Annotated in this window: 47 protein-coding genes (2 of these 47 only partly in view); 14 read left to right on the forward strand and 33 right to left on the reverse strand. The window is 72.8% G+C overall.

Annotated features, from left to right (window positions below):
- Together ACYU96_RS13470 and ACYU96_RS13475 are read right to left on the reverse strand one after the other, a co-directional pair.
- A protein-coding gene (locus ACYU96_RS13470; protein WP_460754172.1) for a helix-turn-helix transcriptional regulator crosses the window boundary here: on the reverse strand, positions 1-791 show its beginning. The gene continues 1,915 nt to the left of window position 1, outside the view; only the first 791 of its 2,706 coding nucleotides appear in the window; its start codon is at positions 789-791; its stop codon lies beyond the left edge, outside the window.
- Positions 792-813: 22 nt separating this feature from the next.
- Positions 814-1,230, reverse strand: coding sequence for a winged helix-turn-helix transcriptional regulator (locus ACYU96_RS13475; protein ID WP_460754175.1), 417 nt, complete (start codon positions 1,228-1,230; stop codon positions 814-816).
- Between the two features lie 79 nt (positions 1,231-1,309).
- Between ACYU96_RS13475 and ACYU96_RS13480 the strand changes: the two genes are divergently transcribed.
- Entirely contained in the window at positions 1,310-1,720 is a 411-nt protein-coding gene (locus ACYU96_RS13480; protein ID WP_460754177.1) for a RidA family protein, read from the forward strand.
- Between the two features lie 99 nt (positions 1,721-1,819).
- Here ACYU96_RS13480 and ACYU96_RS13485 read toward each other — a convergent pair whose 3' ends face one another.
- Positions 1,820-2,788 (reverse strand): helix-turn-helix domain-containing protein, encoded by a 969-nt coding sequence (locus ACYU96_RS13485; RefSeq protein WP_460754180.1) that lies wholly within the window; start codon positions 2,786-2,788, stop codon positions 1,820-1,822.
- A 150-nt stretch (positions 2,789-2,938) separates the two neighbouring features.
- Here ACYU96_RS13485 and ACYU96_RS13490 point away from each other — a divergent pair, with 150 nt between their 5' ends.
- Both ACYU96_RS13490 and ACYU96_RS13495 read left to right on the forward strand, forming a co-directional pair.
- Positions 2,939-3,712 carry an SDR family NAD(P)-dependent oxidoreductase gene (locus ACYU96_RS13490; RefSeq protein WP_460754183.1) on the forward strand — a complete coding sequence of 258 codons (774 nt, stop codon included), beginning with the start codon at positions 2,939-2,941 and terminating at the stop codon, positions 3,710-3,712.
- Between the two features lie 119 nt (positions 3,713-3,831).
- Positions 3,832-4,494: a gluconokinase gene (locus ACYU96_RS13495; RefSeq protein WP_460754186.1), complete on the forward strand. Its 663-nt coding sequence runs from the start codon at positions 3,832-3,834 to the stop codon at positions 4,492-4,494.
- Positions 4,495-4,579: 85 nt separating this feature from the next.
- Here ACYU96_RS13495 and ACYU96_RS13500 read toward each other — a convergent pair whose 3' ends face one another.
- Positions 4,580-5,437, reverse strand: coding sequence for a helix-turn-helix transcriptional regulator (locus ACYU96_RS13500; RefSeq protein WP_460754189.1), 858 nt, complete (start codon positions 5,435-5,437; stop codon positions 4,580-4,582).
- Positions 5,438-5,538: 101 nt separating this feature from the next.
- Here ACYU96_RS13500 and ACYU96_RS13505 point away from each other — a divergent pair, with 101 nt between their 5' ends.
- Positions 5,539-6,279, forward strand: coding sequence for an SDR family oxidoreductase (locus ACYU96_RS13505; RefSeq protein WP_460754192.1), 741 nt, complete (start codon positions 5,539-5,541; stop codon positions 6,277-6,279).
- A gap of 109 nt (positions 6,280-6,388) precedes the next feature.
- On the opposite strand, the gene ACYU96_RS13510 is transcribed toward ACYU96_RS13505, so the two are convergent.
- From ACYU96_RS13510 to ACYU96_RS13575, 14 genes are all read right to left on the reverse strand, one after another.
- Complete coding sequence (locus ACYU96_RS13510; protein ID WP_460754195.1) at positions 6,389-7,741, reverse strand: alginate lyase family protein; 1,353 nt, start codon at positions 7,739-7,741, stop codon at positions 6,389-6,391.
- Positions 7,742-7,819: 78 nt separating this feature from the next.
- Positions 7,820-12,223, reverse strand: coding sequence for an FtsK/SpoIIIE domain-containing protein (locus ACYU96_RS13515; RefSeq protein WP_460754197.1), 4,404 nt, complete (start codon positions 12,221-12,223; stop codon positions 7,820-7,822).
- A 1-nt stretch (position 12,224) separates the two neighbouring features.
- Complete coding sequence (locus tag ACYU96_RS13520) at positions 12,225-14,108, reverse strand: discoidin domain-containing protein (RefSeq protein WP_460754200.1); 1,884 nt, start codon at positions 14,106-14,108, stop codon at positions 12,225-12,227.
- The gene (locus tag ACYU96_RS13525; protein ID WP_460754202.1) at positions 14,105-15,685 is read right to left on the reverse strand and encodes a LysM peptidoglycan-binding domain-containing protein; all 1,581 of its coding nucleotides are present in this window, start codon (positions 15,683-15,685) and stop codon (positions 14,105-14,107) included. Before ACYU96_RS13525 ends, ACYU96_RS13520 begins: the two co-directional genes overlap by 4 nt.
- 22 nt (positions 15,686-15,707) lie before the next feature.
- On the reverse strand, positions 15,708-16,400 hold the full coding sequence (locus tag ACYU96_RS13530) for a hypothetical protein (protein WP_460754205.1): 693 nt from the start codon (positions 16,398-16,400) through the stop codon (positions 15,708-15,710).
- Complete coding sequence (locus ACYU96_RS13535) at positions 16,397-17,080, reverse strand: hypothetical protein (protein WP_460754208.1); 684 nt, start codon at positions 17,078-17,080, stop codon at positions 16,397-16,399. The genes ACYU96_RS13530 and ACYU96_RS13535 overlap by 4 nt, the downstream gene beginning before the upstream one ends.
- Positions 17,077-18,591: a hypothetical protein gene (locus tag ACYU96_RS13540; RefSeq protein ID WP_460754209.1), complete on the reverse strand. Its 1,515-nt coding sequence runs from the start codon at positions 18,589-18,591 to the stop codon at positions 17,077-17,079. Before ACYU96_RS13540 ends, ACYU96_RS13535 begins: the two co-directional genes overlap by 4 nt.
- Before the next feature lie 28 nt (positions 18,592-18,619).
- The gene (locus tag ACYU96_RS13545; protein WP_460754212.1) at positions 18,620-18,907 is read right to left on the reverse strand and encodes a hypothetical protein; all 288 of its coding nucleotides are present in this window, start codon (positions 18,905-18,907) and stop codon (positions 18,620-18,622) included.
- A gap of 4 nt (positions 18,908-18,911) precedes the next feature.
- A complete protein-coding gene (locus ACYU96_RS13550; protein ID WP_460754214.1) occupies positions 18,912-19,208 on the reverse strand; it encodes a WXG100 family type VII secretion target in 297 nt (98 codons plus the stop codon).
- Positions 19,209-19,377: 169 nt separating this feature from the next.
- A complete protein-coding gene (locus ACYU96_RS13555; RefSeq protein ID WP_460754217.1) occupies positions 19,378-20,709 on the reverse strand; it encodes a purple acid phosphatase family protein in 1,332 nt (443 codons plus the stop codon).
- A 117-nt stretch (positions 20,710-20,826) separates the two neighbouring features.
- A complete protein-coding gene (locus tag ACYU96_RS13560) occupies positions 20,827-22,206 on the reverse strand; it encodes a lipase family protein (protein WP_460754220.1) in 1,380 nt (459 codons plus the stop codon).
- Between the two features lie 167 nt (positions 22,207-22,373).
- Positions 22,374-23,027, reverse strand: a complete 654-nt coding sequence (locus tag ACYU96_RS13565; RefSeq protein WP_460754222.1) for a DUF6580 family putative transport protein — start codon at positions 23,025-23,027, stop codon at positions 22,374-22,376.
- Positions 23,027-23,434: a DUF4430 domain-containing protein gene (locus tag ACYU96_RS13570; protein ID WP_460754225.1), complete on the reverse strand. Its 408-nt coding sequence runs from the start codon at positions 23,432-23,434 to the stop codon at positions 23,027-23,029. The genes ACYU96_RS13565 and ACYU96_RS13570 overlap by 1 nt, the downstream gene beginning before the upstream one ends.
- 112 nt (positions 23,435-23,546) lie before the next feature.
- Complete coding sequence (locus tag ACYU96_RS13575) at positions 23,547-25,685, reverse strand: DNA gyrase/topoisomerase IV subunit B (protein WP_460754228.1); 2,139 nt, start codon at positions 25,683-25,685, stop codon at positions 23,547-23,549.
- 353 nt (positions 25,686-26,038) lie between these two features.
- On the opposite strand from ACYU96_RS13575, the gene ACYU96_RS13580 reads away from it, so the two are divergent.
- The gene (locus tag ACYU96_RS13580; RefSeq protein WP_460754649.1) at positions 26,039-26,242 is read left to right on the forward strand and encodes a DUF7455 domain-containing protein; all 204 of its coding nucleotides are present in this window, start codon (positions 26,039-26,041) and stop codon (positions 26,240-26,242) included.
- Between the two features lie 83 nt (positions 26,243-26,325).
- On the opposite strand, the gene ACYU96_RS13585 is transcribed toward ACYU96_RS13580, so the two are convergent.
- From ACYU96_RS13585 to ACYU96_RS13595, 3 genes are all read right to left on the reverse strand, one after another.
- Positions 26,326-28,047, reverse strand: coding sequence for an RNA polymerase sigma factor (locus ACYU96_RS13585; protein ID WP_460754230.1), 1,722 nt, complete (start codon positions 28,045-28,047; stop codon positions 26,326-26,328).
- 300 nt (positions 28,048-28,347) lie between these two features.
- Positions 28,348-28,782, reverse strand: a complete 435-nt coding sequence (locus ACYU96_RS13590; protein WP_460754652.1) for a universal stress protein — start codon at positions 28,780-28,782, stop codon at positions 28,348-28,350.
- Between the two features lie 50 nt (positions 28,783-28,832).
- Positions 28,833-30,077, reverse strand: a complete 1,245-nt coding sequence (locus tag ACYU96_RS13595) for a DUF4192 domain-containing protein (RefSeq protein ID WP_460754232.1) — start codon at positions 30,075-30,077, stop codon at positions 28,833-28,835.
- Positions 30,078-30,218: 141 nt separating this feature from the next.
- Here ACYU96_RS13595 and ACYU96_RS13600 point away from each other — a divergent pair, with 141 nt between their 5' ends.
- Positions 30,219-30,953: a hypothetical protein gene (locus ACYU96_RS13600; RefSeq protein ID WP_460754235.1), complete on the forward strand. Its 735-nt coding sequence runs from the start codon at positions 30,219-30,221 to the stop codon at positions 30,951-30,953.
- 9 nt (positions 30,954-30,962) lie between these two features.
- Positions 30,963-32,105 carry a polyprenyl synthetase family protein gene (locus tag ACYU96_RS13605; protein WP_460754237.1) on the forward strand — a complete coding sequence of 381 codons (1,143 nt, stop codon included), beginning with the start codon at positions 30,963-30,965 and terminating at the stop codon, positions 32,103-32,105.
- 69 nt (positions 32,106-32,174) lie between these two features.
- Here the strand turns inward: ACYU96_RS13605 and ACYU96_RS13610 are convergent, their stop codons facing one another.
- Complete coding sequence (locus tag ACYU96_RS13610; protein WP_460754240.1) at positions 32,175-32,546, reverse strand: Rv2175c family DNA-binding protein; 372 nt, start codon at positions 32,544-32,546, stop codon at positions 32,175-32,177.
- Positions 32,547-32,655: 109 nt separating this feature from the next.
- Between ACYU96_RS13610 and ACYU96_RS13615 the strand changes: the two genes are divergently transcribed.
- Positions 32,656-33,852: a protein kinase domain-containing protein gene (locus ACYU96_RS13615; RefSeq protein WP_460754243.1), complete on the forward strand. Its 1,197-nt coding sequence runs from the start codon at positions 32,656-32,658 to the stop codon at positions 33,850-33,852.
- Between the two features lie 52 nt (positions 33,853-33,904).
- Here the strand turns inward: ACYU96_RS13615 and lgt are convergent, their stop codons facing one another.
- The 4 genes from lgt to ACYU96_RS13635 all read right to left on the reverse strand — a co-directional run bounded on the left by lgt (position 33,905) and on the right by ACYU96_RS13635 (position 38,813).
- Entirely contained in the window at positions 33,905-35,266 is a 1,362-nt protein-coding gene (gene lgt, locus ACYU96_RS13620) for a prolipoprotein diacylglyceryl transferase (RefSeq protein WP_460754246.1), read from the reverse strand.
- Between the two features lie 83 nt (positions 35,267-35,349).
- Positions 35,350-36,699, reverse strand: coding sequence for a class II 3-deoxy-7-phosphoheptulonate synthase (locus ACYU96_RS13625; RefSeq protein WP_460754248.1), 1,350 nt, complete (start codon positions 36,697-36,699; stop codon positions 35,350-35,352).
- A gap of 20 nt (positions 36,700-36,719) precedes the next feature.
- The gene (locus ACYU96_RS13630; RefSeq protein WP_460754250.1) at positions 36,720-37,946 is read right to left on the reverse strand and encodes a pyrophosphate--fructose-6-phosphate 1-phosphotransferase; all 1,227 of its coding nucleotides are present in this window, start codon (positions 37,944-37,946) and stop codon (positions 36,720-36,722) included.
- 132 nt (positions 37,947-38,078) lie between these two features.
- Positions 38,079-38,813 carry a lysophospholipid acyltransferase family protein gene (locus tag ACYU96_RS13635; protein ID WP_460754253.1) on the reverse strand — a complete coding sequence of 245 codons (735 nt, stop codon included), beginning with the start codon at positions 38,811-38,813 and terminating at the stop codon, positions 38,079-38,081.
- A 68-nt stretch (positions 38,814-38,881) separates the two neighbouring features.
- Here ACYU96_RS13635 and ACYU96_RS13640 point away from each other — a divergent pair, with 68 nt between their 5' ends.
- On the forward strand, positions 38,882-39,658 hold the full coding sequence (locus ACYU96_RS13640; RefSeq protein ID WP_460754255.1) for a hypothetical protein: 777 nt from the start codon (positions 38,882-38,884) through the stop codon (positions 39,656-39,658).
- Positions 39,659-39,834: 176 nt separating this feature from the next.
- Positions 39,835-40,692 (forward strand): LolA-like protein, encoded by an 858-nt coding sequence (locus tag ACYU96_RS13645; protein ID WP_460754258.1) that lies wholly within the window; start codon positions 39,835-39,837, stop codon positions 40,690-40,692.
- 115 nt (positions 40,693-40,807) lie between these two features.
- Here the strand turns inward: ACYU96_RS13645 and ACYU96_RS13650 are convergent, their stop codons facing one another.
- Positions 40,808-42,631: an AMP-dependent synthetase/ligase gene (locus ACYU96_RS13650; protein ID WP_460754261.1), complete on the reverse strand. Its 1,824-nt coding sequence runs from the start codon at positions 42,629-42,631 to the stop codon at positions 40,808-40,810.
- Between the two features lie 251 nt (positions 42,632-42,882).
- Between ACYU96_RS13650 and ACYU96_RS13655 the strand changes: the two genes are divergently transcribed.
- Positions 42,883-43,827 carry an ROK family glucokinase gene (locus ACYU96_RS13655; protein WP_460754264.1) on the forward strand — a complete coding sequence of 315 codons (945 nt, stop codon included), beginning with the start codon at positions 42,883-42,885 and terminating at the stop codon, positions 43,825-43,827.
- Between the two features lie 51 nt (positions 43,828-43,878).
- Here the strand turns inward: ACYU96_RS13655 and ACYU96_RS13660 are convergent, their stop codons facing one another.
- Both ACYU96_RS13660 and ACYU96_RS13665 read right to left on the reverse strand, forming a co-directional pair.
- Positions 43,879-44,649 carry a carbohydrate ABC transporter permease gene (locus ACYU96_RS13660; RefSeq protein WP_460754655.1) on the reverse strand — a complete coding sequence of 257 codons (771 nt, stop codon included), beginning with the start codon at positions 44,647-44,649 and terminating at the stop codon, positions 43,879-43,881.
- A gap of 62 nt (positions 44,650-44,711) precedes the next feature.
- Positions 44,712-45,680, reverse strand: coding sequence for a carbohydrate ABC transporter permease (locus ACYU96_RS13665; protein ID WP_460754267.1), 969 nt, complete (start codon positions 45,678-45,680; stop codon positions 44,712-44,714).
- A gap of 120 nt (positions 45,681-45,800) precedes the next feature.
- On the opposite strand from ACYU96_RS13665, the gene ACYU96_RS13670 reads away from it, so the two are divergent.
- The gene (locus tag ACYU96_RS13670; RefSeq protein WP_460754270.1) at positions 45,801-47,093 is read left to right on the forward strand and encodes an ABC transporter substrate-binding protein; all 1,293 of its coding nucleotides are present in this window, start codon (positions 45,801-45,803) and stop codon (positions 47,091-47,093) included.
- Between the two features lie 88 nt (positions 47,094-47,181).
- Positions 47,182-48,744: an MGH1-like glycoside hydrolase domain-containing protein gene (locus ACYU96_RS13675; RefSeq protein WP_460754273.1), complete on the forward strand. Its 1,563-nt coding sequence runs from the start codon at positions 47,182-47,184 to the stop codon at positions 48,742-48,744.
- A 49-nt stretch (positions 48,745-48,793) separates the two neighbouring features.
- On the opposite strand, the gene ACYU96_RS13680 is transcribed toward ACYU96_RS13675, so the two are convergent.
- From ACYU96_RS13680 to ACYU96_RS13695, 4 genes are all read right to left on the reverse strand, one after another.
- Positions 48,794-50,179: a glycoside hydrolase family 5 protein gene (locus ACYU96_RS13680; RefSeq protein WP_460754276.1), complete on the reverse strand. Its 1,386-nt coding sequence runs from the start codon at positions 50,177-50,179 to the stop codon at positions 48,794-48,796.
- 82 nt (positions 50,180-50,261) lie between these two features.
- A complete protein-coding gene (locus ACYU96_RS13685; protein WP_460754278.1) occupies positions 50,262-52,145 on the reverse strand; it encodes a cupredoxin domain-containing protein in 1,884 nt (627 codons plus the stop codon).
- 29 nt (positions 52,146-52,174) lie between these two features.
- Positions 52,175-56,215 carry a ThuA domain-containing protein gene (locus ACYU96_RS13690; protein WP_460754281.1) on the reverse strand — a complete coding sequence of 1,347 codons (4,041 nt, stop codon included), beginning with the start codon at positions 56,213-56,215 and terminating at the stop codon, positions 52,175-52,177.
- A gap of 26 nt (positions 56,216-56,241) precedes the next feature.
- Complete coding sequence (locus ACYU96_RS13695; protein ID WP_460754284.1) at positions 56,242-57,354, reverse strand: multicopper oxidase domain-containing protein; 1,113 nt, start codon at positions 57,352-57,354, stop codon at positions 56,242-56,244.
- Positions 57,355-57,640: 286 nt separating this feature from the next.
- Between ACYU96_RS13695 and ACYU96_RS13700 the strand changes: the two genes are divergently transcribed.
- A protein-coding gene (locus ACYU96_RS13700) for a DEDD exonuclease domain-containing protein (RefSeq protein WP_460754287.1) crosses the window boundary here: on the forward strand, positions 57,641-57,671 show its start. The gene runs 1,862 nt beyond the window's last position; only the first 31 of its 1,893 coding nucleotides appear in the window; the start codon lies at positions 57,641-57,643; its stop codon lies off the right edge, out of view.

Consider the following 57,671-nt stretch of genomic DNA (forward strand, 5'->3'; position numbering starts at 1 on the left):
AGCAGCCGCGCGCCGGCGGGCAGCCCGGCCAGCGTGGTCCGGAAGCCACGCTCGACCCGGGCCGGCACCGAGGACGGGTCGGGCGGAACGAACCCGCCTGCCCGGGGCAGCACGAGCAGGGCCAGCGGGTTCCCGCGCGCCTCGGCCACGATCCGGTCGCGCACCTGCTCGTCGAGCGCCTCGTGGCTCTGCGCGGCGAGCAGCGCCCGCGCGTCGGCGTCGGCGAGGCCCTGCACCGCGAGGCCCGGCAGGTCGTCCAGCCCGCCCGCCGTCCCGGGCAGCCGCAGGCCGAACAGCAGGACCACGGGCTCGGCGGCGACCCGCCGGGCGACGAACGCGAGCGCCCTCGACGAGGCGTCGTCGAGCCACTGGGCGTCGTCGACCAGGCACAGCAGCGGACGTTCCCGGGCCGCGGCCGCGAGCAGGCCCAGGGTCGCCAGGCCGACGCGGAGCACGTCGGGCGTGCCGGCCGCCAGGCCGAACGCCGCCCGCAGGGCGTCGCGATGCGGCGCCGTCAGGTCGTCGAGGTGCCCCAGCACCGGGAGGCACAGCTGGTGCAAGGCGGCGAAGGGCAGCTCCGCCTCGAGCTCCGCCCCGGACGCGCGGGCGACGCGGAACCCGGCGGCCTGCCCGGCGCGATCCAGCAGCGCGCTCTTCCCGATGCCTGCCTCGCCGCGCAGCACCAGCGCCCCGCCCGTGCCCGTCCTGGCGGGCCCGGTGAGCTCGTCGAGGCGCCGGGTCTCGTCCCTCCTGCCGAGGAGCGTTTCGCGGGAGTGGGCGACGGTTCGCATGCGCGTACGGTATCGAGGCCCTTCAGGAACCCTCCGCACCCGCCTCGTCGTCGAACCGGTCCCGGGCCCGGCGCACGTCGTCCATCGTGGTCGAGGCCCAGCGCAGGAGGGCGTCGATGAGGTCCTGGAGCGTCCCGCCGAGCTGCGAGACACGGTACTCGACGGCGACGGGGCGGGTGCTGACGACGGCGCGCTCGATCATGCCGTTGCGTTCGAGGCGGCGGAGGGTCGCCGTGAGCGACTTCTGCGTGACGACGGGGATCGCACGGCGCAGCTCGTTGAACCGGCGCGGGCGCTCGCACAGGGTATCGAGCACCTGCAGCGACCACTTGTCGAGGATCTGGTCGAGGAGCTCCCGCTGCTCACCGGTGAGCTGGGGCGCGGCCGCGGCCGCGGCGGTGTCGGGAACGGGAACGGGGGCGCGGGCGGTATCGGTCACGCCACCTAGTCTCGTTGAAGTTCCCTTCGGAGACAAGGTAGACAAGAGATACCACGTATCCGACCAGGAGGTATCTCCCATGGCAGTGACGCTGTCCAGCCCCGAGGGCATGTTCCAGCCCGTCCCCTACCACCACGTCTCCGTCGCCACGGGCACCCGCCACGTGCACGTCGCCGGGCAGATCGCCCGGGACGCCGCAGGCCGGCGCGTCGCCACCGGCGACCTCACCGGCCAGCTCGTCCAGGCGCTCCGGAACACCGCGCGCGGCCTCGGCGGTGCCGGGGCGACGTTCTCGGACGTCGTGCGCCTGCGGTTCTTCGTCACCGACTGGAGTCCCGAGAAGTACGACGCCTTCGTCGCGGGCATCGAGCAGGTCACCGGCGAGCTCGGCCTCCCGCAGCCGCTCCCGCCGGTCTCCGCGATCGGCGTCGACTACCTGTTCGAGCCCGACGTGCTCGTCGAGGTCGAGGCGTACGCGATCCTCGACTGACTGTGATGGTTCTCGTGACGGCGCTGCTGGCGGGCCCGGCCCCGCGACCGCCGGACGCCGGGTCCAGGGGGGAAGGCCGGGTCCAGGGGGACGCCGGGTTCAGGCGGGCTCCGGGCCCGCCTCCCGAGCCGGCCGCTCCCCCGGCGCGGCGGCGCGGTGCGAGGTGATGCCCCGCGGCGCACCGTCCGGCGCGGCACCGGCAGATGTGGCACCGGCAGACGCGGCACCGTCCGGCGCGCTGCGCGGCGTGGCGCTGTACGACGCGAGGAGCTGGAGCTTCTCGGCGTCCTGGGTGCCGGCGTCGGGATGGTAGACGACGAGGAGCTGGCCGCTGGTCCCGCCGATGACCAGCTTCTCGCGGTTGAAGGTGACGCTCCCGATCTCGGGATGGTCGAGGGTGACGGGCACCCCGTCGAGGACGCGGACGTCGTGCCGCGCCCAGGACCTGCGGAAGTGTTCGCTGACCAGCGAGAGCTCGCCGACGAGCGCGATGGACCGCGGGTCGCCGACATCGGCACCGACCGACTCGCGGAAGCCGGCGACCAGCGCGGCGGCGGCGCCCTCCCAGTCCGGGAAGAGGGCCTGCTCGGCAGGGTCGAGGAACACGTCGCGCAGCCGGTTGCGGCCCGCCCGCAGCCGCGGCGAGAGCGCGGTGGCCAGAGCGTTGGCAGCCAGCACGTCGAAGTACCTGCCCTCGACGAAGGCCGGCAGCGGCAGCGTCTCGACGAGCTTCCGCGCGCCGGGCGGCACGGTCTCCCGCCGAGGGCGACGACGGCGCGGCCGGGGCCGGTCACCGCTCAGCCCGAGGAGGTGTCGGGTGCCGGCCTCGTCGAGCCGGAGCACTCTGGCCAGCGACTTCAGGACCTGCGCGGACGGGTTGCGGTCCCGCCCCTGCTCGAGCCGGAGGTAGTAGTCGGCGCTGATGCCCGCGAGCATCGCCACCTCCTCGCGGCGCAGGCCGGGGACGCGCCGGGTGCCGAGCTGCGGCAGCCCGACGTCGTCCGGCGTGACGAGCTCACGCCGGGCTCGCAGGTGGTCGCCCAGAAGGTTCGGCCCGTCGTCGGTCATGCTCCGACGGTACGACGGCGGCCACGGGCCGCGCCTGGTCCCCTCACCCCCAGGATCCGCAGGGCACTGGCGGGCTCCTGCGGGCCGGGCGAACGATCAGGGCGTGCCCGCCCGGCCGGGCGGCCGCAGGACCGATCGTGAGGAAACCCCATGCACCAGCTCGCTCTCGTCACCGGCGCCACGTCCGGGATCGGCAAGGCCTTCGCGGAGCGCCTCGCCGCCGACGGCCACGACCTGATCGTCGTCGGCCGCACCACGGAACGCCTCGAAGCCCTCGTCGCCGCGCACCCCGGTGTGCGGGTGCGGGCCGTGCCGGCCGACCTCTCCACCCCCGGCGGCATCGCCGCCGTCGCGGACGTCGCGGCGCAGGAGCCGGTGGACCTGCTCGTCAACAACGCCGGCGTGGCGCACTACATGCCGCTCGCCGACCTGCCGGCCGACCGGGCCAGCGAGCTGGTGCACGTCAAGGTCCTGGCCCCGACGCTGATCACCCGCGCGGTGCTCGGCGGCATGATCGCGCGCGGGGCCGGGGCCGTCGTGAACGTGGCCGGCATGCTCGCCCTCAGCGGCCCGGCACCGCACGAGCAGATGCCGCGGCGAGCCGTGTACGCCGGGGCGCTGGCCGACCTCCTGACGTTCTCCCAGACCCTCGGTGCCGAGCTCGAGGGGACCGGGGTGCGGGTCCAGGCCCTGCTGCCCGGCGTGGTGGCGACCGAGTTCCACAGCCGCCAGGGCCTGGACCTCAGCGCCGTGCCCCGCATGTCCGCCGCCGACGTCGTCACCGCCGCCCTGCGCGGCCTCGAGCTGGGCGAGACCGTGACCGCCCCCGGTGTCGCCGACACCGGGCTGCTCGACGCCGTCTTCGCGGCCGGGCTCGCGGCGTTCGGCGGGCAGAGCACGAAGCTCGCCGACCGCTACCGCTGAGGCGGGGTCCCCCGGACGGTGCCGGCCGGCGAGCCGGACGGCGATCACGCGCGAGTCCAGGGTGCCGTCACCAGAATCATCACAGCCAGTCGTCTCGTCGGTGCTTCATGATGGATCCCATGGACACCGATGCCACCGGGACGGGGAAGCTCTCGGGCACACCAGCGCACGGCGCAGCGGAAGCCGGCGACGGGACGGGCCGCCGGCCTCGCGCCGTCGTCGTGATGGGCGTCGCCGGTTCGGGCAAGACGACCGTCGCCGCCCTCCTCGCGGGCCGCCTCGGGGCGGCCTTCGCCGAGGGCGACGACTTCCACTCCCCGGAGAACGTCGCCAAGATGGCGGCCGGCCGTCCCCTGACCGACGACGACCGTCTCCCGTGGCTGCGCGGGATCCGGGACCGGCTCGCCGAGGAGCTGGCGGCCGGGCGCGACGTCGTCGTCCCCTGCAGCTCCCTCCGGCGCGACTACCGCGACCTGCTGCGCACGGCCGGGACGGCGGGCACGGCCGGCAGCACGGTGACGGCGGACGGGACCGGCCCGGGCGGGCGGGACGGCGCGCCGGGCACCGTGCTGTTCGTGCACCTCACCGGCTCCTACGACCTGCTCCGCGAGCGGATCCAGGGCCGCGCCGGCCACTTCATGAAGCCCACCATGCTCGACAGCCAGCTCGCCACGCTGGAGCCGCTGCAGGACGACGAGCCCGGTATCGACGTCGACGTGGCACCGCGCCCCGCGGAGATCGTCGACGAGATCCAGCGCCGCTGGTCGCGCGGCGAGGGGTAGTCCGGCACGGCGCCGGGGCCGAATGCTCGGCGCCGTCGTCGAACGCCGCTGTCCCCGGACGACGGGACGGCCTGCCCTCGGCGCGCTACCCGTGCCGGGCGGCGTCCCCGGCGAAGGTCTCGTGGCCCAGCACGGCCAGGAGGCGAACCTTCTCCTCCGCCGCGCTGCCGGGCACGGGCGTCAGGACCAGCAGCGCCTGCGACTGGTCCTCGGTGAAGAGCGCCTGGCAGTCGACCTCGATCGGGCCGACCTCGGGGTGGACGAGCGTCTTGTGGTCCTCGAACCGGCGCACCACCTCGTGCTTCTCCCACACGGCGCGGAACTCGGCCGACTCCGCGAGCAGCACCCGTGCGAGCTCGCCCGCACGGGAAGCCGTCCCGGCCTCACCGTGCGCGACCCGCAGGGACGCCACGAGGCTGCGTGCCTGGCGGTCCTGGTCCTCGGGCGGATAGACGGCGCGCACGGCAGGAGCGGTGAACCAGCGGTACACCTCGTACCGCGCCCAGCCGGTGTACACCGACCTGTCGCCGAAGATCGCCGTCGCCAGCCGGTTCGCCACCAGCGTCTCCCCCATGCCGGACAGGATCAGCGCCGGGCAGTCCTCCAGACGGTCCAGCACGCGCAGCAGCGCCGGGGCGACGTGCGTGTCCAGCGGCGTGCGCCGCGGCGCGCTGTGCCCGGCGAGCCGGTACAGGTGGTCGCGCTCGTCGGCGCTCAGCCGCAGGGCCCGCGCGAGCGACGCGAGCATCTGCTCCGACGGCTGCGGGCCGCGTCGCTGCTCCAGGCGCACGTAGTAGTCGACGGACATGCCGGTCAGGCCCGCCACCTCCTCCCGCCGGAGCCCCGGGGTCCGACGGCGTGACCCTGGCACGAGCCCGACGTCGGACGGGCGCAGGCCGGCACGGCGGCGACGCAGGAAGTCAGCGAGAGCGGCACGATCCATGGCCCTATCGTGCGCCCGCGGACGAGACTCCACCAGGGACCGCCGATCCCCCGATCCGCAGGTCTCTCCCGCCGCCGTCGCACCGGGCCCACGGTGGAGACATGAACATCACCGAGAACACCATCTTCATCCCCGGCGGCAGCTCTGGCATCGGCCTGGCGCTGGCCCAGCGCCTCCAGGCCCGGGGCAACACCGTGATCGTCGGCAGCCGGCGCACCGAGGCGCTCGAGCGGCTGGCGGCCGAGCAGGGCTTCGGGACCGTCCGCATCGACACCACCGACCCGGAGTCCGTCGAGAAGGCGACGGCCGACGTCGTCGCCCGCTACCCGGACCTGAACGTGCTCGTGGCCATGGCGGGCATCATGCTCGACGAGGACTGGACCACGCCTGGGTTCCTCGACACCGCCGAGCGGGTCGTCACCACCAATCTCCTGGGACCGATCCGCCTGATCGCGGCCCTCACCCCGCACCTGCGGTCGCAGCCCGGTGCGACGATCCTCACCGTCTCCTCCGGTCTGGCGCACGTGCCGCTGCGCACCACGCCCGCGTACAACGCGACCAAGGCCGCGATCCACATGCTCAGCGAGTCGCTGCGGCTGCAGCTCGCGCCGGCCGGCGTGCAGGTCACCGAGATCGTCCCGCCTGCGGTCAAGACCACGCTCACGCCCTACCTGGCGGACATGGACACGGCCATGCCCCTGGACGACTTCGCCGACGAGACCATGGCCCTCCTCGAGTCCGGGCCGGACGCCCGCGAGATCCTCGTCGAGCACGTCAAGATCCTCCGGAACGCGGAGATCGAGGGCCGCTACGACCAGACCGTCGCCGCCCTCAACGGGTAGGCACCCCGACGTACCGTCCCCGGGACCACGTCCGTGCCCGGGCCGCTGCGGCCCGGGCGCGCCGGCGACGGCGCGGCACGCGGCGGTCCGGACACCGGCCGGGCCGCGGTCAGGCCGGGCAGATCGTCTCGTGCGGGCTGCCGCTCGGAGCCGCGGGAGTGCCGTGGGTGAGAGGTTCCCAGGCCGTGAGGAGCTCGTTGGTGCCGAACGTGCTCCACGACGTGTTGTGCTCGCGCGACCACGTCATCGGGCAGCCGAACCGGCCCGTCAGCACCGACAGGGAGGACGCCGGCAGGTACTCCATGTCGCCCTCGACCGAGCCGCCGCAGAGCCAGTCCGGCACCTCGCCGGTCACGGCCATCTCGGCGTGCCGCTCGAACGCCGACGCGAGGCGCCGGCCCACCTGCCCGTACAGGTCGTCGCCCTGGATCGACGTCGTCGCCAGGACGTGCGACATCGCCACCAGTCCGAGGGTGGTGTGCGGGAGGTCCCGGCAGGTCTCCTGCGCGACGCCGTCCTCGAAGACCTCCTGCCCGTGCCAGAAGTCGACGATCTCGTCCGCGGTGTCGTAGGGGCTGCCGGAGGCCTCCACCGGCATGGCGCCGTCGGACTCCAGGTAGACGTAGGCCCTGGCCCGGTCGAGGAACACGGAGACCGCCGCGTCGTACACGGCGCGGTCGTCCAGGAAGACGGCGATCCCGACGGCGGCCTCCGTCATCGCCAGCTCCCAGTTGCCGTTGGCGTAGTCGCGCACGGTGACCTCGGGCAGGTAGACGTCCCGGAGCATCCGCTCGAACCGCTCGACCTCACCGTCGGGCCAGCCCGCGTCGGTGTGCCGGACGATCTCCGCGGCCCGCGCCCAGACCGCGCCCGCCCAGGCCGCCTGGAGGTGGGCGTTCGTGCTCGTGTGGTCCTGGATCGTCGCCGACCAGGCGTTCATGATCTCGATCGACTTGCGCGCGTGCGCCTCGTCGCCCGTCACGGACCAGGCGAGCGCCTGGGCGTAGGCGGCGTGGGCGTCGCGGCGCTCCTCGGTGCAGCCGTGGTTGGGGTTCTCGTGCGCACCGCACTCCACGACGGCACGTGGCTCGGGCACGTGGCCGAGCGACCCCCACTCCGAAGCCGTCATGGTGGAGAAGACCTGCTCCTCGGTGTGGGTTCCCGCCCGGACGCGGCGCCGCATCTCGTCGAGCAGGACCCGGTCGACCAGGACACCGGGGTGGACGAAGCCCCCCTCGCCCGACGTCCCGGAGCCGCCGCGCTCGGGCGCGGGCTCGACGTCGACCGCCGTGTCGGGGTACTCGGGCGCCCGGGTGGTGCTGTACCCGGACGCCCGGCTCGGCGCCGGGGCCGCGGCCGTGGGCTCCGCGTCCGCGCGCTCCACCTCGGGCACGCCGGTGCAGCCGCTCACGGCGAGCAGCATCACCAGCACGCCCGGCACCGTCACGAGAGGAAGTCGCACGCAGAGAGCGTGACACAGGGCCCCGGATCTTTGGCGCCTGCCGGGCGGCGCGGCGGCGGCTCGTCCGCGTCCGGGGCATCACGTCCCCGGGACGGTCGGGACCAGGATCGTCGTCAGCTCCCCGGATCCCAGGTGCACCAGCGCCTTGCCCGGCGCCACCTGGCTCGACACCGCCGAGCGGGGCAGGCTGACGCCCACCAGGTCACCGTCGAAGCGGTCCTGCGGGCTGAGCAGGGCGCCCCGGCGGTGCTTCTTGGCGTCGACCTGCCAGCCGGAGAACCCGCCGGCCACCTCCGAGGCGTCCCCCGCGAGCACGAGCGCGCGCCGGTGGTCGCCGGCGGTGCGGAGCCAGGAACGCAGCCAGCCCTTGGCCGGGCAGTCCGCCACCAGCTCGGCGTCGTCCACCAGGAGCACCACCGGGGTGCCGTCCGGGCCGAGGAGCGGTGCGAGCGTCTCCTCGGTCAGCTCCTCGGCGTCGGTCAGCACCGTCCGTACCCCGTCACGTCCGGCGAGGTCCCGCAGCGCGCTCGGGCGCGGCGCGACGACCACGAGCTCCGTCCCGCCCCGCAGCAGCGACTCGGCCATGACGGCCAGCAGCGTGGAGCGCCCGGACCGCGCCGGTCCGCCCACCACGAACGACGGTGCGTCCCCGGCCAGGTCCATGCCGAGCGCGGCGAGGTCGTCGCCGCCGATCCCGAGCAGCGCCCACAGCGGCCGGGCCGCCTCCGGTCCCGCGTAGCGGTAGGCGCCGTCCACGGTGATCGTCGAGGGCAGGTCGTCCACCCGGAAGGGCCCTGTGCCCGGCGCCACGACCTCGCGTTCCCGGATCGAGGCCGCGCTCGCGCGCGCGGCGGCGCTCTGCGCGCGTCCCGCCGGGTCCTGGCCGAGGATCGCGACCTGCATCTCCGTGCCGCTGCCGCCGCGGTAGGCCCGTCCCGGCGGCATCTCCTCCGGCAGCTTCTTGTAGTTGATCCCGGCCATGGCGTAGTCCATGCGATCGGTGAGCCGCAGCACGACGACGTCGTCGGTGAGCGTGCTCATCCGGCTGGTGAGCAGCCCGCGGTCGCCGGCGACGACCAGGTGGATGCCGGCGCTCGCGCCGTCGCGCATCAGCTCGGTGACGATGTCGACCAGCGCGCCGCCGTCGGCGTCGCCGTACGTGGTCAGGAAGCTCTCCCACCGGTCGATCAGGAAGAGCACGCGGGGCAGGCGGTCCGCGGGGGCCGCGGTCTCGCGCTGCTCGGTGACGTTCGCGAAGCTGCCGCGGGCGAGCACCTGCTGGCGTCGACCCAGCTCCGCGCGCAGCCGCGTGAGCAGGCGGGTCGCGCGGTCCGCCTGCCCGCGCTGCACGACGGCGCCCGTGTGCGGGAGCTCGTCCAGCACGGCGAGCGCGCCGTTGCCGCAGTCCAGGGCGTACAGGTGCAAGTCGGCCACGGCAAGGGCGGTGGCCGCCGCGAACGCCGTCGTACGCAGTGCGGTGGACCGGCCCGTCCCGGCGGCTCCCACGACATACCGGTGCCCGAGCTCGTCGAGATCGATCTCGGCGGGCCCCTGCCGCTGCCTGCTGGGCTCGTCCTCGAGCGCCCACGCGAACGCGGACGGGTTCGCCGGCCGGGTGAGCCGGTCCAGCGGGAGCAGCCCGGGCAGGGGCGGGAGCCACGGCTTGCGAGGCTCGCCCCACCCGCCGTCGCGCGCGGTGGCGCGGAGCGTGTCGACGAGGGCGGCGAGGTCGGTCTCGACCTCTTGACGGCGTTCCGCCCTGCGGGGCCGCGGCGTCGCACCACCGAGGTCGGCCACGGCGACGCGGCCCACGAAGGGTGGCGGCACCTCGACGACGTCGGTCCGGGCGAGCCGCCGCCCGCCCACGCGGGCGGACTGGAACGGCACCACCGACGACGCGCCGAGCCGCGCGTAGGCACGTCCGGGCTGGGACTTGGTGATCTCCGACGCGTCCGGGGCGTCGATGACGTCCTGGGACTCGCTCTTGTCCGTCATGCGCAGCGCGACGCGCAGGTTGGTGTTGGCGCGGATCTCCGGGGAGACGACTCCGGACGGGCGCTGGGTGGCCAGGACGAGGTGGATGCCGAGGGACCGGCCGCGCTGGGCGATGTTGACCAGGCCGGTGACGAAGTCCGGCAGCTCACGGGCCATGGAGGCGAACTCGTCGATGACGATGAGCAGGCGCGGCAGCGTGGGTCCGCCGTTGCCGCGGTGCTGCGCGTCGAGGTAGTCCTCGAGGTCCTTCGCGCCCGCCGCCGCGAGGACGTGCTCCCGGTGGGTGAGCTCGGCACGCAGCGAGTCGAGCGCCCGTTCGACGAGGTGGGAGTCCAGGTCGGTGACCATGCCGACGGTGTGCGGCAGGAGCTCGCACTGGCTGAACGCGGCGCCGCCCTTGTAGTCCACCAGCACGAAGTTCATCGTGTCGGGGGTGTTGACGACGGCGAGGGAGGCCACGAGGGTCTGCAGGAACTCGGACTTGCCCGACCCGGTGGTGCCGCCCACGAGCCCGTGCGGCCCGTCCTTGACGAGGTCGAGCCCGAACGGCCCGTCGAGCGAGACCCCGACGGTGGCCAGGGTGCTGCCGGTGTTCCCGATGCCGCGCCAGCGGGCCGCGAACAGCCCGGCGTCGGCGTCCTCGATCCCGAGGACCTCGACGAGGCGCGCGGAGTCGGGGATCATCCCGGCTCCCTCGGTGGCCGACACGTCGTGCACGGCGGCGACGGCGCGGGCGACGGGGTCGTACCAGTCGTCCGCGACCTCGTCGGTGGTCACGGCGCGCACGTCGTCGGCGTCCTGCCGGCGCAGCGTCATACCGCCGTCGGGCCGCACCTGGGCGACGACGGTGCACTCCTCGGGCAGGAGCTGCTCGTCGCCGTCGAGGCAGACGACGCTGACGCCGACGGCGGGTCCGTCCCGCAGGACGGCGACGACGCCGGGCAGCGCGCGCAGGCGGCGGGCCCCGTCGAGCACGACGACGAGCTGCGGCCCGAACGACCCCTTCGAACCGCCGAGCCCCTGGCCGGCGGCGCGCCGCTGGGTGATGAGGGAGCTCAGCTCGGCGACGCGGGTGGCGAGCGTGTCGGTGGTGGTGCCGAACAGCGCGACGGCGTCCTGCCCGAGGCCGGGGCGAGCGTGCGGCAGCCAAGCCGCCCAGCTCCAGTGCGCCACGTGCTCCGGGCTCGTCAGGATGTACACCTGGACGTCGCGCGGGCTCTGCAGCACCCCGAGCTGGCCCACGATCCAGCGGGCGCGGCGACGCGGCCAGTCCCCCGGGCCGGCGATCCCGACCACGCCGGCCTCGCGCAGGGAGACGGTCACGGGGACCGTGTTGACGGTGGCCCTGGTACGCCGGCGGTGCTCGGGCTCGGCCGCGTCCTCGACCTCGACGCGGCTGGTCGCGTCGGCCAGGCCGAAGCGGACGGCGAGATGGTCGGCGTCGGTGTCGCGGCGCTCCCAGAGGCGGCGGGTCGGGGTGGTCGCGATGATCCGCAGCTCGCCGGCGCCGGGGCTGGACATGCGCCGGCGGTGCTGTTCGAGCCGTACGGCGTCGAGCACCTCGGCCTCCAGGGAGGCGCGTTCCTCGGCGTGCTCGCGCAGCCGCTCCTTGTGGGTGGTCTTCCCGTTGCGCTTGTTCATCCACCAGTTGCCGAGCCCCATCAGCGGCGAGGCCAGCGCGAACATCAGGTAGAACGGCGACTGGAACACCATGGCCATCGTGACGCCCAGCACGGCGGGCATCGCCATCGCGAGCCACGGCAGCGGGTTGCGGGCGGGTGGCGGGGGCTCGGCCGGCAGGCGGAAATGGGTGGCGGGGTCCGGGGGCAGGAGCCGCGGCGGGCGGTTGTAGTCGAGCGTCCCGGGGTCGCGGCCGGGCCGCAGGTCGGCGTCCGCGCGGGTGGCGGACTGCACGGTCAGCACGCTCGGACCGATGCGCAGCTGGGTACCGGGCGGCCACTCGGCGTCGTCCTCCCCGAGCGGTTCGGTGAGCCGGTCGTGATACACCCACTGCCCGGCCGACCTCGGGTCCGGGACGCGGCGCACCGTCACCCGCCCGTCCAGCGCGACCAGGACGGCCACCGTCGGCAGACCGGCCACGCGCCGCTCGTCGACGCGCACCCGGCCGTCCGCTCCGACCTGGACCACGGACTCCCCCACGCTCAGCCGCACGACGGCGCCTGCCCCGACGCCACCCGTGACACAGAGGTCCACGGGCCCGCCGCCCACGGCACCCCGGCCCGGCTCCGGAGGGACGAACGTGACCCGCGCACCGTCACGGATGCCGGAGCCTGCGGCCAGGACTGGTTCGCCGGCGGCCGTCGTCGCGGGCACGGGGACCCCGTCCACGAACATCGTGGCCCCACGGGGTGCCCCCACCTCCGCCGCGACCCGCTCCGCGAGGTCGGGGACCGGTGTGGCCTCGTCGACCTCGAGCCACACCAGCGCCTCGCGGACCCCGTGGTGCGCGATGATCAGTACCCGCATGTCATTCGCTCCCGCGGCGCGCCGCCGCCTGCTCGTCGAACCGCACGTGCGGCAGGAAGCCGCTGCGCAGCCACCCGTCGTCGCGCGCCGTGAACCGCCACTTCGCCGCCGGCCAGGAGCCGAGCACGATCACCACCCACCCGAACGCCGGGTCGGCGAACCGCTGGGCCAGGAAGTCCCTGTCGGCCGACGACGGCGGCTGCGACAGCACCAGCACGCCGTCCCCGACCTCCATCTCCTGCTTGACCTGGCCGAACCCGGTGACGTGCTCGACCTGGTCCGGGCGCGGCAGCCCGTCTCCGACCATGACCACCCGCGGCTCGCCGGACCACGGGTTCCCGGTGAACTCCCCGAGCCAGCGACGCAGCACCTCGTGCCGCGCCCGCACCGAGCCGTCCAGGCTGACCACCCCGCGCGCGAGGGAGAAGTCGACGAGCACGCGCCCGGTCTCGCTCATTCCGAGGTTGACGAGCCGGGCGAACTGCGCCGTCGACCCGTCGGACACGGGCGCCGCCTGCAGCTTCGACAGCGGGGCCAGCCAGCTCTGCCCGTCCTCGCTCACCGCCCAGGGTGCCGGGCCCCGCGAGGCGGGGTTCGTGAGCCGCAGGCGCAGCGTGCTGCCCTCGACGAACACTCCCGTCACGCCGGGCACGTCCAGTCCGTCGCGCTCGCACGCCGCGATCAGCGCACGGAGCGCGTGGTCCACGGTCCAGGCCGCCGACGTGTCGGTGCGCAGCACGCTGTCGTCGAACGGGGTCCTGGCGGCGCGGCGCCGTCGTGCGGCGTCGACCAACCGGATCGCCCCGAGCACGAGCCCTGCGAGGACCAGCGCGCCGCCCAGCGCCAGACCGATCGGCAGCAGCATGCCCGTCACGGCGTCGGACCGGCCGGCGCTCTCCTGAGCGGCCACGGGCGTCGGCGTGGGCGACGGGCTGGGCGACGGCTGCTTCTTCGTCGCCGTGCCGGGGAGCCGGCCGAACTTCACGCCCTCGCCGGCGGCGTCGTCGGGCAGCCGCAGCACCCAGCCCACGAGCAACGTGTGCGGGTCGGTGAGGTACTTGCCGTCCTTCTGGCGGATGCCCTCGCTGAGCTCGACGATCTCCGGCCACCGCGCCGAGCTGCCGAGCAGGCGCCCGGCGATGTCCTCGATCTTCTCGCCCCTGCCCTCCTGCTTCCTGACCACGTAGTAGACGACGGAGCCGGGCGGGCCCTCGCGCTCCGGTGCGGGACGAGTGGTCGGGGACTCCGACGGGGCCGGGGCCGGGGCGGGGGTCTGCGGGGACGGGCTCGCGGGTTCCTGCTCGGCCTCGGCCCGCTGCGCGGTCTCCTCCTTCTCGGACTCCGTCTCCTTCTGCGGCTGTTCCCGCACCGGTGAGCCGAACACCCGCAGCTCCCAGATCGAGTGGCCCGCGATGCCGTTGCGCTGCTGCCCGAAGACCCGGACGTAGCGTCCGGTCCCCGACACGTCGAGGACGTCCGTGCCGCCGTCGGCCGAGTCCTGGAACGCCACGTCGGTCCAGTTGACGCCGTCGTCCGAGACACCGATCCCGTAGACGGTGGAGTGGGCGGCCTCCCACACGATCTCGACACGCCGCACCTGGGACCGCTGCCCGAGGTCGACCCAGATCCACGACGGGTCCACGTGGTCGCTGGCCCACCGCGTGGCCAGCGAGCCGTCCACCGCGTGCTCGGCGACCAGCTCGGGGTCGTTGTTCTCGACCGCCGAGGCCCGGACCGGCTTGCCCTGGCTGAGCAGCTCCGGCTCGGCGGCAGCGGCCGGAGCGAGCCAGGCCACCAGGAGCACGGTCGCCAGCAGGGCCGTGGCCGGCGCCGAGACCCTGGGCGGCCCGCCCTTCGGGCCGGCCTTCGTGCCGCGCCGGCTCACCGCCGGTCCGCCCGTCGGACCGCCGTCTGCTCGTCGAAGCGGACGTCCGGGAGGAAGCCGCTGCGCAGCCACCCGTCGTCGCGTGCCGTGAACCGCCAGCGCGCGACCGGCACCGCTCCCAGGACGATCACCACCCAGCTGAAGCGCGGGTCGGCGAAGCGGGAGCTCAGGAGTTCCTGCTGCGCCGCCACGGGCGCCTGGGAGAGGACGAGCACGCCGCCCTCCCCGAGCACCAGCTCCGGCACGACCTGTTCGATCCCGGCCACGTGCTCCGCCAGCTCCTGCTGCGGCAGGCCGTTGCCGACCATCACCACCCGCGGGCTGCCGGACCAGGGGTTGGTCGTCAGCTCCCCGAGCCAGCGGCGCAGCACCTCGTGCCGGGCGCGCGGAGGCCCCTCGATGCTGACGACGCCGCGCGCCTGCGCGAAGTCGATCATCACGCGGCCGCTCTCCGCGACGCCGAGCGTCACCAGCCGGGAGAACCGGGCGAGCCGGGTGTCCGACGCCGCCTCGGACTGCAGCCGGGCGATCTGCGCGGTCCAGGTCGCACCGCCGTCTCCCACGATCCACGGCGGCGGTGCCAGGTCGTGCGGGTTCTGCAGCCGCAGCCGCATCGCCGGCCCCTCGACGAACACCGCCGCGAGCTCCGGCACCTCGATCCCGTCGCGCTCGCAGGCGGCGACGAGGACGCGCAGGGCTCGGTCCGTCATCCAGGCCGACGACGTGTCGGTGCGTAGGAGGCTGTCGTCGAACGGCTCAGGGGTGCGGGTGGCACGGCGGCGGCGCAGGAGCAGGACCGTCCCGGTCACCAGACCGCCCACCACGGCCAGGGCGGCGATCACGACGAGGGCGGGGACGAGCACCGAGCCGGTCCCGCCGGACTCCTCGGGCGCCGCTGCGGCCGTGGCGCTCGGGCCCGGCAGCGGCCCGAACTCGAGGCCGCCGCCCCGGGCGTCGGCGGGAAGCTGGAGCACCCAGCCCACCTGGACCGTCTGCGGGTCGGTGAGCGCGCCGCCGTCGGGCTGCACGCGGCCCTCGTTGAGCTCGAAGATCTCCGGGTACCGCTCGCCGTCCCCGAGGAACCGCTCCGCGAGGAGGTGGAGGTACTCGACCTCGCCGGAGGACGTGCGGCCGACGACGTAGTACGGGACGGGCTCGCCCCCGGGTCCGGCGGCCGCCGGCGGGGTCACCTCGGGGAGCGGGCCGCTCCGGAGCTCCTCGCCCTCGGCGTCGTCGGGCATCACCAGGATCCAGCCGGGCAGGAGCACCTCGGGCGCGGTCACGGTGTTGCCGTCGGGCTGGAGCCGGCCCTCGTTGAGATCGAAGATCTCCGGGTACCGGTTGCCGTCGCCGAGGTAGCGCTGGGCGATCTCGAAGAGGAACTCGGGCTCACCGTCGCCCTTCTCCCGCACGACGTAGTACGTGACGTCCGCGCCGTCGGCCGGTGTCGCGGCCGACGGCGGGACCGTGACGGCGGCCGACGCAGCGACCCCTCCGGTGGCCGACGCCGGCGGTGCGGCGAGGACGACGGCGGCCGCCACGAGGGTCAGGGCGATCAGGGGGCGGGTTCGGGACACGGGTGCTCCGGGATTCTGGGGGTCACCGGTCGGCGGAACTGCCGGCGGCGCCGTCGAGGGGGGTCAGGGGACGCGCGCCGGGCCCGGCCCAGCGGAACGTGGACATCAGCGCGTCGAAGAAGATGACGAGAGCCTCGGAGACGCGTTCACCCTCCTCGGAGTTCCAGACGGTGCTGAAGGACATCACGAGCCAGTCGCCCTCGGCGTCGTCCCGCGAGATCACGTAGACGACCTGCTTCGTGGACACCTCGGGGAAGTCCCCGTCGTGCCGCACGTCGTGGGAGGTCGTGGCCACGCGCGCGCCTGGGCGTCCGTCGACCTCGACGAGCTCGCTCTCGTCGTAGTCCTCGGTGAGGATGCTGGCCGCCACCTCGACGGGGTTGCTGCCGGCGTCGCTGACGATCTCCGCCTCCGTGACGGAGCAGGGCGTCATGATGCCGTTCAGGGGTTCGGTCGGGAGATAGACGGCACCGGCACCGGCCTCGGTGGCCTCGGTGAAGGTGCCGCGCAGGGCGTCGCGCATCAGGTGGCGGTGCGGCTCGACCGAGTCCCGCGGGAGGTCGTCCGGCAGGGACCGGCGGACCACCTCCTCGATCGCCTCGTCGAGCTCGCGGACCTGGTCCGGGCCGGTCGGGAACCTGACCCACCCCGGAGGGAAGAACATGCCCCAGACATCGGTCGGCTTGGCCCCGGACAGGTCGGGCTTCGCGGTCATGATCTACTCCGGACGATCTTCACGGCGGACATCAGCTCGTCGAGCAGCTCGGTCATCAGGCCGGTGACGAACAGGTCCTGGGAGCGCCAGACGAGCACGGTGTCGGCCAGGACGTCGTCGTGCTGGGCGCGGCGGCCGAGGGCCATGCTCACCCAGGCCGTGCCGCTGCCGCCGCCGAGGTCGAGCCGGGTGACGCGGAGGCCGTCGCCGTCGGGCAGGTCGAGGTGGTCGATCTCGGGGGGCGCGAGAGGCGCTCCGCCGGTGGCGCCCAGGGCGGCCATGAGCCCGTCGCCGTTGTCGTCGAGGCTGCTGAGGCCGACGGCGACCAGCACCGGGATGGGGGTGCACCCGAGAACGCCGACGGCGGCGAGGACCCGGTCGCCGTCCGGTGCGACGGCGTCGGCGAACTCGCGCAGGTTGCGGACGGACTCGGCCGCCGTGCGTTCGAGCTCCGCGCGGAAGTCGTCCGGGACGGCGAGGTCGCGGTACTCGTCGTCGACGACCTCCTGGGGCTTGATCGTGTCCGCGACGAGGGCCACGGCTTCTCTCTCCCAGCGTTCGACGACGTCCTGCGGGTCCTGCCCCGTGGCGGGCACGGCGAGCCAGCCCGCCGGAGGTTCGACGTTCCAGGTCCAGTCCTTCGGGGTGCTCGCGCGCGCCCGTTCCGTCGCGCCCGTCACCGGTCGTCCAGGACGTTGTTCTCGCTGTAGAGGCCGCTGTAGTCGGCGTCCCCCCACCAGTCGAACGAGCTGCGCAGGTCGTCGGGGCTGAAGTTCGTGGGGGTGACCGCCATGCCCCAGAGCGACGTGATCCAGCCGAAGCTGAAGGCCCACGGCCCGAGCTTCGCGTACAGGGGGATCGTGGCGGGTGCACCACCGAGGAGGTTGACGATGTTGAGGTCGATCTTCTTCAGGTCGGTGATGTCGTTGACGCCGAGCACCCGGTCGCCACGCCAGCTGCCCCGGACGAAGACGTCCCCGAAGCGCGACTTCTCGACGTTCCAGAAATTCTTGGTGTAGAACTGCCAGAACGGCGGCTTGACCGTCGTGCCGCCGATGAAGTCGTCCCACCGGTTGAGGTTCTGCGTGATCGTGGTGAACTGCCGGTCGAGGGAGCCGAGCAGCGACCGCTCCGCGGGGGACAGCGGACTCACTCGCCACGCGGGAAGCGGTCTGCTGAAGTTGATCTGGGGGACCGGTCTGCTGAAGTTCGGGGGAAGGCGTGCGCGCAAGGCATCCCGGATCCTGGAGACGTCGGCCAGCCTGTCGACGGCGGCGTCGCGCCAGCCGCCTCCCCGGTTCCCGACCTTGACGGACTGCAGCCCCTTGAGGGCCTTGGTGGCGATCGCGCCGACGCCGATGAGGCCGAGGCTCACGACGCCGATGATCACGCTGAGCCAGCTGCCCTCGCCCCAGGCGGCCAGGATCGTGCTCGCGATCACCGAGAGCACGGTGACCACCACCCCCATGAGGGTCACGAACCCCAGTCCGGGGATGAGGATCGCGAGCACCGCCAGCGCCATCCCGATGTAGCCGAGGATCTCGACGATCTTCTTCAGCACCTTGGCGATCTTGTGCCGGAGGGCCTCCTGCCAGGAGTGGTGCAGGCCGTCGTCGTCCCAGTTCTCCCTGATCTTGGCGGCCGCCCTGTCGGCGGCCGTCTGCAGGGCCTCCAGGGCCCTGCTCGCCTTGGCCTTCGCCGCCGCGGTCCCTTCCTCGGCCTTCCCGATCGCCGCCGCGCGGTCCGACGACGCCTGGCGGTCCTTGTCCGTGAGCGGAGGGGCGTCCTCCGAGCGGTCCGCGTTCACCGGGTCCGCCATCCCCTCGGCGACCCCGAGCTGCCTGCTCGCGGCCTCCGCCTCCTCGAGCGCCTCACCCGTCAGCGTCCGGGCCGTCCTGAGCTCGGGCTGGTAGCCGACCAGTGCGTCCTTCACGTCGGTGTACCGGTCGGCCACCTTCGACAGCGCCTCGTTGCTCTCCCGCGCGCGCTTGCGCATCGCGTCGGCCGCCTGCCCCTTGAGGAGCCGGACGTCGCCGTCCCCGATCCGCTTCAGCAGGGCGGCCTGGTCGGTCATGGCCTGCGCGATGTCCCTGTAGTGGCTGATGATTCCGTCGAGCCCCTCGGCCGTGGCCGGGACGGGGTCGGAGTCATGACCGAGCAGGTTCCATTCGCCGTCGCGGGCGGCGCTCATCCGGTTCTCCTCAGAGGTCGCACGACCTCTAGGTCGTCTTCTCGTCGAACGAGGAGGCCAGTGCGTCCTCGGTCTCGTTCCAGGCTTCCTTGGCCTGGTCCAGCTTCTTGGTCAGGTCGTCGAGCTGGACCTGGAGCTTCTCGCGCTTGACCCACCAGTTGTCGATGAACGAGTCCATCGCCTTCCTGACGGTGTCGTGGCCCCAGATGTCGCCGCCCTCCCACATCGCCGACATGTTCTTGAACTCGTCGTTGATGTTCTTGAGGTCGGTGGCGGCGTCCTCCAGGACCTCCTTCGTGACGACGATGTCGGCCATGGCGTCACTTGTTCAGCGCGTTGGCGAGCTCTTCGTCGGTCTTGCGCAGGGCGTCGGCGGCCTGCTTGAGGTACTCGCCGATCCCGTCGAGGCCCTCCAGGACCTGCTTGCCGCCCTTGTCGAGCTCCTGGTACGACTCGTCGAACCGCTTGGACGACTTGTCCGTCACGTAGCCGTCCTGCACCAGGTTCTGGACCATGTTCCGCAGCTGGTCGAGCTTCGCCTGCATGTCCGACGCCTCCTGCTTCATGCGCTGGGCGGCGTCCTCCATCTCCTGGAAGGTCACGTTGATGTTCGACATGGGAGCGGTCCTCTCGCTGGGCATCCGGGGAACGTGCTCATCGTCCGGAACCCGTCGGAACGGACAGGCAACGACGGGGGAACACGACCTGAACGTTGAGCACACCCCGCGCGACGAAACCGCAGGTCACACCCGTGTTCTTGGCCTTGCTCCCCCGTCGTGCCGCGCGTCAGCGGTCGGTGACGACCTTCTCCCCGCCGGACGTCGAGACCGTGAACGCGTCCACGACGCTCCCGTCCGGCGTGCGCGACTCGTAGCCGAGCTCGTCACCCGTCACGGAGATCACCTGGTAGGTCTGCGTCCGGCCCCGGTGGGCGCGCAGCTCGGCCCCGCCGACGGTCCAGTCGACCGTCGACGGCTCGTAGAACTTCGGCCCCGCGACCGACACCGTGTAGACCGGCCCGACGTGCGAGTCCTCGTCCACGCGGTTCGCCTCCAGGTTGCCGCGGCCGTACGAGTGGTCGTGCCCCTGCAGCACGAGGTCCACGTCGTGCTCCTCGAACGTGTCCAGCCAGTAGTCGCGCACCACCTTGCCCGTGCGGCCCTCGCTGTTCGCGAAGACGGGCTGGTGGAACACGGCGACCGTCCACCGGTTCGGGTTGTCCGCGAGCACGTCGTCGAGCCAGGCCTCCTGGTCCTCCATCCAGTCCTTGACGTCGAACCAGGGCGCGTTCGTGTAGTTGCTGTTCAGGGCGATGAACCGGACGCCCTGGTAGTCGGTGTACCAGACGGTGCCGTCCAGGTCGTCGTCGTCCGGCCCGTTGCCGGTGCCCGGGAACTGCTTGGTCCAGAAGTCGGACACGCTCCACAGGTCGTACTCGTGGTTCCCGATCGCGGCCACGTGGTTGACGGTGGACGCCTCCTGCCCCTGGGCGGCGAACCACTCGGCCCACTGGCCGTCGTCGTCGGAGTCGTTGATGAGGTCGCCGGCGTGCAGCGCGACCCGGGCGTCGGGGACGGCGTCGTACGCGGCCCGCACGACGTGCGCGGCGCCGGAGGTGATGTCGTTCTGCACGTCGCCGAAGTACAGGAACTCGAACGGCTCGCCGGCCTCGCCCGCCGTCGTGAAGCGGTACCAGGGGCTCCACGTCTCGCCGTCGCCGACCCGGTACTCGTACTCCGTGCCCGCGTCGAGCCCTTCGAACGTGGCCCGGTGGTAGTACCCGCCACCGGCCCGGCCGGTCCCGGTCCCGGTGGTGGTGGCGGCGTCCGTGGCGCCGGCGGGCCGGTGCTCGGCGACGGACCCCGTGTCGGCCGCCGTCCGCCAGGTGACGAGCTGGGCGGACGACGGCGTGAGCGTCGGGTTCAGCGTGACCCGTTCGGGGGCCTCCTCGGGGCCGGCCGACGCCGAGGTCAGCCCGGCGAGGCTCAGCGCGACCGCGGCGGCGACCACGGCGCCCCCACGCAGGAGCACGGCCCGGCGGCGGGCAGGACGAGGGTGATTGCGGACGGACGACGACGTCGCCATGGTCTCCTCCACGAGATTCGGCTGCTGGTGCACGACACAGCAAGGCTCTCGACCTGCGGTTTCCTCTGCCTGAACCTCGCCTGAACCGGGCGGGGCCACCGTGTGACGCCCGCCCGCCCGGCCCGCGACGCACGCGCGGCGCACGGCCGCTCAGCAGGACGGCCTGAACCGCCGTTCCCTGAACCGGCTGTCGATGAAGCCGACCACGGCGGGTGCCGCCGTCACCATCGTCGTGACGTGCTCCCCCGGGTGCCACTGCCAGGCCAGGTCGGCCCCGGCGGCGCAGTACTCGTCGCGCAGCGCCACCGCCTGCCCGGTCGGGACGATCTCGTCGAAGAGGCCGTGGTACAGGAAGATCGGCACCTCCGGCGGGTTCTCCCCGGCCCGGTTCTCGGCGAACCGGGCCTGCCACGGCTCCGTGGAGCGCGGGTCCTCGTCGGTGTAGACGTCGATGTCCTGGAGCGCGTAGGCGAGCGCCCTGTCGACGCACGCGTCCAGCTCGTCCTCGTACAGCTGCCGGCCCCGCTCGTTGAGGTAGCCGTTCAGCTCCAGCTCCGGGTAGGCGGCGTCGTACCCGAACGCGGCCAGCAGCATGAAACCGAAGCCGATGCCGCCGTTGAGCAGCTCGGACACCTCGGTGAGGTCGGCGGGCACGCCACCGCCCGCGATGCCGACGACATCGAGCTCCGGGGCGTGCGTCTGCCACAGCTCGCCGGCCCAGACGGCCGCGCCGCCGCCCTGCGAGTAGCCGGAGACGACCACCTTGCCGCCGGCCTCCAGCCCGGACGCACCGAGGCTCGTCGCCGCCCGCACCATGTCGAGCACCACGCGCCCCTGTGACCTGCCCACCATGTAGGTGTGCACGCCGGGCGTACCCAGCCCCTCGTAGTCGGTGATCACGACGGCGTAGCCCTTGAGCAGCAGCGGCTCGACGAGCGGCCGCTCGTAGTCCAGCCAGCGCGACGGCGCGCAGTCGTCACCGACCCCGCGGGTGCCCGGCGCCATCGTCACGATCGGGCGCGGCCCCTCGCCCGTCCACGCGCGGTGGGGCACGAGGACCCGCCCGGTCACGGGGATGTCCTCCCCGGTGGCGTTGGTCGAGTGGTACATGACCATCCACGTGCGGGCGGTCGGACCGACCGGCTGCTCGCGCGACTTGATGAGCTCGCCGTCCGCGCCGTCGCCCAGGTCCGCCGGCGGGTCGTAGAAGTCGTCGGGCGGGACGGGGAAGATCGTGCCGGATCGCAGGGCGCCGTCGGCGTCCGGCACGGCGGCGGACGACGGGTCGCGGAGCTCGCCGGTCCCGGGGTCGGGAGCAGGGTCAGGGGCGAGGTGCGGCGCGGGCGCGGGCGGGGTGTCCGGCACCGGGGCGTCGGGACCGGACGCGGCGCCGACGGCCGCCGTCGCGCCGGACGACGACGGGGCCGACGCCTGCGCGACCGCGGGCACGAGCGGGATCGTCAGTGCGGCGACGGCGGTGAGAGCGAGTCCGCGGACCCGGGACCTGCGGGCACGGTGACGAGTGAGCATGGATGCCTCCCCTTTGAGGTCTCCTCGGACGCTCCGCATCGAGCGCCCGGGCCCGGCGACCGGGCCGCTACTTACTGTAACTACAATAAGTAGCGGCGCCAAGCACTCCGGGCCCGGCGTGCCGGTCCTTCAGCGCCGTGCCGGCCGTCGGCGTCCGAGCCGACTCCTCAGTGGGGCAGGTCCAGCGGCTTCGGGGCCAGGAGGATACGCTCGGCGCGCTCGACGAGCGCCACCGCGCCCGCCGCGAGCGGGACCAGCACCAGGTTGCCGAGCAGCATCGTGCGGAAGAACGGCAGGCCGGCGACGTAGCTGGCCATGAGCCCGTCCAGGCCCGGGGCGTAGAACGTGCCCCACGACTGCAGCCACACGCCGAAGTTGGTCCACAGGAAGAACCACACCGACCCGCCGACCCCGAGGCCGAGCGCCGCGCCGAACCGCGCCCACCCGGTGGTGCGGCGTGCCAGCAGCGCCCCGAGGCCGATCACTGCCCACGCCGTCCAGGTGAACAGCAGGATCGACGTGTTGCCGAGCAGCGCATCGCTCACCGCGGCGGCCGCGAACGGCACGAGCACCGCCGCGCGGTGCCGCAGCAGCAGCGCCGAGAAGAACGTCGCCGCCGTGATCAGCTCCAGGTTCGGGGGCGCACCCAGGTCCGCGCGGACCATCCGCCACACCACCGCGAGCACCACGACCCCGACGGCCAGCGCCGGCCGCCACCACCGGTGCCCGAGCCCGGCGAGCGTCAGGTCGGCGACGACGGGCCCGGCGCCGGAGCGGGGGGCGACGGGATCGCCGGCCGGGTCGCTGCGGGGGTGCGACATCAGAACGTCTCCAGCTTCCAGGTGATCTCCTGCCCGTCCTCGGTCTCGAGCGCTCCGGCGCCCATCGTGGCCTGCTCGCCGTCGACGTAGAGCGCCCAGAACTCGCTGTCGCCCTCCTGCGCGGTGTACCCGCAGATGCCGGTGACGAACGCGTCGTCGCCGTCGCCGGTGGTCTCGGCGGTCGAGTCGTGCTCCAGCAGCAGGTCGAGGGCGGTCTCGCCGTCCTCTCCGTCGTAGGTGAGGTCCTCCTTCTGGACGCAGACCGGTGAGAGGCCGCCCGCGGGCGACGCCGCGTCGTCGGCCGCGTCGCTGCTCTCGCCGCCGGAGCCGCAGGCCGCGAGCAGTGCGACGGCGGCCGCCGCGGCGAGCATCTTCAGGGACGGGGCGGTGGTGCGTTGCGTGGTCACGACCTCATCGTAGGAACGAGGCCCCGCGGCGCGCACGTCCGTCTCGTGGTCCGAGTGCCGGGCGCGACGAGACGACGCCCGCCGACACGGCCCGCACGAGGGCCGTCGACGGTCAGATGTCGATGCGCTCGCGGTCCAGCTCGTTCGCGCCGTCCACGATGAACTTCTTGCGCGGCGCGACGTCGGACCCCATCAGCAGGTCGAAGACGCGCTCGGCCGCTTCCGCGTGCTCCGCGGTGACGCGGCGCAGCGTGCGGTGGCGAGGGCTCATGGTGGTCTCCGCGAGCTGGTCGGCGTCCATCTCGCCGAGGCCCTTGTACCGCTGGATCTCGTCCTTGTAGCGGCGGCCGGCCTTGTCGAGCTTGCGCAGCGTGGACTGCAGCTCGGCCTCGGAGTAGGTGTAGACGTACTCGGTCTTGCGCCGCCCGCCGGCGGGCAGCTCGACGCGGTGCAGCGGCGGCACCGCGGCGAACACCCGGCCGGCCTCGATGAGCGGCTTCATGTAGCGGTAGAAGAGCGTCAGGAGCAGGGTGCGGATGTGCGCGCCGTCGACGTCGGCGTCGGTCATCAGCACGATCTTGCCGTAACGGGCCGCCTCGAGGTCGAACGAGCGGCCGGACCCGGCGCCGAGCACCTGGATGATCGCGGCGCACTCGGCGTTGCGCAGCATGTCGCTGATCGACGCCTTCTGGACGTTGAGGATCTTGCCGCGGATGGGCAGCAGCGCCTGGTAGTCGCTGGAGCGGGCGAGCTTCGCGGTGCCGAGCGCCGAGTCCCCCTCCACGATGAACAGCTCCGACTTGCTGACGTCGTCGCTGCGGCAGTCGGCGAGCTTGGCGGGCAGGGAGGAGGTCTCCAGCGCGTTCTTGCGCCGGCTGATCTCCTTCTGCTTGCGCGCGGTGATGCGGGCGCGCATCTCGGCGACGACCTTGTCCAGGAGGAGCGCGGCCTGCGTCTTGTCGTCCCGCTTGGGGGAGGTCAGGTGCGCGTTGATCTCCTTCTCGATCACGCGCGAGACGATCTGCCGGACGGGGCCGGTGCCGAGGACCTCCTTGGTCTGGCCCTCGAACTGCGGCTCGGCGAGGCGCACGGTGACCACGGCGGTGAGGCCGGCCAGCACGTCGTCCTTCTCGATGCGCTCGGCGTTGTCCCTGGTGGACACCTTGAGCCGGCGCGCGTTCGTCTCCACGGCCTTGCGCATCACCTTGAGCAGGCCCTGCTCGAACCCAGTCAGGTGCGTGCCGCCCTTGGGGGTGGCGATGATGTTGACGAAGGAGCGCACCTCGGTCTCGTAACCGGTGCCCCAGCGCAGCGCCACGTCCACCTCCAGGTCGCGCTGCACCGCCTGCGGCGTCATGTGGCCCCGGTCGTCCAGCACGGGGACCGTCTCGGAGAACGTGCCGGTGCCCTGCAGCCGCCAGATCGCCGTCACCGGGGTGTCCGGCGCGAGGTGCTCGACGAAGTCGATCACGCCGCCGTCGTGCCGGAAGACCTCCTCGTGCACGCCGGACTCCCCCGGCGTGCCGGGCAGGCCACGCTCGTCGCGGATGCGCAGCTCCAGCCCCGGCACCAGGAAGCTGGTCTGCCGGGCACGGGTGACGAGCTCGTCGTAGCTGAAGACGGCGGTCTTGGGGAAGATCTGCCGGTCCGCCCAGTACCGCACGCGGGTACCGGTGACGCCACGCTTCACCTTGCCGACGACGGCGAGCTCGGAGTGGTCGGTGAACGGCGCGAACGGCGCGTCCGGGGTGGCGCCCGCGGCCGGGTCCGAGAACTTGCCCGGCTCACCGCGGTGGAACGTCATGCGGTGCGTCTTGCCGAGGCGGTCCACCTCGACGTCCAGCCGCGCGGACAGGGCGTTGACCACCGAGGCGCCGACGCCGTGCAGGCCGCCCGACGCCGCGTACGAGCCGCCGCCGAACTTCCCGCCCGCGTGCAGCTTCGTGTAGACGACCTCCACGCCGGACAGGCCGGTCTTCGGCTCGACGTCGACCGGGATGCCGCGCCCGTCGTCGGACACCGTCACCGACGAGTCCGCGTGCAGGACGACCTCGATCTGCGTGGCGTGGCCGCCCAGGGCCTCGTCCACGGAGTTGTCGATGATCTCCCACAGGCAGTGCATGAGGCCACGCGAGTCGGTGGTCCCGATGTACATGCCGGGTCGCTTGCGCACCGCCTCCAGCCCCTCCAGGACGGAGAGGTGCCGGGCGGTGTAGCTGGATTCCTTCTCAGGACGGGCGGTCGCGGTCACGGGGCACAGCGTAGACGAGGACACCGACACCTCTCGCCTGCCACACGGGCAGAGGCCCGGAAAGCCCGCCGGAGCGCGCACGACGGGCCTCTCGCCCCCGGCGTACGCCGGCCGCGGCAGCCCGGCGTGCGCCGGCCGCGGCAGCCCGGCCCGCGCCGCACGACGCCGGCGGAGCGCGCTGCGGGTCCTGCCGTCCGCGCGGCCGCGAAGGCCGTCGGCGGGAATTCATCCCTGAGCGCAATCCGGCCCTCGGCCCGGGAATCTGTGGGGCACACCGCTATGCTCACGGCGAAAGAAGGGGCCCCACGGGATGGGACCCGACGGACCGATGGTTGGATAGGGGCGTGACGACCATGACCACCGAACAGCTCACCGCCGCCGACCGTTGCGACCGCTGCGGGGCCCAGGCCTACGTGCGAGTCGTCCTACCCACGGGCGAACTGCTCTTCTGCGGCCACCACGCCCGTGCGCACCAGCCCGCCTACGCGGACGTGGCCACCCACGTCCAGGACGAGACCGATCGTCTGCTCGCCGAGCACGGCCAGCAGCAGGGCTGACGCCACCTCGCACACACCGACACCGAGACGACGAACGGCCGGCTCCCCCGCGGGGGAGCCGGCCGTTCGGTTCTTCACGCCGGTCAGTCCAGGTAGTCGCGCAGGACCTGCGAGCGCGACGGGTGCCGCAGCTTCGACATCGTCTTGGACTCGATCTGCCGGATGCGCTCGCGCGTCACGCCGTAGACCTTGCCGATCTCGTCGAGCGTCTTGGGCTGGCCGTCCTGCAGGCCGAACCGCATGGAGACGACGCCGGCCTCGCGCTCGCTGAGCGTGTCCAGCACCTGGTGCAGCTGCTCCTGGAGCAGGGTGAACGACACCGCGTCCGCCGGGACGACGGCCTCGGAGTCCTCGATGAGGTCGCCGAACTCGCTGTCGCCGTCCTCGCCGAGCGGCGTGGCCAGGGAGATGGGCTCGCGGCCGTACTTCTGGACCTCGACCACCTTCTCCGGGGTCATGTCCAGCTCCTTGGCCAGCTCCTCCGGGGTGGGCTCGCGGCCCAGGTCCTGGAGCATCTGACGCTGCACGCGGGCGAGCTTGTTGATGACCTCGACCATGTGCACCGGGATACGGATGGTGCGGGCCTGGTCCGCCATGGCGCGGGTGATCGCCTGCCGGATCCACCAGGTGGCGTACGTCGAGAACTTGTAGCCCTTGGTGTAGTCGAACTTCTCGACCGCACGGATCAGGCCGAGGTTGCCCTCCTGGATCAGGTCCAGGAACAGCATGCCGCGACCGGTGTAGCGCTTGGCGAGCGAGACGACCAGGCGCAGGTTCGCCTCGAGCAGGTGGTTCTTCGCGCGCTTGCCGTCGTGCGCGATCCACTTCAGGTCACGCTCGCGGCGGCGGTCGTCCTTGCTCGCGCGGTCGAACTCCGTGCTGGCCAGGCGCTCCTCGGCGAACAGGCCGGCCTCGATCCGCTTGGCGAGCTCGACCTCCTGCTCCGCGTTCAGCAGCGCGACCTTGCCGATCTGCTTCAGGTAGTCCTTGACCGGGTCCGCGGTGGCACCGGCGGTGACGACCTGCTGCGCGGGCTGGTCCTCGTCGTCCGTGTCGGAGACGACGAAGCCGCCCTTCTCCTCCGCCTGGTCCTTGCGCTTCCGGGCGGCCGGCGACGACGCCTCCTCGTCCTCCGGCGGACGCGTGGAGATGTCCGACAGGTCGTTCTCGACGAGCACCGGGGTGTCGTCGGCCCCCTTGCGGCGGCGGGTCGTCGTCTTCGCCGCGGCAGCGGCGGGCTTCGCCGCCGACTTCTTCGCGGCGGGCTTCTTCGCCGCGGGCTTCTTCCGCGTCGCGGGCTTCTTGGCCTCGGCGTCGCCCGCCTCGTCCGTCACGGTCTCCGACACGGAGTCGGTGGCCGGGGCGGCGGCCGCGGCCGTCGACTTCGTGCCGGTGGCACGCTTCGAGGTGGTCGACCTCGTCGTGCGGCGCGTGGTCCGCGCGCCGGACGCCGCGTCCGACGACGCCTCGGCGAGCTCGTCGACGCTGGCCTTGGCGGCGACCGCACCCGAGCGGGTCGCCGCGGCGGCGACGGTCGCGGTGGCGGGCAGCCCGACATCGACCCCGGAGCCGGCGAGCGCTCGCAGCACCGCCTTGAGCCGCTTGGCGTCCGCCACCTTCGCGGCCTCGCAGGCGGTACGGAAGTTCTCGGCATCGACCCGGCCCGCGGCCACCCCCACGCTGAGCAGCTCCTTCAGAGCAGGATGCTCGAACTCACGAGGAAGGTCGCGCGCGGGAGCGCGATCGAGGGCTGTGTCCTGGGAGTTGACGGAAGTGGGCGCCACAAACCGACCTTTCGGGGTCATCGAGGATCCGGTGGTTCCGCTGCCGGGGCCAGCACTGGACCTCGTCGTGATCGGCAACGAACAAGAGATATTGTACCGTTGGCACACTTGCACGCACTGCCGGACTTGACCAGCGCAGGGATCTCGGGGCTCATCTCACACCCTTGCGCACACGGAGCCCGCCGCTGAGCGGGCATCCTGCGGTTCCTCGTCGAGTTCTTCGGGATAGAACTGTGTCAACGAACGGGAGCCCCCGATCATTCCCGCGACCGCCCGCTGCGACGCGGTGCGATCACGGCGCACCGCCGCCTGCGCCCCTGCTCAGACCTTGACCGCCAGGACCGGGCACGGGGCCTCGATGAGGATGCGCTGGGCACCGGACCCGAGGATGAGCTTGCCCACCGGGCCACGGCGGCGCAGGCCGATCACCATGAGCTCGGCGCCGGTCGCGACCGCGATCCGGACCAGGTCGCCGGCAAGATCGCCGGTGCCCGGAACCAGGCGGACCTCGACACCCGCGCCGGCGAGCCGCTCGGTGAGCTCGTCGGTGTCCCGTCCTGGCTCACCGGGGCCGGCCACGACGACGAGCGGAGCCTTGCGCTGCTCGGCCTCGGCCACGGCGGCGTCGAGCGCCGCCTTCCCCTCGGGTGTGGCCAGGTTGCCCACGACGATCGTCATGGTCACCGACGCTACCGGAAAACGGGTCCGGAAACGGCGCCGACAGGCCTTCCGGACCGCCGCGTCCTCGCTCGCCATGCCCTCGTCCGCCCCGTCCGCCCCGTCCGCCCCGTCCGCCCCGCTCGCCCTCACGTCGCCGTGTCACGCGCCTGTGCCCGGCCGGTCGGCTCCAGGACGTCACCCGGCGGCCCGCCCGGTGTCTCGCCCCGCACCTCCTCCCTCGCCAGCTCCGCCGTCTCCCGGCGGACCCAGCCCGGCGGGAGGCCCGCGGCGAGGGCGTTCGAGACGAGCCCGGCCAGGGTGTGCTCCCCGTCGATCGCGAGCGCCGCGTCGATCCTGCCCGCCGCGACGGCGCCGTCGCCGCTCCACCAGGCGACGAGGCCGAGCAGCGTCAGGGGCGCGGGCTGCCTGCTGCGCGGGACGTGTCCGACGACGGCCTCCAGCACCCGTGCTGCCGGCGCGACCCGCTCGTGATCGGGCCGGGTGGCGCCGTCCGGGTCGACGATGCGGGCCATCGCACGCCCGGACGCGGCGTCGGTCTCCGCGTCCGTGCGCCGCTGGGCCGTGCGCAGGACGGCGTCGTCGTCCTGCGTGGTGAGCCACAGGAGGAGGGCGTCGCGCACCCAGCGGTCGCCCATCGCGGCGGCGAGCCGGCCGAGCCGGACCGGCTCGAGGACGGCGCTCTCCCCCGGTTCCGCGGCGCCCGCCCGGCGGACGGCGGTGCGCCAGTCGTCGAGCGAGCGGGCCGCCCAGCCCGTGGTGCCGGCGCGGGCGTTCTCCCACCGGGCGGCGGCCCGGCTCGCCGAGCGCCGGGCCGCGGGCGGGGCCTGGGCGATCCGCAGGAGGTCGTCGCGGCTGGCGGCGACCGAGCGGCCGGCGAGCACCATCGAGGCCGCGGTGCGGCTGTGGGTGATGTCGCCGACGGGCCGCCCTCGTGCGGGGCAGCAGAGCTGGTCGGTGCAGTCGAGCGCCCGGTAGCCACTGGGCGTGACCACCCATGACTCGGTCCCGGGCAGCCACTCGTCGATCCGCGCGGCGGTGGCCTCGACGGCTCGCCGGACACGGGTACCCGGGGCGGTCGCCCCGGGCAGGGCCGAGCCGGTGTAGCCCACGACGACCACGCGGTCCGCGCCGTCCTTGCGCGCGACCCGGGCGAGCGAGGCGGCGGCCGCCTCGGTCGCGGGGCGCCCGTCGGTGCAGCGGCCGTCGAAGGCGTCCAGCTCGAGCCGGGCGACGAGCCCGACGACCTGCCGTCTCCCGCGCACGCTGACCACGACGACCGACTCGGACGGCTGGTACCCGAGCCGGAAGGGAATGAAGGCGAGGAGATCCTGGGGGCCTCGCACCCGCACGGTGGTGGCGTTGGTGTCCATGGCGACCATCACACGCGGGAGGGCGTGATCGTGCCCGGCTCCCGCAGACCGCCTGTTGACAACCTGCGGGAGAAGGCGGCTGTGGTCGGCGTCGGACGGCGGGATTCCCGTCACGAGGGTCCGAACGGCTACCGTGTCGGGGTGCCGAGAACTCTCCGAACGGGCCGCGCGGGTCGCGGGAACGGACGCGCCGGCCAGCCTGATACCGCACGCCCCGCCGACCCCCACGTCGGCGTCCGCCCGGTGGGCGTCCGCCACGTCGCCGTCCGCGCGACCGTGACCCTGGCCGCGGCCGGCCTGCTGCTGTCCGGGTGCGACGCGCGCGAGGCCGCGAGCGACATCGCCGACGAGTTCGGCAACGCCCGCCAGGTCAGCGAGAAACCGGACGCCACGGCGACCGCGTCGGCAGACCCGGCGACCGGGCTCGCGGAGGAGGACGACCCGTCCGCGTCCCCGGGCTCGCCCGCCGCGCCCGAGACCCTACCGACCTTCGACACGGGCACGGTGGTCGGCGGCTACGCCCCGGACTTCCCTCAGGGCCTGCTGCCCACCCCGAAGGACGCCGAGCTGCTGGCGACGTCCGCCGCCCTCGTCCCGGACACGAGGCCCGCGACGGTGCAGGTGACGCTCAACCTGTCCTCGAAACGACTCCCGCCGAAGCTGATGGAGCAGGTCAGAGCGGCCCTCGCGAAGAAGGGCTTCGAGGCGCTGGAGGCCCCCGCCGAGAGCGGCATGGCCGAGCAGGCCGCGTTCACCCGCACCACCACCGTGAAGGAGAGCACGGTCGACGAGTCGCTGCTGGTCGGCGTCCTGCGGGACGGCGACCGCTCGCTCCTGACCCTGAGCGGTACGGTCGCGCGGCCGAAGGACGCCTAGGCTGGCTCCGTGGCCCACTCCTCGTCCGTGCTCCCGACCACGCCCGCCGCCCTCGTCGACGTCGAGGACCTGCGGTCCCTTGTCGACGGAGCCGTCGCGACCCATCTCGCGTCCCTCGCCGCGGAGGTGGCCGCCGTCAGCGCCGTGGCCGACGGCGCCGCCACCGCCCTCACGGACCAGGCCGCCGTCCTGCTGTCCGGGGGCAAGCGGCTGCGCGCCGCTCTGTGCTGGTGGTCGTTCCGCGCCCACGCCGGCGCGGCGTCCGGCCCTGCCGCCGACGCCGCGGTGCGCACCGGCGCCGCCCTCGAGCTCTTCCAGGCCGCTGCCCTGCTGCACGACGACGTGATGGACAACTCCGACACCCGGCGGGGCGCGCCGACCGCGCACCGTTCCTTCGCCGCGCGGCACGCCGCGTCCGGCTGGTCGGGCGACCCCGGGCGGTTCGGCGAGGCAGGCGCGATCCTGCTGGGCGACCTCGTGCTGATCGCCGCGCAGCGCGAGCTCACGGCCGCGCTCGCCGGGCTGCCCGCTGTCGCCCCGGCGGTGCGCGAGGCCTTCGACCGCATGCAGAGCGAGGTCGTGACGGGCCAGTACCTCGACGTGCTCGTGCAGGCCGAGCCGTGGGGCGCCGACCCTGCCGCCGACGAGACCCGGGCACACGCCGTGCTGCGCGCCAAAGCGGCCGGATACTCCGTCGCCTCTCCCCTGGAGCTCGGCGCGCTGCTCGCCGGCGCCGGCGAGCGGCAGGCGGCCCGGGTCCACACCGCAGGCGTCCCGCTCGGCGAGGCGTTCCAGCTGCGCGACGACGTGCTGGGCGTGTTCGGCGACCCGGACGTGACCGGCAAGCCTGCCGGGGACGACCTGCGCGAGGGCAAGCGGACCGTGCTGGCCGCGCGCACCATGGCCGGGCTGCCCGCCGGGGCGGAGCGCGACCTGCTGGTCGCGTCCCTCGGCGACGCGGAACTGTCCGACGACGCCGTGCGGCGTGTGCGGGAGGTCATCGTGGGCTCGGGTGCGCTCGACGCCGTCGAGCGCCTCGTGGACGAGCTCTACGAGACCGCGCTCGAGCGCCTCGGCGAGGCGGACCTCGCCGGGCCGGGGCGGGAGATGCTCCTCGCGATCGCCCGCGCGCTCGTCGAGCGCGAGGCCTGAGCGGGGCCACGCCACCGAGCGGGTGCCCGGGTGCGGAAGACGCCGGCCCGCGGCCGCCCGGTCACCGGCTCAGTACAACGCCTGCGCCACCCGGCGCACCTGGGCGCGCTGACCCTCGCGCAGCGCCTCCAGCGGGGGCTTGCCGAGCGACTCGTCGTGCTCGTGGAGCCACTCGATGATCTCGGCGTCCTTGAACCCGGCGTCGGTGAGCAGCACGATCGTGCCGCGCAGGGTGCCGATGACCTCGCCGTCGCGCAGGAACCCCGCGGGGACCTGCCACACGGAGCGCTCGCCGTGCTTGATGGCGACGACGTGCCGGTCACGCACGAGCCTGCGTGCACGGCCGAAGTCGATGTCGAGGGCCTCGGCGAGATCGGGGAGGGTCAGCCACTCGTCGACGAGGGCGTCAAGATCCGGGCCGTCAGGCGTGGTGGTGCTCACCGGTAGATCCTATCGGCCGTGACCGCACGATGCGGGTCCGCGGCCCGGCCGTCCGCAGACAGAACATCCCATACCCGCACGTCACCCTCCCCCCGTACACTGTCGGCCCGTGGCACCCGTGACTCCAGAATCCCTCGTGGGACGGACGGTCGACAGCCGGTACCGGATCACCGAACGCGTCGCGCACGGCGGCATGGCAACCGTGTACCGCGCTCACGACACCCGGCTGAACCGCGAGCTCGCGCTCAAGGTGATGCACCCGCACCTCGCCCAGGGCGACCAGGCCGCGGAGTTCCATACCCGCTTCCGGCGCGAGGCGGAGGCGGCCGGCCGCCTCTCCCACCCCGGGGTCGTCGCCATGTACGAGCAGGGGCGCGACGGCGACATCAGCTACCTGACCATGGAGTACGTGCCGGGGACGAACTTGCGCCAGCTCGTCCGCGACGGAGCGCTGACGGTGCGGCGCACCTTCGCTCTCCTGGACCAGGTGCTCTCCGCGCTGGGCGCCGCGCACGACGCCGACGTCGTGCACCGGGACATCAAGCCGGAGAACGTCCTGCTCGGGGAGGACGGGAAGATCGTCAAGGTGGCCGACTTCGGCCTGGCGCGCGCCGTCACCGAGATGACGCAGACTGCCACGGGCACCGTGTTCGGCACCGTCGCCTACATGGCTCCGGAGGTCATCTCGACCGGGAGGTGCGACGTGCGGGCCGACGTGTACGCGGTGGGCGTCATGGCCTTCGAGATGCTCACCGGCAAGCAGCCGTTCGCCGGGGACACACCGATCCAGGTCGCGTATGCGCACGTGAACACCGACGTCCCCGCGCCGTCGACCGTCGTGGGAGGGCTCGGCGAGGCCGTCGAGCACCTCGTGCGCACCCTCGCCGCGCGCAACCCCGCCGGGCGCCCCGCCAACGGCCGTGACGCCCTCCGACTGCTCCGCGCCACCTGGAAGGCGCTGCCCCGCGAGGTCCTCGACTCGACGCCGAACGACCTCGCCGCGCAGGAACCGCCGAAGCCACGCCCGGCGGCCGTCCCACGGCGTCCCCGCCCGGGCACGCCCATCCCCGACACGATGCTGCCCGCGCTCGGGCCGCAGAAGGCGTTGAGCACGCAGCACGCCGGCGCGGTACCGATGACCCAGCGGGCCGGGCGGGGCCGGCTCGGGGCGCTGGTCACCGTCGTGATCCTGCTCCTGCTGCTCCTCGTGGGCATGGCGTGGGTGGAGCAGCACGGCGCATTCAACTGGGTACCGGGGCCGGGGTCGTCGTCCGAGACCGGAGAGATGTCGGCCGTCCGACGATGACGCGGGCGGGTGCTGCCGTGGTCTACGTCAGCACCCGCCCGCGCGAGACCGCCTACCTGCTGTCCGAGCCGTCCTCGGACACGGCGGCCTCAGGCTCGGAGTCGAGCTCCGAGTCGGACCCGGCCTCAGTTTCGTCGTCGACCTGGGACTCCGGCTCAGCGGACTCAGGCTCGGCCTCCGTCTCGGCTGCCGACTCAGCCACGTCCTCGGACACGGGCTCGGGCTCGACGTCCGGCTCGTCCTTGACCTCGGACCCCGAGCCTGACTCCTCGGGCTCGGGCTCGGCCTTCTCCGCGTCTGCCGGGTCCTCGGCCTCGCGCTCGGCCGCGCCCTCGGCTGCGGGCTCCTGCTCGTCCCCGGCGTCCGGCTCGGCCTTGACCTCGGAGTCCGGCTCGGGCACGGACTCGGCCTTCTCCACCGCTGCCGAACCCTCGGCCGCCGGCTCGGCCTTCTCCGCCGCAGGCGAACCCTCGTCCTGCGTCGCGCCGGCGGCCCCGTCGCCCGCCGTGTCCTCGCCCGGCTCCTGCGCGTCGCCCTCGGCACCCGCCGCGCCCTCGGCGGACGCGTCCGGCTCGCGCCCCGGCACGAACACGGACTCCTCCGGCTCCGGGTGCTGCCGCCCCCGGAGCACGACCAGCACGACGCCGAGCAGGGCCACCACGATGGCCACCGCGGAGTTCGCGGGCAGGCCCACGTACACGTCGCTCGTCGGGTCGATGCGCAGCAGCTCCAGCCACGCCCGGCCCAGGCCGTACCAGACCATGTAGAGACCGAACAGGCGCCCCCAGCGCAGGTCGAACCGCCGGTCCAGGACCAGCAGCAGCCCGGCGCCGACCAGGTTCCACAGCGCCTCGTAAAGGAACAGCGGGTGGAACAGCGTGCCGGCCGCCGCGCCGGCGGGGAACATCGCCGCGGCGGGATCGATCTCGAGGCCCCACGGCAGCGTCGTCTCGCTGCCGAACAGCTCGTGGTTCCACCAGTTGCCACCGCGGCCGATCGCCTGCGCCAGCAGCATCCCGGGTGCCAGCGCGTCGGCGAACGACCAGAACCGGATCCCGGCCCGGCGGCACGCGATCCACGCGCCGACCGCACCACCGAGCAGCGACCCGAAGATCGCGTTGCCGCCGTCCCAGATGCGCACCACGTCCCACAGGTCGGCGCCCGCGTAGAAGTAGTCCTGGGTGTGCGTGAGCACGTGGTAGATGCGAGCGCCCACGATGCCGAGCGGCACCGCCCAGAGCACGATGTCGAGGACGACGTCGGACGGCGCGCCCCTGCGGGACAGCCGCCGCTGGGTGAGGTACGCGGCGGCGGCGATCCCCGCCAGCAGCCACAGGGCGTAGATGTGGATCGTCAGCGGACCCAGGGAGATGGCGTTCCACTCCAGGGGCGGGCTGGGGATCGCGTAGAGCACGGATCAACTGCCTCTCTCGTCGAAGCTGCGTGCGGGCACTGGCACCTGCGGTGCGGACGATACCCGCGCCGTCGTCGTGCGGACTACTGGCGAATCATCTCCGCCACCTGGAACGCGAGCTCCAGGGACTGCTGGTGGTTGAGCCGCGGGTCCACGAGGGTCTCGTAGCGCAGCGCCAGGCCCGCGTCGGAGATCTCCTCCGCGCCGCCCAGCACCTCGGTGACGTCGTCGCCCGTGAGTTCGATGTGCAGGCCCCCGGGGACCGTGCCGAGCGAGCGGTGCACCTCGAAGAACCCCGCGACCTCGTCGAGCACGTCCGACAGACGGCGCGTCTTGTAGCCGGAGTCGGAGGTGATCGTGTTGCCGTGCATCGGGTCCGTCACCCACGTGGCGTTCACCCCTGCCCAGGTGACCGCCTCGACGAGCGCCGGCAGCACGTCGCGGACCTTCGCGGCGCCCATCCGCGCGACGAACGTGAGCCGCCCCGGCTCGTTGTCCGGGTTGAGCCGCTCGGCCAGCGCCAGCGCGTCGGCGGGCGACGTCGTCGGGCCGAGCTTCACCCCGACCGGGTTCGCCACCCGCGAGAGGAAGTCCACGTGCGCGCCCTCCAGCTGCCGGGTGCGTTCCCCGATCCACAGGAAGTGGGCGCTCGTGTCGTACGCCTTCCCCGTGCGCTGGTCGTGCCGGGTGAGCGCGCGCTCGTAGTCGAGGATCAGCGCCTCGTGGCTGAGGAAGAACTCGACCGAGCGGAGCGCGTCGAAGTCCGCGCCGCACGCGTCCATGAACCGCATCGCGCGGTCGATCTCGTCCGCGGTGCGCTCGTAGCGGGCGTAGGCCGGGTTCGACATGAAGCCGCGGTTCCACTCGTGCACCTGGCGCAGGTCCGCGAAGCCTCCGGTGGTGAAGGCCCGCACGACGTTCGCCGTCGCCGACGAGATCCGGTACGCCTGCTCCAGGCGCTCCGGGGCGGGGATCCGCGACTCCGGGGTGAACGCGTGCCCGTTGACCATGTCGCCGCGGTAGGCGGGCAGGGTCACGCCGTCGCGCGTCTCGTCGTTGCTGGAGCGCGGCTTGGCGTACTGCCCCGCCATGCGCCCCATCTTCACCACGGGCGTGGAGGCGGAGTGGGTGAGGATCACGGCCATCTGCAGGATGGTCCGCACCTTGTTGCGGATCCGGTCCGCGTGCGCGTCCGCGAACGACTCGGCGCAGTCCCCGCCCTGCAGCAGGAACGCCTCGCCCCGCCCGGCGGCGGCGAGACGTTCCTTGAGCGTGTCGGCGTCGGCCGGGTTCGCCAGCGGCGCGGCGTGCTCCAGGCGCGCCGTCACCGCGCCCAGCGCGTCGGCGTCCGGCCAGACCGGCTGCTGCCGCGCCTCGAGCGTGCGGAAGTGGTCCAGGCCCTCGGCCCGGTCGTTCTCTGCGAGAGTGCTCATGAGCCCGGTCCGACGGCCGGTCAGTGCGCCGCCGCCGCGGCGGGCACCAGCGGCTGGCCGAGGTCGGAGAGCATCTCGCCGAACCACTCGACCGACGTGTCGAACGCCTTGCCGCCCTCGATCCGCGGGAACGGCACCGCCTTGAGCCGGTCGCCGTCCGTCTCGTCGTGCCCGATCACGCCGGACTCGGCGCGCAGCGCGCACTCGACGGCCAGGTCGGTCATCGACTTGATGAGGCGCAGGTCCTCGGTGTTCGCGGCCGCGGCGCGCGAGTAGTAGCCGGACTTCTGCACCATGACCTTCTCGGCACCCAGCTTCTCCGCGAACTGCTTGGCGAACCACTGGCCCGGGTTCACGAAGTCGAGCTTGACGTGCCCGAACGGGTCCCGCTGCACCTCCTCGCCGGCAGCCTCGAGCTGGGCGACGATCTCGTTCAGCCCGGCACCCTCCGACAGGAAGATGTTCACGTTCCCGCGCTCGTCCATGACGGCGCGCAGGCGCTTCGCCTCGGCGTCGACGTCGATCTCCAGCTCCGGCAGGAACACGGCGTGCACGTCCCAGCGCTCACGGCTCAGGCCGAGGCTCGGCACCCATTCCTGGGCGTCCAGCCACTTGCGGTACTCGGCGGCCGTGGCGGCGGTCAGCCAGCCGCAGTGGCGGCCCATGACCTCGTGGATGATCAGCATGCGCGGGCCGACGCGGTGCTCGCCGATGACGTTGGCCGCGAACTTCGCGCCCTCCTCGGCGGCTGTCCAGGCGCCCAGCGACTGCCGGATCGGCACGACGTCGTTGTCGATGGTCTTGGGCAGGCCCACCACCGTCAGCTCGTAGCCGTTCTCGTGCAGGTAGGCGGCCAGGTCGGCGGCGGTGGTGTTCGTGTCGTCGCCACCGATGGTGTGCAGCACGTCCACGCCGTCGGCCTTGAGCCGCTCGGCCGCGACGTGCAGGGGGTTCTGGCCCTCCTGGACCAGACCGCGCTTCACGCAGTCCTCGACGTTCGTCAGCTTCACGCGCGAGTTGCCGATCGGAGACCCACCGAACCGGTGCAGCACCCCCGCCTTCCGCCGCGCCTCGTCGTCGACGACGACCTTGGTACCTGTCAGCAGGCCGTGGTAGCCGTGCTGGTAGGCGATGATCTCGATCGTGGGGTCGAGCTCGGTGTAGCGCTCGATCAATCCACCGACCGCGGACGACAGGCAGGGGGCGAAGCCCCCGGCGGTCAGCAGAGCCACGCGACGAACAGCCATCGCTGATGCACCTCTCGGTTGGGGAGTTCCGTACGGGCGGCGCGCCTGCCCGGCGGCACCGGCCCTGTCCTCGTCATCCTACTGACGCAACCCGGTCCGTACCGCGTACTTGTCCACAGACCGATCACCGCCTCACTTGGGCGGGCGGCGTGTCGGGAGGTAGCGCGTCGCGGGTGTCGGCGCCCGGCCCGTCGCCGTGCTCGCCTTCTCCGTCGCCGCGTAGACATCGACGTACTCCTGGTCCGACAGCGCGAGGATCGCCTCCATGATCTCGTCGGCCACCTCGCGCAGCGTCGCGTGGTCCCCCGCCCGGTGCGCCAGGGCCGAGAAGTCCAGCGGCTCGCCGAACCGCGCGCCGAGCGGCATGAACCTCGGGACGGTGCGGCCCACGGGCTGCGCCTGGTCGGTCCCCACCATCACCACCGGGACCACCGGGACGCCCGCCTCCAGCGCCATCCGCGCCACACCCGTCTTGGCCTTGTACAGCCGCCCGTCGGGGCTGCGTGTGCCCTCCGGGTAGATGCCCAGCAGGTCCCCCTGGGACAGGACGCGCAGGCCGGTGCTGATCGCCGCCTCGCTCGCGGCGCCGCCCGACCGGTCGATCGGGATCGTCCCGATCCCGGACATGAACCAGGCGGTGATCCGGCCCTTGAGGCCGCGGCCCGTGAAGTAGTCCGACTTCGCGAGGAACTTGACCTGGCGCGGCACCATCAGCGGAAGCAGGAACGAGTCGATCACGGCCAGGTGGTTCCCGGCCAGGATCGCGGCACCACGACGCGGCACGTGCTCGCGTCCTTCGACCCACGGCCGGTACGCCAACCTCAGCCACGGCCCCACCAGCACGTGCTTCATCACCCAGTAGAACAAGAGTCCTCCTCGCCCGGAACCGGGCCCGGAGTCCTTGCCGGCCCGATCTGCAATCTAGAGTGTGCCCCATGGCCGCTTCGAACACGGACGACCGCGACGACGACCTGCCCGACGAGCCGACACCCCCCGCAGACCGTAGCGAAGACGCTGGTCCTGAGACCAACGACCACGCTGCTGACGCCGACGAGCTGCCCGACGAGACCGTCGACGAGCGTTTCGCCGACCTCGTGGCCTCGCTGGGCGACCTCGGCACGGAGCCCCCGGGGACGGCGACACGGACGACGCTCTCGGGGCAGCCCGGCCCGGCGCACGGCCTGCGACGTGCCGACTCCCCCGGCAGCGGCACGGACTCCGGACGCGCTGCCGACGCCACCGAGAGCGGTGCGAACGGTGCGAAAGATCCGCGCGCCGACGGCGACCGTGGTGCGGACGCACCGTCCGCCGCCCGGCCGCAGGACGACGAGGAGTCGTCCGGCGCGCAGGGCGAGACTCCCGACGAGCGTTCGGCCCCGGGCGTCCGGCGTCCGTCCGGCCCGCGCGACTGGCCGGTCACTCCCGAGGTGGAGGCGCTGGAGGAGGCGGACTCCCACTTCACGCCGCCCGAGCCCGAGCCGCTGCTCAGCGACAAGGACCCGCTGCTCACGATGGCGTGGTTCGCCGTCGCCGGCATCCCGGTCCTCGCGCTCGTGAGCATGATCGTCGTGGCCGCGATCCCGGCGCTCAGCCTCCCCGCCCTGGTGGGCCAGGTCGCCATCGGCCTGTTCGTCGCCGGGCTCGGCGTGCTCCTGTGGCGCATGCCGCACCACCGCGACCCGGAGGACGACGACCCGGGCGCACGGGTCTGAGCCGCGCACGGGGCTCGTGGGTGAATCCGGGGGTGAATTCTGCGGCGAATCCAGCTTCGCATAGCAGACCACCGCGGCTTGCGACAACCCCGTGACCACATGAAGCATGCTTTGGCTGCTGGTTTGCTTGCCGCCCGGGCCCCGGGCGGCGCCGGCGCCACAAGGAGGTAACGCAGGTGCGAATCACCCGCAAGATCGCCGTGCTCGTCACCGCGGGCGCCGCCACGATCGCTCTGACGGCATGTCAGGGCGGTGCCGACGGCGCCGCCCAGGACCCCGGAGCGGCAGACACGGCGACGTCCGAGTCGGCCGCGCCGCAGGCCACCGAGGCCGGCTACACCGCGATCACCGCAGACAACTTCGTCGAGCGCTCGACCGCCGCGCAGGAGCTCGCCAGCTCGATGCGGTACACGGCGACGTTCTCCGGGCCTGCCGCCGAGGCACAGGACATGACCGGCGCCGGCTTCGAGGGCGCCATGCAGACCGGTGCCACCCTGGAGGACACCGCCATGCAGATGGCCGTGGACGTCGAGGGCGTGACGATCGACATGATCCTCGTGGACAGCAGCTTCTACATGAAGATGGGCCCGCTGACCCAGGACAAGTACCTCCATGTCGACGCCGAGGAGATGGAGGACGCTGCCGAGTTCGGCGAGCTGACCGAACAGCTCAACCAGGCGGACCTCTCGGCCCAGACCCGGGCGATGGACGGTGCGATCTCCGAGGTCGAGGAGGTCGGCACCGAGACGATCAACGGCGTGGAGACCCACCACTACAAGGTGACGGTGGACATGTCGCAGGTCGAGGACCCTGAGGCGTTCGGTCTCGACGAGAGCGCCGCGGCCGGGCTGGGCGCCATGGACCTCGAGTACTTCCTCGACGAGGAGGACCAGCCCCACCGGGTCGTCATGACGATGCCGGAGGAGGGCGAGGACCTCACCGTCACGATGGAGTTCACGGACCACGGTGAGCCCGTCGAGATCGAGGCCCCGCCCGCCGGGCAGATCATCGACGACTCCGACCTGGGCATGTGACCCTCGCCTGACCCTCGCCTGGTCGGTCGGCGTCGTGACGCACGACGGCGGTCCGGGGCACCCCCGCTCGGAAGGTGCCCCGGACCGCCGTCGTCGTGCTGCGGCTCCGGCCCGATCAGGTCAGATGGAGGGAGTCCTTGTTCTTGTCCGCATAGAGGCGCTCGACCTCCGGGTCGAAGTCCTTGAGGACCACCGGGCGGCGCACCGACTGCTTCGGCGTGAGGTAGCCGTTCTCGATGGTCAGGTCGCCCGGGATGACCGTGTACTTGCGGATCGACTCCGCCTTCGAGACGGCGTTGTTCGCGCGGGTGACCACCTGGTCCAGCGCGGCCAGCACGTCCGGGTCCTTCCGGGCCTCCTCGGCGTCCATCGCCGGCTTGCCGTGCATCTTCAGCCAGCCCGGCAGGCCCTCCGCGTCGAGCGTGACCATGGCGCCGATGTACGGACGGTTGTCGCCGACGACGACGCACTGGCTGACCAGCACGTGCGCGCGGATCCGGTCCTCCAGGACCGACGGCGCCACGTTCTTCCCGCCCGCGGTGACGATGATCTCCTTCTTGCGGCCCGTGATGGTGAGGAAGCCGTTCTCGTCGATCTCGCCGAGGTCGCCGGTGCGGAACCAGCCGTCGTCGGTGAACGACTCCGCGGTGGCGGAGACGTTGTCGTGGTAAGCACCGAAGAGGCCGTGCCCCTTGAGCAGGACCTCGCCGTCGTCGGCGATGGCCATGCTGCAGCCCGGCAGTGCGCGGCCGACCGACCCGACCTTCTGGGCATCCGGCTTGTTCACGCTGGTGGGCGCGGTGGACTCGGTGAGCCCGTAGCCCTCGAGGATGTTGACGCCGAGGCCGCGGTAGAAGTGCCCGAGGCGCTCGCCGAGCGGGCCGCCGCCCGAGACCGCGTACCGCGCCCGCCCGCCGAGCTTGGCCCGCAGCTTGGAGAAGACGAGCGTGTCGGCGACCTTGTGCTGGAGCTTCAGGCCCAGGCCCGGGCCCGACGGCGTGTCGAGCGCGCGGGAGTACGCGATGCCCGTGCGCGCCGCCCAGTGGAAGATCTTCACCTTGCCGCCCGCGGCCGCCGTCTGCTCGGCGGTGTTGTACACCTTCTCGAACACGCGCGGGACCGCGAGGATGAAGGTCGGCCGGAAGCTGCCGAGCTGGTCGACGAGCGTCGTCGTGTCGCCCCAGTGGCCGGTCGTGGTCCCGGCCGCGACGGCGAGGACGTGGATGAACCGCGCGAAGACGTGGGCCATCGGGATGAACAGGAGGGTGCGTCCGCCGTCGGAGAACACCTCCGGGTTGTCCTTGACCCCGTTGACCGCGAGCGACGTGAAGTTGCGGTGGCTGAGCTCGACGCCCTTCGGGCGCCCCGTCGTGCCCGAGGTGTAGATGATGGTGGCGATGTCGTCCAGGCCGGAGAGCGCGCGGCGGCGGGTGATCTCCGCGTCCTCGACCCCGGCGCCGTCGGCGCTGAGAGTCTCGACGGCGCCGTCCTCGATCACGAGGATCTCGCGCAGGTCACGGAGCGAGTCGTGCACCTCGCTGACGGTCTCGGCGTGGGCGGGCGACTCGGCGACCACGAGCGTGACCTTCGCGTCGCTGCAGATCCACTCGACCTGCTCGGCACTCGACGTCTCGTAGATCGGCACCGTGACCGCGCCCGCGGCCCAGATCGCGAAGTCGAGCAGCGCCCACTCGTAGCGGGTCGCCGACATGATCGCGACGCTGTCCCCGGGTTGGACTCCGCGGGCCACGAGGCCCTTGGCGGCGGCGACCACCTGGGCGTCGAAGTCGCCCGCGGTGACAGGGATCCAGCCCCCGGCGCCGTCCGGGCGCTCCATCAGGTGCTTGGCCGGATCGACGCTGACCCGGTCGGTGAGCAGCGTGTTCGTGTTGTAGGTGGGGGGCAGCTCGACGAGCTGCGGTGCGTGGACCTCGTTCATGCTGACTCCAGTGGCAGTAAAGATCGTGGCAGCCAACATACCGGGAAAACCTTCGTCGATGTGCACCGGGTCTCAGGTGCGGCTGAGATCGCGTCTCAATGGTTGTCGACGGAGTCGTGCACGCACCTGGACAGGGTGCCAGGGCCCTGCGGCAGACGGATACTCTGGTGTCCGCGCCCGTGCACCGGCCTTCGGGCCGGGGTTCGCGGGCGCCTGCCACGAAGACCCCTGCGACAGTGAAGGACGACGTCATGCACGCCATCGGAGTCGACATCGGCGGCACGAAGATCGCGGTGGGCGTGGTCGACGAGGACGGGCAGATCCTCGCCCAGGTACGGCGCGAGACGATGGCTGACGACGTGGCCGACATCGACCGCGCCATCGCCGACGCCGTGACGGAGCTGGCCAAGGAGCACGAGGTCGGCGCGATCGGCCTGGCCGCCGCGGGCTTCGTGAGCCCCGACCGCAAGAGCGTGAACTTCGCACCGAACATCGCGTGGCGCGAGTACCCGCTCGCGGAGAAGGTGGGCGCGCTGATCGACTCCGACGCGCCCATCGTCGTCGAGAACGACGCCAACGCCGCCGGCTGGGCCGAGTTCCGGTTCGGCGCCGGCAAGGCGGCCACCGACCTGATCATGCTGACCGTCGGCACCGGTCTGGGCGGCGCCGTCATCGTGGGGGGCGAGCTGGTGCGCGGTAAGTGGGGCGCCGCGGCCGAGGTGGGGCACATGCGCGTGGTGCCGGACGGGCACTACTGCGGGTGCGGCCACGAGGGCTGCTGGGAGCAGTACGCCTCCGGCTCCGCGCTGGTGCGGGATGCGCAGCACGCCGCCGTGGCCAACCCGGAGCGCGCCGCGCGGCTGCTGGAGCTCGCCGGAGGGTCCTCGCAGAAGATCCGCGGGCCGCAGGTCACGCAGGCCGCCAAGGAGGGCGACCCGCTCGCGATCGAGCTGCTCGCGACGCTGGGCAGGTGGATCGGCGAGGGCGCGGCGTCCGTGGCGGCGCTGCTCGACCCCGAGATCTTCGTCATCGGCGGCGGCGTCGGCGCGGCAGGCGAGCTGCTGCTCGGTCCCGTGCGGCACGGGTACGAGGCGCAGCTCTCCGCGCTCGGCCACCGCCCCGTGGCGCAGATCGAGCTCGCCCAGCAGGGCAACGAGGCGGGCATCGTCGGCGCGGCGGACCTGGCACGGCGCTGAGCCCGGCGCGACGACGACGCACGCCCCCGCACGGTGCCGGGGCACCGGCCGCTACTTGATGCCTGTCGTGGCGATCCCCTTGACCAGGTAGCGCTGGCCCAGCAGGAACGCGATGAACAGCGGCAGCAGGCTCAGCACCGACATCGCGAACATGCTGCCGAAGCTCGACGAGGACGACGCGTCCAGGAACCCTCGCAGCGCCAGCGACACCGGCCACCTGTCCTGGGTCGTCAGGTAGATCAGCGGCCCGAAGAAGTCCGACCACGTCCAGATGAACGTGAAGATCGCCGTCGTGGCGAGCGCCGGCACCATGAGCGGCAGGATGATCTGCCCGAAGACCCTCAGATGACCGGCGCCGTCGATGCGCGCCGCCTCGTCCAGCTCTCGCGGCAGACCACGGATGAACTGCACCATGAGGAACACGAAGAACGCGTCGGTGGCGAGGAACTTCGGCACCACCAGGGGAAGGAACGTGTTCACCCAGCCGAGCTGGGAGAAGATCACGTACTGGGGAACGATCACCACGTGGACGGGCAGCATGATGGTCGCGAGCATCACCGCGAAGTAGAGGGTGCGCCCCGGGAACCGGAGCCGGGCGAACGCGTACGCGGCGAGCGAGCAGGAGATCAGGTTGCCCACGATCGCGCCGACCACCAGGACCATCGAGTTGATCAGGTAGGTGCTGAACGGCTGGGCCTGGGCGGTCCAGCCGTCACGGTAGCTGTCGAGGGAGAGGTCGGCGAAGACGAGCCCGAGGTCGCGGAAGATCTCGTCCTCGGGCCGCAGCGAGGCCACGACCAGCCAGAGCAGCGGATAGATCATCACCAGGCTGAACGCGATCAGCCCTACGTGCTTGAGCAGGCTCAGGATGCGACGGCGCACGGTCAGCTCCTCCCGTCGTCGTAGAAGACCCAGAACCGGGAGAGCCAGAAGTTGAGCCCGGTGGTCGCGCAGATCACCACGAGCAGGAACCACGCCATCGCCGAGGCGTAGCCCATGTCGAAGTTCGCGAACCCCTTGTCGTAGAGGTACATGGTGAAGAACAGCGTCGAGTCGCTCGGTCCGCCGGTACCGCCCGAGACGATGAACGCCTGGGTGAACGCCTGGAAGGCGAAGATCGTCTGCAGCACCAGGTTGAAGAAGACGATGGGGCTGAGAAGCGGCAGGGTGATCGACACGAAGCGTCGCCAGCGGCCCGCGCCGTCGACCTCGGCGGCCTCGTAGTACATGCGCGGGACCTGTCGCAGCCCGGCCAGGAAGATCACCATCGGCGACCCGAAGGTCCACACGTGCAGCACCACGATGGTGCCGAGCGCCGTGTCGGGGTTCGAGATCCAGCCCGGCCCGTCGACGCCCACCAGCGCGAGCGCCTGGTTGACGATGCCGTCGGCCCCGAACACCTGACGCCACAGGATGGCCACCGCGACGGACCCGCCCAGGAGCGAGGGCAGGTAGAAGACCGAGCGGTAGAAGGCCAGCCCGCGCAGCCCCCGGTCCAGCATGAGCGCGATGGCGAGCGCGAGGAGCAGCTGGAGCGGCACGCCCGTCAGGACGTACACGACGGTGACGCGCAGGGAAGTCCACAGCCGGTCGTCGGCGAACATCGCGGTGTAGTTCTCGAGCCCGACGAGCTCCGGCGGGCGCAGGAGGTTGTAGTCGGTGAGCGAGATGTAGAAGGAGACCAGGATCGGGCCCACCGTGAACGCGACGAGACCCACGAGCCACGGCAGCAGGAACAGGTGGGCGGTCACCTTGTCGGGGTACCGGGTCTTGGTCCCGCCCGCGGCGGCGGGGGCGCGCCCGGCGGGCCCGCGCCGGCGGAGGATCGTCCGCAACTCGTCGATGCTGCTCACGCATGACCTCCTCGTCATCGAAGCGGAACCGTGACCAACACTCGATTGACACGTTTCAAAGCCGGAGCATACGTTGTCGCGCACGCGGTGTAAAAAACGATTCCTCTCGGAGGCGCAACGATGCGTACTACGCGATTCACCCGCCATGGCGCGGCCGCGGCCGCGGCCGCGGGCTCAGCAGCACTCCTCCTCGCCGCCTGCGGGGGCGGCAGCGACGGTGCCGGCCCCGACGAAGAGATCGAGCTGCGCCTGGCGTGGTGGGGCGAGGCGGAACGTGCCGCCGCGACCCAGGAGGCGATCGACGCCTTCACGGCGGAGCACCCGAACATCAGCGTGGTTCCGGAGTCCGGCGACTTCGAGCCCTACTTCGACAAGCTCGCCACGCAGACCGCGGCGGGTGACGCGCCGGACGTCTTCGCCCTCGGTGGCGCCTATCCGCTGGAGTACGGCGCCAACGGCGCCCTGCTGGACCTCGGCTCGCTGCCGGACGATCTCGACATGTCGGCGTTCGACGAGGCAGAGACCACGAACGCCACCGTCGACGGGACCGTCTACGGCGCCCCGACCGGCGGCAACGCGATCGCCCTCATCGCCAACACCGCACTGTTCGACGAGGCGGGGATCGAGGTCCCGCAGGACACCGCCGACATGACCTGGGACGAGTTCGCCGACCTCGCGACCGACCTCTCACGGGAGCTGCCGGAGGACACGTACGGGTTCGAGATGCGCGTCAACGACATCCTGGGGGTCTACGCCGGGCAGCGCGACGGTGGCATCTACACCTGGGAGGGAACCCTCGGCGTGGACGCGGCCACCCTCACGGAGTTCTGGGAGATGGAGCGCGGGCTCATCACATCGGGTGCCCAGCCCGACGCCGAGACCACGGTCGAGTTCGAGGCGCAGAGCCCGGAGCTGACCCTCATGGGCACCGGCAGGGCCGCGATGACGTTCGGCTACTCCAACCTGCTCGGTACCTACGAGGAGGCCTCGGGCGACGACCTGGTGCTCCTGACGGTGCCCGGCGAGTCCGAGTTCACCAAGCCGGGCACCACCGTCCTGCCGTCCCAGTTCTGGGCCATCGGCGCGCGGACGGAGCATCCGGAGGCCGCGGCGATGCTGGTGGACTGGCTCGTGAACAGCCCCGAGGCCGCCTCCTCGATCCTCGCCGACCGCGGTCTCAGCTTCAACGACGACGTCGTCGCCGCCATCGAGCAGGACCTCTCGGAGAGCGACCAGGAGGTCGCCGCGTTCCAGTCCACGGTCGAGGCCGAGCCCGCACCGCCGCAGCCGGAGGGCGGCTCGATCCTCAACGACACCACCACGCGCCTCAACCAGGACGTGATGTTCGAGCGCGCCACTCCGGAGGACGCCGCCCAGGCGTTCGTGGACGAGCTGTCGGCGGCGCTGGAGTGAGCGCCGGACACCGCACGCCCCGGTGCACGAGCCACCTTCCCGGCACCGACGCGGCACGCCGTGCGGACCGGGTCCGCAGGCCGGTGCGGTGAGCGTCCCCGCGCACGGTCCCGCCCCACGGCTCGAGGCGTGGGGCGGGACCGCCGCGGCCGAGCTGACGGCCGCCCACGCGGCGGCCGCGGCGGCGCTGGAGCGCGTCGTCCGGCCGCTCGGCGGCCCGGCCTCGCCGCCGGTCCTCGTCGAGGGCGGCCCGTACCCGGGAACCTGGCTGGAGTCCACGGCAACGATCGGGGCGGAGCTGCTCGGCCGCTTCGCCCCCGGCGTCGCCCGCGACACGATGCTGCTGCTCGCACGGCACGCCCGCGCCGACGGCCTGCTCCCCTACAAGGTCACCGACGACGGCCCGGCCCACCGGCAGATCCAGCGCGTCACCCCGCTGGCGCGGAGCGTGTGGGACCTCTACCGCCGCACCGCCGACACGGCGTTCCTGCGCACCATGTACCGGGCCATGGCCGACGACGACGCCTGGGTGGCCCGCCACCGGGACACCCGGGGCAGCGGCGGCGTGGAGGCGTTCTGCACCTTCGACACCGGGCACGACGCCTCACCCAGGTTCTGGCACGTCCCCGACACGACGCCCGGGGGCGACCCCGCGGCCTACGACCCCGCGAGCCCGCGCCTCCCGTTCGTCGCGCCCGACCTCACCGCGAACCAGTACGCGAACCGGGTCTACCTGGCGCGCGCCGCCGAGGAGCTGGGCCACGACCCGGCACGCTGGCGCGCCGCCGCGCGGGACAGCGCGGCCGCGCTCGAAGCCCTGTGGGACGACGAGGCCGGATGCTGGTTCGACCACGATGCCACGGGCTCGCCGGTACGCCTGGTGTCCGACGTGCTGCTGCGCGTCCTGGCCTGCGAGGCGGGCGACGGCGCGCTGTTCCGCGAGGCCCTGCGCCGCTATCTGCTGCACGACCGGCACTTCTTCGCGGCGGTCCCCCTCACCTCCGTGTCCCTCAGCGACCCGCGGTTCGACCACGACGCCGGACGCAACTCCTGGGGCGGCCCCACCAACCTGCTCACCCTGGTCCGCACCCCCGCAGCGTTCGAGCACCACGGGCACGTGACCGAGCTGTCCTGGATCCTGCGGCCCGCACTGGCCGCCGTGGCTCGTTCCGGGCGATTCCCGCAGACCCTCGACCCGTGGACCGGCGCGGCCGGGTACACCGACGACTACTCCCCGGCGGTCCTCTTCGTGCTCGACGCCGTGGAACGCCTCTGCGGCCTGCTCGTCCGGCCCGACGGCTCGGTGTGGTGCACCGGAACGCTGCCCGACGGCGTCGACGAGGTGCGCTACACCCGCACGGTCGGCGGGACCGAGTGGACGCAGACCGTCCGGCACGACGGCGTGGTCGTGACGACCGGCGACGGCGTGACGGTGCGGTTTCCCCGCGGCTGGCGCGTCGCCCTGGACCGGTCCGGCGACCCGGTGGCGGTGACCGGCATGCTGGCGCACCCGGTCACCGGTGCCGTCGTGCACCGCGACGGCCTCGCACCCACCGGGAACCTCACGCTCGCCGGCAACGAGCAGATCTCGCTCACCGGCACCGCTCCCGCGCCGCTGCGGTCCCCCGGGATCGTCGTCCCGGGCTGCTAGCCGCCCGGAGGGGTCACGGCGCTGCCGCCCGGGAAGCACGCGCCAGGGCCTACCCATCCGTCAGGTGCGCGCGGAGGGTGTCGGCCAGCAGGTGGCGCTTGGCACACTTTTCCAGGGCGAACGACCGGGCGAGCTCGGCCGCCTCGTCCGGCGAGACCCCCCGGAACGCGTCGGCGAACCTCTCCGCCAGCGGCTCGGCGAGCAGGATGTGCCGCACGAGGACCGCGACGTGCGGCCTGCGGCCCCACGGCCAGGGCGCGTAGTCGGGGAACTCGCGGTCGAACAGAGCGTCGACGGGGTCGAGGATGTCCCGCACACCGGCGTCGGAGCCTCCCCACGAGTCGGCGCCGAGGCGCTCCTTGAGCGCGAGGACGTCGGCGATCCGCGTCAGGTACGGCGAGTCGGAGCGGGCGGAGGCGAGCCCCTGCAGCCCGACGTCCTTGTAGGTCCACAGCGCCCACGAGGCACCGTGCTCGGCGTAGATGCCGAGCTGGTCGCGCAGGATGTCGTAGCGCCACGGCTCGGCGTCGGGGTACGTCGGCCCGAACTCGCCGATCCAGACAGGCGTCCCGGTCTCCCGCTGGAACGCGGTGCGTCGCAGGAAGTCCCGCTCCACGGTCCCGCGGTCGAACCACTCCCCCCGCGTCGTGCCGGGGTACCCGCCGGCGTCCCGGGCGATCCCGGGAAGCGCGTAGTCGTGCGCGGTGTAGACGGCGTTGTCCAGCGGCTCGGCGAACACGGAGTTGTCGGTGGCGTACTTGTTCCCGTCCAGGAACAGCACGGTGTCCGGGTCGATGGCCCGGATGGCCCGGTCCGCCCGCGCGTAGAACGCGGGCAGCACGGTGCCCGACTCGTCCGCCGGCTCGTTGAGCAGGTTGTACCCCGCCACCTCCGGCCGGTGCCGGTACCGGTCGGCGAGCGCCTCCCACAGGTGGATCGCGCGGTCCTGGAAGTGCCGGTGCGTCCAGAACTCCGGCACGTGGGTGGGGTTGTCGCTGTGCCAGTGGTGGTTCTGGCGGCCCGGTGCGGCGTGCAGGTCGAGGATCGACCAGATCCCGTGGTCGGCGAGCAGGCGGACCACGCGGTCCAGCCGCGCGAAGCCCTCCTCCTTGAGCTCGAACGGCCGGTCGTCGTCCTCGAAGTGCCGGTAGTTGAAGGGGATGCGGACGCTGTTGATGCCCAGCTCGGCGAGCCACGCGGCGTCGGCCCGGTCGAAGAACGATGTGTAGAACGATTGAAAGAAGGCGTCGTGGGCTTCGCGCCCCATGCGATCGGTCAGGACGCGGTGCAGGTTCTCCTCGGTGCCGGGATAGCCGGTGATGAAGTTCTCCATGTTCATCCAGCCGCCCAGCCCCACGCCGGTGAGCCTGACAGGCGTTCCGGCCCGGTCGACGAGATCGGTGCCCTGGACCCTCAGCGGTGACAACTCTGTCATGACCGCACCCTATCCAGGACGGGGGCCGCTCGGCGGCGCCCCGCCCCGGAACGAGCACCGGAACGCACGGGAGAACCGTCCGCTACCGCCCGACGTCGGACCGCCTGGCCGCCCTCACCAGCTGCCGGTTCTCCCGGTCGGTGACGACGCCGGCCTCCTCGAGCCGGTCGGCGACCTGCCGCACGTGGCTGACGAACGCCCGGTGGTCCACCCAGGCCCCGCCGGCGTCGACCAGGTCGGCGACGGTGCACCCGTTGCCGGTGTCGACGTTCGCCACGCCGCTGTCGACGTCCCCGACGACCACCGTCTCCCGCTCGTCGGAGGCGGGGCACGCGTCGGTCCCCTCCCGCGAGACGGCGAACGTGAGCGTCCCGGTCCAGGTGACGTTCCCGGCGTTGTCCGTCGCCCGGTACCGCAGCGCGTGCGCGCCCGGCTCGGTGACCTCCAGCGGGCCGTCGTACTCGCGGAACGCGAAGCCGTCCAGCGCGTGCTCGATGATCGCCACGCCCGAGCCGGAGTCCCGTGCGGTGATCGTCACCGTGGCCGTGCCGAGGTAGGCGCCCTCGGCGTCCTGGTCCCCGTTCACCTCGGCCGACGCGATCGGCGGCGTCGTGTCCGGCGGCTCGCCGCCGCCGACCACCACCAGGTCCACCGCGCCGGGCTCCGACACGTTCCCGGCGGCGTCCGTGGCCCGGTAGGACAGGGTGTGGGCACCGTTGACGTCGACGACGACGGGGTCGGTGTAGGCCGTGTAGCCCGCGCCGTCCAGGTCGTACTCGACCGACTCCACCCCCGAGCCGGGATCCTCGGCCAGGAGCTGCACGGTCGCCGAGCCGACGTACGCGCCGTCGGCGTCCTGCTCGCCGGTCACCTCCGCCGTCACGTCCGGGGGCGTCGTGTCCTCCTCCGCCGCCTCGGTGACCGTGAAGGTCGCCGAACCCGGCTCGGAGACGTTCCCGGCGTTGTCCGTGGCCCGGAACGTCACCGTGTGCTCGCCCAGGGCGTCGACGACGACGGGCTCGGTGTAGGCGGCGTAGCCCGCGCCGTCCAGGTCGTACTCGACCGACTCCACCCCCGAGCCGGGGTCCGACGCCGTGAGGTTCACGGTCGCCGACCCGACGTAGGCACCGGTCTCGTCGAGGTCGCCGGTCACCTCGGCGGACACCACCGGCGCCGTCGCGTCCTCCCCGTCGCCCTCCACCACGTCCAGCCGCACCGTCCCCGGTTCGGAGACGTTGCCCGCGTTGTCCGTGGCCCGGTACTCCAGCAGGTGCGCCCCCGGCCCGGAGACGACCACCGGAGCGGTGTACGGCTCGTACCCGGCCTCGTCGAGCGAGTACTCGACGCCGGCGACGCCGGAGTCCGCGTCCTCGGCCGCGAGGCTGACGGTCGCGGACCCGACGTAGGCGCCGTCGGCGTCCTGGTCCCCGGCGACCTCCGCCGTGACCGTGGGCGGTGCGGTGTCCTCGCCGCCGCCCTCGGTGACGACGAGCTCGCCCGACATCGCGCCGTGCCCCGGGATCGCGCAGAAGTACCGGTACGTGCCGGGCGCCAGGTCGACCTCGACCTCGTGGCGGCCCCCGTCGGCGTCCAGCGGGTTGGCCAGGATGTCGAGCGTGACGTCGTCGTTGTAGTCCCCTCCCGAGGTGTCGAACGTCAGGGTGTGGCTCATCCCCATCGTGTTGCCGGTCGCCTCGCTGTTCTCGAAGACGATCGTGGTGGGCCCCGCCGTGGCGGTGGCGGGCGCCGAGGCGTACTCGGTGACGCTGTTGTCCGCGGTCCAGGTCAGGACCTGCGCCGCGGCGTCGGCCTCCGCCTCCGTCGCGGCGCCGGCGGGCGGACCGTCCGCCGGCCGGGCGCTCGCCGCGCCCGCCGGCGCGAGCCACACCGCTAGCCCGGCGACGACGGCGGTCAGTGCCGCCGCGACGCGGCGGGACGGCTTCTGCTGGGACATCGCTCGGGACATCGCTGCACCCCTCCTGTTCACCGGCACGGTCACAGGTCCCGGACCCGGATGTTGCGGAACTCCATGGCGTCCGCGTCGCTGTGGTTCTGCAGGCCCACGAACCCGCTGAGGAACTGCCGCAGGTCGGTCGGCGGGTCACCCGGGCGCGAGGACTCCTTCCCGGGGGAGGCGTCGAACTCGTTGATCACCTCGCCGTTGCGGAGGATCGTGTACTGCTGGCCGACGACCCGGATCTCGTAGTCGTTCCACTCCCCCTTCGGGGTCGGCCGGGCCTCCTGGAGGGTGTTCGGGTCGAAGTTGTACACGGAGCCCGTCTTCTGCGTCTCGCCGCTGTCCCCGTCGTAGATCTGGATCTCGTGGCCGCAGTAGATCGCCACCCAGGCCTCCTGGTCCGTGAGCTGCCCGCACTCGGGCCGCTCGTCCCGCGGTGTCCGCGGGTCCGGGAACCGGGTGAACACGCCGCTGTTGGCGTGCTCGTCCCCGGGGGCGACGTCCTTGAACTCCAGCCGCAGGGAGAAGTCCCCGAGCTCCTCGCCCGTGTACCAGAGCATCCCCAGGCCGCCGTGGGCCCGCAGGGACCCGCCCGGTGTCAGGTCGAAGCCGCCGCCCGGCGCCTGCCGCCAGTCCGTGAGGGAGCCGGCGGTCCCGTCGAAGAGCCACCGGTACCCGGTGGAGCCCTCGGCGCCGATGCCGGAACGGACGGCGGCGGTGCGCAGCCGCCGCTCCTGCCGGGCGGTGATGACGTCGTCGGACCGCAGCTGCCCCGCCACCGCGGCGACGTGGTTGACGAACCTGCCGTTGGTGTCCCACTCGCCCTCGTCGTTGATGAGGTCGCCGATCGTACAGTCCCCCACCACGGCGTTCGGGACGCCCGAGTCCGTGTCACCGAGCCAGACCGTGTCCCGGGCGTCCGGGACGGTGCAGGTGATCTCGGCAGGCACGTCGACCGTCGTCTCCTCGCCGTCGGCGTAGGTGACCGTGAGCGTCGCGTCGTAGCTGCCGGGACGCGCGTAGGCGTGCCGCGGGTCCGCCTCCGTCGAGGTGCTCCCGTCCCCGAAGTCCCAGGCGTAGGAGACGCCGCCCGAGCGGCTGCCCGTGAACGCGACGGTCAGCGGGTCGCTCTGCACGCTCGCCGCGGAGCCCGCCGGAGCCGGCGTCGGCGCGCCGCCGGTGTAGCTGATCTTCACCAGCTTCTGGTTGTCGTGCAGGGAGAAGAACCCGCTGGCGTAGTCGAGCAGGTACAGGGCGCCGTCGGGGCCGAACTTGGCGTCCATCCAGCTCTGCACCTGCGTGTTCCCGTTGCCGCCCTGGATGATCTTGCGCAGGTCCTCCGCGAAGGCCGGCGGGCCGGCCTGCTCGACGGTGTCCGGGTCCGGGGTCACGGCGATGCGGTTGGCCGCGTTCGACTGGTCGCCGATGAACCACTTGCCGTCCCAGTACTCCGGCCAGGCGACGCCGCTGCCGGTGTCGATCTCGGACCGGTGGTAGGTCGGGCCGTTCATCACTGCCTGACCGCCGCCCCGCAGATAGGGCTGGGTGTAGGTGACCTCGTCCTCCACGTAGGACGGGATGCCGTCCGCACCGATCGGGAAGACGGGCCCGCCGCCGCCCGGCGAGTACCAGATCATGTTGTCGCGGACCGGCGGGAGGTCGACCAGGCCCGTGTTGCGCGGCGAGGTGTTCTTCGGGTTGTCGCAGTCGTACCAGCCGGTCAGGACGCTCGCGTCCTCGTTGCTGCGGTCGCGGTACGGCTGCTTGTCGCCCATGCAGTACGGCCAGCCGTGGTTGCCCGCCTCCGTGATGATCGTGGCGGTCTCGTACTTCGCCGGGCCGAGCTCAGGGTCCGGCGCGAAGGCGTCCGGGCCCACCCAGGCCGCCGTCAGCCAGTCGTTCTGCGTGTCGTAGGCCAGCCGGGAGATGTTCCGCACGCCCATGACGTAGATCTCCGGGCGCGTCTTGTCCCCCGGGTCGTCGGCCTCCGGGAAGAGGTTCCCCTCGGGGATGGTGAACGTCCCGTCCGGCTCGGGGTGGATCCGCAGGATCTTGCCGTTCAGGTCGTTCGTGCTGCCCGCGGTGCGCCGGGCGTCCTGGAACGAGATGCCGGCGAACTCCTCGGTCCAGTTGTTGCCGGAGTAGCCGTCCGACCCGCCCGAAGAGTTGTTGTCGCCCGACCCGACGTACAGGTTGCCGTCGTCGTCGAAGTCCATGCCGCCGCCGGCGTGGCAGCAGCTGTGGACCTGCGTCTCCCACTCCAGGAGGTCCTCGCGGGTGGCCTGGTCGATCGAGCGGGTCTCGGCGTCGTACGTGAACCGCGACACCGTCCGCATGCCCGTGCGCCGCTCGCGGTCGACCGACTCGTGCGGCATCCAGTACAGGTAGACCCAGCCGTTCTCGGCGAACCCGGGGTCGAGGGCGATCCCGAGCAGACCCTCCTCGTTCTTGACCAGCTCGTCCCCGCTGCCGCGGTTGCCCATGACGTCGAGCGTGGTCAGCAGCTCGGTCTCGCCCGACTCCGGGTCCCAGCGGTGCACGGTGCCGCAGCCGAGCCCGACGTCGGGGTCGTCCCAGGGCACGACCGGCCCGGAGGGGCACGCCGCCTTGCCGATGTAGAAGACGCCGCCGTCCGGCGCCACGGTGAGCCCGTGCGGCTCACCGATCTGGTCGAGCACGCCCTCGGCGTTCTGCGCCGTCAGCCGCTCGGACCGGTAGTTCGCGGCAATGGTGGCCTGGCAGTCCCCGCGGACCATGCCGGTCGACCAGAGCAGCCCGCCCAGCAGGTGGTCTCGGAACTCGTCGGAGGCATAGCTCTCGGCGGTGCCGCCCATGCCGGTGTAGAAGGACCGGCCGCCGTCGTAGTCGCGGCACCACGAGACCGGGTGGAACGGGCCGTTGGCGCCCTCGCCCGGCTCGTAGTCCCACTCCTGGACCTGAGCCACGGTGTGCACGTCGCCCACCGGGTTCGGCGACCAGTTGAGCCAGCGGTCCTCGCGGGTCCAGCGCAGGGGCAGCCCCGCGTTCGCCGGGTGCTCGCGGTCGACGACGTCGACCGTCGCCTCCTGCACCGGGGCCTCGGGCTCCGGATCCTCGTCCCCCGAGGCGTCGAAGAGCTCGATCTCGGCGAGCTGGGTGATGTCGTCGCCCGCGTTCGCCGTGATGTCCACCCGGTAGAACCGGTAGGCGGCGCCGTCGTGGTCGATCGTGTACTCCTGCCGAGAGAACCGGTCGGGGAAGTCCTCCCCGGTCCGGGTGTCCAGGTCGGTCCAGGTCTCCCCGTCGGCCGAGCCCTGCAGCGTCCAGTCCTGCGGGTCGCGCCCGTCGGAGTCGTTCGCCGAGGTGAGCGCGTACCGGGCGGCCACGGCAGGCTCCGCCGTCTCCAGGTCGATGGTCGCGGTGGGCTCGAAGGCGAGCCACTTGGTGCTCGGGTCGCCGTCGACCAGGTTCGCCGCCACCTCGCGGGGCGGGTTCTCCGCGGTCGCGGTGACGCCCGTGACGTCCAGCGGGTCCGGCAGGTTCCCGGCCGGGCGGGTACCGATCAGCCCGGTGAACCACTGCGAACGGCTCTGGGCCCGCGCGGCGTCCCGGACGCCGAGGAACCCGCCGCCGCCCTGCACGTAGGTCTGCAGCGCACCCTCCTGCGCGGTCGTGAGCTCGGTCCCCTCGGCGGACAGGAAGACCACGCCGCGGTAGCCCGCGAGGGTCTCGGTCGTGAAGACCTCGGGATCGGTGGCCACCTCGACGGAGAAGCCGTGCTCGGCGCCCAGCTCCCGCACCGTCGAGGTGGCGACCCGCACCGGGTCCACCTGGTCGCCCGGCGCCCCGTGGAAGACGAGCACGGTGCTGTCGGACGGGTCCCCCGGCGCCGCCATGGTGGCGGGCACTCCGGCCGCGGCGGGATCCGCGGGTGCGCTCGTCGGCGCGCTCGTGGGGTCGTCGGCCGTGCTGCGCTCCGCCTGCGCCGGGAGGGTGGCCATCCCGGCGACGAGGGCGGCGCCCGCGACAGCCGCAAGGGTGTTCCGTGCCGTCCTGCGCGGGGCGAGGGTCTTGCCCCGGTTTCTTCCTGTCCGTTCCATCACTGCTCCTTCGCGCGTGATCGAGGTCAGTTCTGCGTGTGACCGCCGTGCTGGTGGAAGCGGTCGATCGCGTGCTGTGCACCGTCGGGCATGGAGCCGTCGGCATTGCGGACCAGGAAGATCCCGGCCATGCCGCCGTCCGAGTGGAACTGGACGTGGCAGTGGTACATCCAGGCGCCGGGACCGACCGCCTCGCCGGCCACCACCTGGAACCCGAACGAGGAGCCCGGGTTGAGGTCGCGGTTGTCGACGACCTGGCTGGGGTCGTCCGGCCCGGACAGGTACCCGGTGCGGTTGTTCGCCCAGCGGTGGGCGTGCAGGTGGAAGGTGTGGAACTGGTCGCCGTGCCCGATCGCGACGAACTCGACGGTCTCGCCGAGGTTCGCCTCCAGCAGCGGGGTGTCGGGCGCCGTCTTGTTGTTGATGCTCATCTCGTTGAAGACGACGGTGTGCTGCCGGTCGGGCACGACGTCGCCCTCGCGACGGACCACCAGCGCGCCGTAGAGCCCCTTGCGCAGGCCCTCGGTGCCGTGCGCGGTGCCCATCGCATGGTCGTGGTAGTGCCAGTAGCCGGCGCTGCCTGGCATCCACCGCCCGTCCTCCGTGCGGTGCGGCGCGTGGGTGCGCCAGATGTAGGTGCGACTCTCCCCCGGCCCGCACGCGGAGGCGTTCATCGGGCTGCCGTCGGACGCGGTGTCGTAGTCGACGCCGTGCGGGTGGACCGAGAGCCGCTTGTCGGTGGTGTTCACCAGCTCGATCTCGAGGGTGTCCCCTTCCCACATCTCCAGCGGCGGCCCCGGGATGGTGGCCTGCCCGGGGGCGAGCCCGTACCCGTACAGGCCGCCGGGCAGCTCCTCGGCGAACAGCGTGATGTGCCGGGTCCTGCCGAGCAGCCCGGTCGCCGCGGGTGCGGTGCGTGCGGTGGCCGCCGCCGTCTCGGCGCCGAGCGTCACCACCGCCGCCGGGGCGACGATCCCGGCGAGCGTGCCCGTCAGGACCGAGCGGCGGGACACACCGGCGGGCAGGAGCCCGTCCGCGGGCCGAGGCTCGGCGGCGGGCCGGGGCTCGGCGTCAGCGCTGTCAGTTTTGTCAGCGCTGTCATCGGCGTCGTCGGACGGTGTCGAGAAGGTGGACCTCATCGTCGTTCCCTCCAGGGATGCAGCTCGTGGCCGTCGTGGCCGGAGGCCACGCCCTCGCGGCGCGTGCGGCCCCCGTCCGGCTCCTCGTGCGAGGCGCCTTCGGGACGTCCACCCGCGGATCGCGTGATTCATGACCGAATCTAAGAGGACTTATAACGAATGTCAACCAAAAGTGGCACTGGATGTGTCCCACTTATCCCGTACTGGCACGCAAAGATCCGGCTCGCCCGGCCTGGGCGGTGCACGGGGCAGCCGCTGTCAGTGACCCGTACTAGTGTTCGGGGCCGTGAGCAGCACTCCGTACCAGGCCTCGTTCG

It is taken from the genome of Myceligenerans cantabricum (assembly GCF_054777735.1).

Bases quoted from the DNA above. Each gene is read 5' to 3' on its own strand.
- ACYU96_RS13495 (WP_460754186.1), top strand. From the start codon at position 3,832: ATGGACACCGATGCCACCGGGACGGGGAAGCTCTCGGGCACACCAGCG.
- ACYU96_RS13585 (WP_460754230.1), bottom strand. From the start codon at position 28,047: ATGACCCCGAAAGGTCGGTTTGTGGCGCCCACTTCCGTCAACTCCCAG.
- ACYU96_RS13660 (WP_460754655.1), bottom strand. From the start codon at position 44,649: ATGATCTATCCGCTGCTCTGGCTGGTCGTGGCCTCGCTGCGGCCCGAG.
- ACYU96_RS13545 (WP_460754212.1), bottom strand. From the start codon at position 18,907: ATGGCCGACATCGTCGTCACGAAGGAGGTCCTGGAGGACGCCGCCACC.
- ACYU96_RS13680 (WP_460754276.1), bottom strand. From the start codon at position 50,179: ATGACAGAGTTGTCACCGCTGAGGGTCCAGGGCACCGATCTCGTCGAC.
- ACYU96_RS13515 (WP_460754197.1), bottom strand. From the start codon at position 12,223: ATGCGGGTACTGATCATCGCGCACCACGGGGTCCGCGAGGCGCTGGTG.
- ACYU96_RS13670 (WP_460754270.1), top strand. From the start codon at position 45,801: ATGCGTACTACGCGATTCACCCGCCATGGCGCGGCCGCGGCCGCGGCC.
- ACYU96_RS13685 (WP_460754278.1), bottom strand. From the start codon at position 52,145: ATGTCCCGAGCGATGTCCCAGCAGAAGCCGTCCCGCCGCGTCGCGGCG.
- ACYU96_RS13590 (WP_460754652.1), bottom strand. From the start codon at position 28,782: ATGGCGAGCGAGGACGCGGCGGTCCGGAAGGCCTGTCGGCGCCGTTTC.
- ACYU96_RS13480 (WP_460754177.1), top strand. From the start codon at position 1,310: ATGGCAGTGACGCTGTCCAGCCCCGAGGGCATGTTCCAGCCCGTCCCC.
- ACYU96_RS13550 (WP_460754214.1), bottom strand. From the start codon at position 19,208: ATGTCGAACATCAACGTGACCTTCCAGGAGATGGAGGACGCCGCCCAG.
- ACYU96_RS13580 (WP_460754649.1), top strand. From the start codon at position 26,039: ATGACCACCGAACAGCTCACCGCCGCCGACCGTTGCGACCGCTGCGGG.
- ACYU96_RS13530 (WP_460754205.1), bottom strand. From the start codon at position 16,400: ATGACCGCGAAGCCCGACCTGTCCGGGGCCAAGCCGACCGATGTCTGG.
- ACYU96_RS13500 (WP_460754189.1), bottom strand. From the start codon at position 5,437: ATGGATCGTGCCGCTCTCGCTGACTTCCTGCGTCGCCGCCGTGCCGGC.
- ACYU96_RS13650 (WP_460754261.1), bottom strand. From the start codon at position 42,631: ATGAACGAGGTCCACGCACCGCAGCTCGTCGAGCTGCCCCCCACCTAC.
- ACYU96_RS13695 (WP_460754284.1), bottom strand. From the start codon at position 57,354: ATGAGGTCCACCTTCTCGACACCGTCCGACGACGCCGATGACAGCGCT.
- ACYU96_RS13505 (WP_460754192.1), top strand. From the start codon at position 5,539: ATGAACATCACCGAGAACACCATCTTCATCCCCGGCGGCAGCTCTGGC.
- ACYU96_RS13655 (WP_460754264.1), top strand. From the start codon at position 42,883: ATGCACGCCATCGGAGTCGACATCGGCGGCACGAAGATCGCGGTGGGC.
- ACYU96_RS13640 (WP_460754255.1), top strand. From the start codon at position 38,882: ATGGCCGCTTCGAACACGGACGACCGCGACGACGACCTGCCCGACGAG.
- ACYU96_RS13595 (WP_460754232.1), bottom strand. From the start codon at position 30,077: ATGGACACCAACGCCACCACCGTGCGGGTGCGAGGCCCCCAGGATCTC.
- ACYU96_RS13560 (WP_460754220.1), bottom strand. From the start codon at position 22,206: ATGCTCACTCGTCACCGTGCCCGCAGGTCCCGGGTCCGCGGACTCGCT.
- ACYU96_RS13565 (WP_460754222.1), bottom strand. From the start codon at position 23,027: ATGTCGCACCCCCGCAGCGACCCGGCCGGCGATCCCGTCGCCCCCCGC.
- ACYU96_RS13690 (WP_460754281.1), bottom strand. From the start codon at position 56,215: ATGGAACGGACAGGAAGAAACCGGGGCAAGACCCTCGCCCCGCGCAGG.
- ACYU96_RS13485 (WP_460754180.1), bottom strand. From the start codon at position 2,788: ATGACCGACGACGGGCCGAACCTTCTGGGCGACCACCTGCGAGCCCGG.
- ACYU96_RS13540 (WP_460754209.1), bottom strand. From the start codon at position 18,591: ATGAGCGCCGCCCGCGACGGCGAATGGAACCTGCTCGGTCATGACTCC.
- ACYU96_RS13490 (WP_460754183.1), top strand. From the start codon at position 2,939: ATGCACCAGCTCGCTCTCGTCACCGGCGCCACGTCCGGGATCGGCAAG.
- ACYU96_RS13625 (WP_460754248.1), bottom strand. From the start codon at position 36,699: ATGAGCACTCTCGCAGAGAACGACCGGGCCGAGGGCCTGGACCACTTC.
- ACYU96_RS13630 (WP_460754250.1), bottom strand. From the start codon at position 37,946: ATGGCTGTTCGTCGCGTGGCTCTGCTGACCGCCGGGGGCTTCGCCCCC.